This window comes from Candidatus Hydrogenedentota bacterium, from assembly GCA_019695095.1.
Classification (GTDB): Bacteria; Hydrogenedentota; Hydrogenedentia; order Hydrogenedentales; family SLHB01; genus JAIBAQ01.
The window spans coordinates 1-47,006 of sequence record JAIBAQ010000023.1 but is presented as its reverse complement, the minus strand read 5'-3'; the positions used below and the strand labels follow the sequence as shown (position 1 = coordinate 47,006).

Annotated in this window: 35 protein-coding genes; 14 read left to right on the top strand and 21 right to left on the bottom strand. The window is 54.0% G+C overall.

Annotated elements, in window-relative coordinates; all coding sequences use genetic code 11:
* The first annotated feature begins 168 nt into the window (after positions 1 to 168).
* Positions 169 to 1,026 carry a hypothetical protein gene (locus K1Y02_06255; protein ID MBX7255945.1) on the top strand — a complete coding sequence of 286 codons (858 nt, stop codon included), beginning with the start codon at positions 169 to 171 and terminating at the stop codon, positions 1,024 to 1,026.
* A 122-nt stretch (positions 1,027 to 1,148) separates the two neighbouring features.
* Here the strand turns inward: K1Y02_06255 and K1Y02_06250 are convergent, their stop codons facing one another.
* The 12 genes from K1Y02_06250 to K1Y02_06195 form a co-directional block, all read right to left on the bottom strand.
* Entirely contained in the window at positions 1,149 to 1,895 is a 747-nt protein-coding gene (locus K1Y02_06250; GenBank protein MBX7255944.1) for an HNH endonuclease, read from the bottom strand.
* Between the two features lie 22 nt (positions 1,896 to 1,917).
* Positions 1,918 to 2,508: a DNA-processing protein DprA gene (locus K1Y02_06245; protein ID MBX7255943.1), complete on the bottom strand. Its 591-nt coding sequence runs from the start codon at positions 2,506 to 2,508 to the stop codon at positions 1,918 to 1,920.
* On the bottom strand, positions 2,505 to 3,050 hold the full coding sequence (locus K1Y02_06240; protein ID MBX7255942.1) for a DUF4276 family protein: 546 nt from the start codon (positions 3,048 to 3,050) through the stop codon (positions 2,505 to 2,507). The genes K1Y02_06245 and K1Y02_06240 overlap by 4 nt, the downstream gene beginning before the upstream one ends.
* 47 nt (positions 3,051 to 3,097) lie before the next feature.
* The gene (locus K1Y02_06235) at positions 3,098 to 4,279 is read right to left on the bottom strand and encodes an AAA family ATPase (GenBank protein ID MBX7255941.1); all 1,182 of its coding nucleotides are present in this window, start codon (positions 4,277 to 4,279) and stop codon (positions 3,098 to 3,100) included.
* Entirely contained in the window at positions 4,276 to 7,806 is a 3,531-nt protein-coding gene (locus K1Y02_06230; protein ID MBX7255940.1) for an ATP-binding protein, read from the bottom strand. The genes K1Y02_06235 and K1Y02_06230 overlap by 4 nt, the downstream gene beginning before the upstream one ends.
* Position 7,807: 1 nt before the next feature.
* The gene (locus K1Y02_06225; protein ID MBX7255939.1) at positions 7,808 to 11,203 is read right to left on the bottom strand and encodes an NgoFVII family restriction endonuclease; all 3,396 of its coding nucleotides are present in this window, start codon (positions 11,201 to 11,203) and stop codon (positions 7,808 to 7,810) included.
* Between the two features lie 353 nt (positions 11,204 to 11,556).
* On the bottom strand, positions 11,557 to 12,459 hold the full coding sequence (locus tag K1Y02_06220; protein MBX7255938.1) for an ssDNA-binding domain-containing protein: 903 nt from the start codon (positions 12,457 to 12,459) through the stop codon (positions 11,557 to 11,559).
* A gap of 12 nt (positions 12,460 to 12,471) precedes the next feature.
* Entirely contained in the window at positions 12,472 to 12,669 is a 198-nt protein-coding gene (locus K1Y02_06215; GenBank protein MBX7255937.1) for a hypothetical protein, read from the bottom strand.
* An 85-nt stretch (positions 12,670 to 12,754) separates the two neighbouring features.
* The gene (locus K1Y02_06210) at positions 12,755 to 12,973 is read right to left on the bottom strand and encodes a hypothetical protein (GenBank protein ID MBX7255936.1); all 219 of its coding nucleotides are present in this window, start codon (positions 12,971 to 12,973) and stop codon (positions 12,755 to 12,757) included.
* 135 nt (positions 12,974 to 13,108) lie between these two features.
* Complete coding sequence (locus K1Y02_06205; GenBank protein MBX7255935.1) at positions 13,109 to 13,501, bottom strand: single-stranded DNA-binding protein; 393 nt, start codon at positions 13,499 to 13,501, stop codon at positions 13,109 to 13,111.
* Between the two features lie 131 nt (positions 13,502 to 13,632).
* Positions 13,633 to 13,791: a hypothetical protein gene (locus tag K1Y02_06200; GenBank protein MBX7255934.1), complete on the bottom strand. Its 159-nt coding sequence runs from the start codon at positions 13,789 to 13,791 to the stop codon at positions 13,633 to 13,635.
* A complete protein-coding gene (locus K1Y02_06195; GenBank protein ID MBX7255933.1) occupies positions 13,788 to 14,291 on the bottom strand; it encodes a hypothetical protein in 504 nt (167 codons plus the stop codon). Before K1Y02_06195 ends, K1Y02_06200 begins: the two co-directional genes overlap by 4 nt.
* Positions 14,292 to 14,505: 214 nt before the next feature.
* Between K1Y02_06195 and K1Y02_06190 the strand changes: the two genes are divergently transcribed.
* The 3 genes from K1Y02_06190 (at position 14,506) to K1Y02_06180 (ending at position 18,145) form a co-directional block, all read left to right on the top strand.
* The gene (locus K1Y02_06190) at positions 14,506 to 14,946 is read left to right on the top strand and encodes a hypothetical protein (GenBank protein ID MBX7255932.1); all 441 of its coding nucleotides are present in this window, start codon (positions 14,506 to 14,508) and stop codon (positions 14,944 to 14,946) included.
* Positions 14,939 to 16,318, top strand: coding sequence for a DUF87 domain-containing protein (locus K1Y02_06185; GenBank protein ID MBX7255931.1), 1,380 nt, complete (start codon positions 14,939 to 14,941; stop codon positions 16,316 to 16,318). The genes K1Y02_06190 and K1Y02_06185 overlap by 8 nt, the downstream gene beginning before the upstream one ends.
* 651 nt (positions 16,319 to 16,969) lie before the next feature.
* Positions 16,970 to 18,145, top strand: a complete 1,176-nt coding sequence (locus tag K1Y02_06180; GenBank protein MBX7255930.1) for a tyrosine-type recombinase/integrase — start codon at positions 16,970 to 16,972, stop codon at positions 18,143 to 18,145.
* Positions 18,146 to 18,365: 220 nt separating this feature from the next.
* Here K1Y02_06180 and K1Y02_06175 read toward each other — a convergent pair whose 3' ends face one another.
* A complete protein-coding gene (locus K1Y02_06175; GenBank protein MBX7255929.1) occupies positions 18,366 to 21,185 on the bottom strand; it encodes a hypothetical protein in 2,820 nt (939 codons plus the stop codon).
* A 702-nt stretch (positions 21,186 to 21,887) separates the two neighbouring features.
* Here K1Y02_06175 and K1Y02_06170 point away from each other — a divergent pair.
* The 9 genes from K1Y02_06170 to K1Y02_06130 all read left to right on the top strand — a co-directional run bounded on the left by K1Y02_06170 (position 21,888) and on the right by K1Y02_06130 (position 29,246).
* Positions 21,888 to 22,382: a hypothetical protein gene (locus K1Y02_06170; protein MBX7255928.1), complete on the top strand. Its 495-nt coding sequence runs from the start codon at positions 21,888 to 21,890 to the stop codon at positions 22,380 to 22,382.
* A complete protein-coding gene (locus K1Y02_06165; protein MBX7255927.1) occupies positions 22,379 to 24,100 on the top strand; it encodes a hypothetical protein in 1,722 nt (573 codons plus the stop codon). Before K1Y02_06170 ends, K1Y02_06165 begins: the two co-directional genes overlap by 4 nt.
* Positions 24,084 to 24,497 carry a hypothetical protein gene (locus tag K1Y02_06160; protein MBX7255926.1) on the top strand — a complete coding sequence of 138 codons (414 nt, stop codon included), beginning with the start codon at positions 24,084 to 24,086 and terminating at the stop codon, positions 24,495 to 24,497. The genes K1Y02_06165 and K1Y02_06160 overlap by 17 nt, the downstream gene beginning before the upstream one ends.
* 14 nt (positions 24,498 to 24,511) lie before the next feature.
* Positions 24,512 to 24,739, top strand: coding sequence for a hypothetical protein (locus K1Y02_06155; GenBank protein MBX7255925.1), 228 nt, complete (start codon positions 24,512 to 24,514; stop codon positions 24,737 to 24,739).
* Positions 24,736 to 25,191, top strand: a complete 456-nt coding sequence (locus K1Y02_06150) for a hypothetical protein (GenBank protein MBX7255924.1) — start codon at positions 24,736 to 24,738, stop codon at positions 25,189 to 25,191. Before K1Y02_06155 ends, K1Y02_06150 begins: the two co-directional genes overlap by 4 nt.
* On the top strand, positions 25,160 to 25,861 hold the full coding sequence (locus tag K1Y02_06145) for a hypothetical protein (GenBank protein ID MBX7255923.1): 702 nt from the start codon (positions 25,160 to 25,162) through the stop codon (positions 25,859 to 25,861). Before K1Y02_06150 ends, K1Y02_06145 begins: the two co-directional genes overlap by 32 nt.
* Positions 25,824 to 26,657, top strand: a complete 834-nt coding sequence (locus tag K1Y02_06140) for a ThiF family adenylyltransferase (GenBank protein MBX7255922.1) — start codon at positions 25,824 to 25,826, stop codon at positions 26,655 to 26,657. Before K1Y02_06145 ends, K1Y02_06140 begins: the two co-directional genes overlap by 38 nt.
* Before the next feature lie 241 nt (positions 26,658 to 26,898).
* Entirely contained in the window at positions 26,899 to 27,093 is a 195-nt protein-coding gene (locus tag K1Y02_06135) for a helix-turn-helix domain-containing protein (GenBank protein ID MBX7255921.1), read from the top strand.
* Between the two features lie 194 nt (positions 27,094 to 27,287).
* Positions 27,288 to 29,246: a hypothetical protein gene (locus K1Y02_06130; protein MBX7255920.1), complete on the top strand. Its 1,959-nt coding sequence runs from the start codon at positions 27,288 to 27,290 to the stop codon at positions 29,244 to 29,246.
* Between the two features lie 27 nt (positions 29,247 to 29,273).
* On the opposite strand, the gene K1Y02_06125 is transcribed toward K1Y02_06130, so the two are convergent.
* The 4 genes from K1Y02_06125 to K1Y02_06110 form a co-directional block, all read right to left on the bottom strand.
* Complete coding sequence (locus tag K1Y02_06125; GenBank protein ID MBX7255919.1) at positions 29,274 to 33,752, bottom strand: DEAD/DEAH box helicase; 4,479 nt, start codon at positions 33,750 to 33,752, stop codon at positions 29,274 to 29,276.
* 287 nt (positions 33,753 to 34,039) lie between these two features.
* Positions 34,040 to 35,083, bottom strand: coding sequence for a hypothetical protein (locus tag K1Y02_06120; GenBank protein MBX7255918.1), 1,044 nt, complete (start codon positions 35,081 to 35,083; stop codon positions 34,040 to 34,042).
* Positions 35,080 to 36,411, bottom strand: coding sequence for a hypothetical protein (locus K1Y02_06115; GenBank protein ID MBX7255917.1), 1,332 nt, complete (start codon positions 36,409 to 36,411; stop codon positions 35,080 to 35,082). The genes K1Y02_06120 and K1Y02_06115 overlap by 4 nt, the downstream gene beginning before the upstream one ends.
* 165 nt (positions 36,412 to 36,576) lie before the next feature.
* The gene (locus K1Y02_06110; protein ID MBX7255916.1) at positions 36,577 to 37,500 is read right to left on the bottom strand and encodes a hypothetical protein; all 924 of its coding nucleotides are present in this window, start codon (positions 37,498 to 37,500) and stop codon (positions 36,577 to 36,579) included.
* A gap of 764 nt (positions 37,501 to 38,264) precedes the next feature.
* Between K1Y02_06110 and K1Y02_06105 the strand changes: the two genes are divergently transcribed.
* On the top strand, positions 38,265 to 38,915 hold the full coding sequence (locus K1Y02_06105) for a class I SAM-dependent methyltransferase (protein ID MBX7255915.1): 651 nt from the start codon (positions 38,265 to 38,267) through the stop codon (positions 38,913 to 38,915).
* Here K1Y02_06105 and K1Y02_06100 read toward each other — a convergent pair.
* The 4 genes from K1Y02_06100 to K1Y02_06085 form a co-directional block, all read right to left on the bottom strand.
* On the bottom strand, positions 38,897 to 39,952 hold the full coding sequence (locus K1Y02_06100) for a radical SAM protein (protein MBX7255914.1): 1,056 nt from the start codon (positions 39,950 to 39,952) through the stop codon (positions 38,897 to 38,899). The genes K1Y02_06105 and K1Y02_06100 overlap by 19 nt on opposite strands.
* 562 nt (positions 39,953 to 40,514) lie before the next feature.
* Positions 40,515 to 44,723, bottom strand: a complete 4,209-nt coding sequence (locus K1Y02_06095; GenBank protein ID MBX7255913.1) for a hypothetical protein — start codon at positions 44,721 to 44,723, stop codon at positions 40,515 to 40,517.
* Positions 44,724 to 45,336: 613 nt separating this feature from the next.
* Positions 45,337 to 46,110 carry an SDR family oxidoreductase gene (locus K1Y02_06090; GenBank protein ID MBX7255912.1) on the bottom strand — a complete coding sequence of 258 codons (774 nt, stop codon included), beginning with the start codon at positions 46,108 to 46,110 and terminating at the stop codon, positions 45,337 to 45,339.
* A gap of 219 nt (positions 46,111 to 46,329) precedes the next feature.
* On the bottom strand, positions 46,330 to 47,006 hold a 677-nt coding region (locus K1Y02_06085), incomplete at its 5' end, for a hypothetical protein (protein ID MBX7255911.1).

The window sequence follows — 47,006 nt, the reverse complement described above, 5'->3', positions numbered from 1 at the left end:
CGTCCAGTTTCGCGGAACGAGCCGCCATGAAGAACAATTGGAACGGGAACACTAAAGTGTTAGTGAAGGAAACAGAAAGCGACCAAGACTTGCTCTAAATCTGGCCGCATCCATGGGGGAAGGTCACAATGACACCCGAAATTAGCTCTTACGCCATCTCGGACGATCATGGAAACAGCTCGTATCGCTAAGCCCTTCCCTGGCCCGAAGCTCTATCAACGGCGGGCGGAATCGGCGCTTCCTCTTCTCGTACGACAGGCGCAAGCTCAAAGCACTGTTTTCTACTCTGCCCTTGCTCCTGAACTGGGCATGACGAACCCCAGAAATCTAAATTATGTACTTGGAAGTGTTGGCTCCGCGCTTGAACAGCTCTCCGACAAGTGGAAAGAAAACATCCCTCCAATTCAATGCCTGGTCATAAACAAACTTGAAGAGTTACCGGGGGAAGGCGTTGCCTGGTTCATCAGCAAAAAAGAGGATTTCCGAAAACTCTCCCTTAAACAACGTCGTGAAATACTTCGGATTGAACTTCAGAAGACTTTTGCCTACCCGAAATGGTACGAAGTCCTTAACGCTTTCGGCCTAAAACCAGCAGTCGTTGACTTCACGGAACCGATTCGGGGAGCGGGAAAATACCACGGTGGGCCAGAATCCGATGAGCACAAGGAGATGAAAAGATTCATCGCGACTCATCCCCAAGCAGTCGGTCTTGGCAATATCGGACATGGCACAAATGAATACGAACTGCCATCTGGCGATTTGCTTGATGTCTCATTTCAAGCCACTGATTTCTGGTATGCCGTAGAGGTTAAAACCAAAAAGGCACCGTACAGCGATCTCGTGAGAGGGATCTTTCAGTGCATTAAATACAAGGCTGTCATTGAGGCCGTTCAGGCTTCAAGGCTGCTGCCACAAAACTGCAGAGTCATTTTGGCGATCGAAGGGCATCTGCCATCTGACCTCCTGGCCCTCAAGAACATGCTCGAAGTTGACGTCTTGGAGCGAATCGATTTCAGAAATGGATAACATATGCGCATGCAACTTGACGGCAACCAGGAATGGCGTTTAGCGATGCCCGAAGCCAACCCCTGGTCGCATCTCGCCGCATTGGTTAGTGTAGCCGCACAGACCGCAGTTGATGCATCTCGTTAGGCGTTTATCAGAGTTCTGAATGCGTCAATAGATGCCAATGGCTTGGTCCGATGAATCATTCTGTGGCAATTTGAGCACAAAATAGCGAGGTCATCCAAGCGAGTGGTCTCCGGACGGTCCCTGGCGCCCAACGGGATGAGGTGGTGAACTTCGCAACATCCGATTCCCAGCTCGTTGAATCGATCGAATCGGAGATCACATGCTTCGCAACTGAGGAAGCCTTTGCGTTGAAGTACTTGTCTTTTCTTCGCGTCGGATAGTCCAGGTTGCCGCTCCCGCGCCAAATGCATAACAAGGAATTGTCGGCCTTCAGCCCCACCAACATTTTCGAGATCGATGTCTGGTAATGTTTGAGCGCCTTCGGGTGCCAATGCCTCAAGAAATAAAATCCCAACGGCATCTTTCCTGAAATCAGGTCTGGTTCGCAGGACTAACGGATCTTCTGAATATCCCGTGGCTCGATATCGACCGATATATTGCCATGCGTCGGCTTTCTGCTTTATGAAGACAGGAATATCATTCTTCTGGGACGCAAGTAGGTGGGCCGCCTTCATGACTTTTGGCGTTGGCGGGTCCTTTCTCCCTACGTCAATTTCGAATGGCGCCCGTGCATTGACTTTTGGATCGAAGCAGCCGCAAAGGACCTTGCCGTGCAGCGTTGGAAGGTAGCTGACCAGCTGGCCGCCCCCGACCAGATCGCTTATTTCGCGGCGAGTGTAATTCTTGAAAAGGATTGGATTCATTTTGCCTACGCGCCCTACTTGCTTAATCAAGGAACGGATCAAAGCCCGCCGCCTTCAAATTCTCCGTCTTTGGGTCGTCGAAGGTTAAGCAGGTCTTGCCGGATCCGGCTAGCTGACGGCAGAAGGCTTCCGTCTTACTGCCGGAAGCTGCGTACACGACGACAATTCGGTCCGCTATCGCCGCGACGACTTCATTGCGGCGGGAAGCGGTTTCTTGTGTCGCCCGTTTAGTCGTGGCCCCAAATGGCGAGAGTACGAGCAGTCGCCCGCCGTCTATGGCATCGCGCAGTTCTTTCGGAACCCGCGTCGGTATGCTCCGTGCGAGCACGATGCAGACTGGCGTCTGAGACCGGAGCATGATATTTAGGACTTCGCGCTCAACCGGTGAATGAAATCCACTAACCACCGGTCGATTCTCAAGTCGCCAGCGCTGGGCAAGGTCGTAGGCACTTAGGATGAGATTCCCGGGACACCGCACGGAGGAGAAAAAGGCTGTCCACGTGCTTCCGAGAATCCGCTGATCACCGAGTCCTCGCAACATAATATCGGCATCCGCTTTCTTGTCGCGCTTATTTGAGTAAACATCGTGAAGGCTCGTGTTCCACGCATTCATGTCGTCAGCTTGCCCTCAAATCGACAGAAGGATTGAGATCGCCGCAGGTGATTCAACTGGGCAGTTCGGATAATTCGGCCAGCGTGCTCAAGATCACGATATTTTCGGTAACGGGTTTCGCCGAAATATCGATTCAAAACCGCTTTGGGGTCTCTGATATCATCCGGGCGGTTGCACCGTGGAACGCGGACCTGATGCGCAGGCGTGGATAGAAAAGCCGATAGCGCATGGTTGTCTGAGAGTATCCATGACTCCAACATCTTCTCGACACAGACAAGGGCCACACGAGGATCTCTTGATCTCACACCTGCCAAGCGAAGTGATTCACTGATTTCTTCCTTGTCGTCATGGCGACAACCGCGCCCCTCGTATTCTCCCCACGCGGGTAACAAATCCCAGAGAACTACGACACGGCGGCACCCGCCATTCAAAAGGGCTTTCGCCCACTTCCCGCATTCCTGCTTGAGCAATGGTTTCCGATCCAGCGTAACTACATCCGGTTCAATGCGAGCGTCAATGAGGCGGGCCAGATGCGGGATCACAGTTGTCTCAGCCCCTTGGGGCCCACATTCAACTATGAATCCGACTTTCACGATCTGGTTCTACGCGACAGTCGACCGGTGGTGTACAGGTGCCCTGGAGCGAAGCTCTTCGCCCATGATTTTGTTTCAGTACTGTCTGACGGCCTCCAAAACCGTGGCGCACCTTCTTCGTCGCGCTCGCATAGAACCAGCGTTTGAAGTGGCAACAGATCCAAAAGGTATGGCGAGTGACTTGTCATCAATACTTGACTACGCCCGTCATGGATGGCTGTTCGAATTTCATCCAAGATCAAATGAGTTGTGCGCGGATCAAGACCATTTTCGATTTCCTCGACCGCAATTAGCGGCGGTGGAGAGGGACTTCTCAATAGAGCCAGCAGGGCGAGAATCCGAAGCGTTCCCGTCGAGAAGAGCCAGCCGGGAACTTTGAAGTCCTTTTCGGTCATCTGAAGATAGACTGTGCGCTCAAGCTCGGAAGTCAATGCCGGCTGAATATCCCGCGCGTAGGAAAGAACAGACCTGAGCGATTCCGCTATTCCGTAATAGGCGTCCGAATCTTGATCGCGTATCCAACGCAGATATTGAGCAATGTTGCGTCCATCTTTCGCCAACCTGACCTCACCACCAGCGCGTTTTTGCGGCGACGGTTCGCCCATGTTCTGAGGGACAAGGCCGAGGAACTGCCAGCGGCCCAAACCTCCTATACCGAGGTCTTGAAGAATAGATTCGCCGTCGTCGAGTTTCGTTTTGCGCCGGATACGATCCGGCCCGTTGGGATAATCAATTATGCCTCGATCATTTCGGGTCATGTGAAGACCCTTGCGGAATTTCACCTCTTCGTGCTGGATAAATATCTGATTTCCGCCTTGGCCCATTGTGAGCGCCGTCTCGGCACTGAATGCCCCTCCAATGGTCTTTAAAGGCATCCAACCGGACATACTGAATGACATCGGATTTGTCTGATGGGCGCGCTTGTCCCTTGTTTCCTCTTTGTCTTCATGGGCAACCGCCCGGCTCCAAATATGCTCAAACCCGTGCCACGGTCTCATGGCTTCGTCTACGCCATTCTGCGCGACGGCCTGGAATGTTTCCAAGGCCTCCAAAAAACTACTTTTCCCCGAGCCGTTGTTGCCTATGAAGACGGTTAACGGGGAGAGCTTCAGCGCACCTGTTTCTCGGATCGCCTTGAAGTTTCGTACACGGATGCTTCGCAAGAGTTGTTTGCTCATTTGATCAGTCCTCTTTCGACGTCCCGATACGCATTGCGCGCTGCATCCTTTACCGGGTCGGCCACGAGGGGGAACGTGGTGAGGATGTATGCAAACTCGTCTTCCGTCAGGCCGTAGAGATGGGCAATTAGGCCATCGAGTTCTGATCGGAGTTTTCCGCGTTCCACCGGATCGATCGCTCCTTCTTTGTGGCTCTTCAGTCCTACGCACTTAGCCAACTCGTCGAACTCTCGAGACACGCAGATTAAACGTGCCGTACGATTTGCTATTGGCGATAGAGCCTCATCTGTCTTCGCCAACCGAGGCACAGGAACTTGATACACATAGAACTGATTGAGTGTCGTTGTAACCTTCCTGCGAATGAACCAGTCAACCGTGAAACTGTTCAGTGCTGCGCAAAGAAACAACATTTCAAGGGGGTCAATTCGGCTTACCGACAAGTCGAGCGTCGGAGTATTCACTTCCCCGAAGAAGCCGGGTGGGATAATTGTCGAAATCAGCGTGCGCTCGTTGGTGTTACTCGCAATCCGCCGGTACACAAAGCGGTATCGCTGGTAGTCAAGACGTGCGCCCGTATCCGTGGCATTACCCAGAAGCGCATTCCGCCCCTCTGCTTCTGGGATCCAATATGTAGGCTCTTCGTCCGTCAACTGGAATTGATGAAACATTTTTCCACTCAACAGCGGAAGAGCCCCGGGTCGTTTTGACGTTACAAATAGCTGTGCGTCATCGCGAATGTGGAACTCGCGTTTGATCGCGAAATTCCATTCTCTTTCAGACTTATCCCCCAATATGGGGAACCGGATGAGCTTCTTGGCGAGGCCGACTTCCATCACACTATTGAGTTCCATTATTGAGAGCGTATCTGGCGAAAGGCGGGAGATAAGCTCAACCGAGATCGAAATCGCGCCTTCCTGCGGAAAACGCTCAAGTTCCGAAGCATCGAGACGCATAAACGCCGCAGGAAAATCAGATGTGCTTCCACCTTTCTCATACGTCAGGACGACGAACTTGAAACGCGAGTCCACCCCTTCAAATATTTGCTTACGATTTTCGAAGCAGAAGAGACCGGTAATCTTCGTCTCTTTGAAAAGCAGCGCACGAAGTTGCTTCGTGCCCATGTCTGTGTAGATGCCACTGGGAAGAACAATTCCGCAATGACCACCGCGGCGAAGAAGATTGACGCATTGTTCCGTGAATAGCTTGTATAGATTAACGTCCGCGGCCGCTTTCTTATCATCTACGATACTGATCTGGTTCTTGTACTGCGGAGCAGACCGAAAGAAATCGTTGGTATGTGGATAACTGCTTTGGTACGCCAACCAGGCTTTACGCGTATCTGCGTCCTTTAGAAGTTTCGCTCTTTCCTTCTCGAATTCCCCAATCGTCATCTTCTTTTGAGTAACTAGGTCCGAATATTCTTCAAAGAACTGTTTTGAATTCGGTTTAAAGGCTTCCCATGGGGGATTGGTGATGATGGCGTCAAATCCGCCCCGCTCGTTAATAATCTGGTCAAACTCATAGCCCCAGTGAAACGGCTTGAGAGCAACGATGTCGTCCTCCTTAAGAGCACGTCGCTCCGGTTTGCCTTCTCGGTTCTTCCTCTCGTCCCATGTGGCCTCTTCGTACTGGATTTCCAAGGACCTAAACTGCGCGAGTAGAAGTCGATTCAGCATCATCTTCGCAGTGCTCTTCTTCTTCTCGATGCCGTCGCGCAATTCTTGCAAGTCTTCGCCATAACCGGTGGCCCGTCGGTAGAGAGCGACCAGATCGTTTTTCTCAGCCAGTAGTTCAGCAAACTTGCGGCCCTGAACCTTCGCCGCGTATTCGCGCTCCACCTCTTTCTTTGTCTTGGCCACCTTGGACTCAACCGCGAAGCCAAGATCGCTCTTGTGAACCATGTTCATGCGCCCTTGCTCCGTGGCGGCACCGGTCAAGGCGTCGAATTTGGCCGGATCGACGTGAACAAGACCAATCAGCGAGTTGCCGGCCATGATGTTGAACTCGATGTTCGGCAGAGGTTCGAGGGCATCCGCGGAATTGGCGGAGGCAACGAGGGCAAGGAAGAGGCGGAGTTTGGCGATTTCGATAGCCTCTTCCATGATGTCCACGCCGAAGAGGTTGTTGGTGATAATGCTCCGTTTGATGAAGTAGGAAACGCTCTTGTGCTCCTTCTGCGTCTTCTTAAGCCACTCCTGCAATCCCTTGTCGCTCAAAAACTCGATCTTACCGATTACGGCGGCGTAGACGTTGATGAGCGTCTTCATGGCCGACACGAGGAACGCGGCGGAGCCGCAGGCTGGATCGAGCAGACGGAGGTTCGGCAGGACGTCGTAAAGCAGCTTCTTGCAGAGCGGCGCATCAAGGGCCAGCAGGAGGTCGCCCATGTTGTCGAATGACCGCACGGCCTTGCCGTCGCCTTTTGCCACCCCGTCCAGGATCAGGCGGTGAATAGTGCGTTCGCACAGATATTCGGTGATTTCCGGTCGCGTGTAGTAAGCGCCGAAGGCCTTCTGGTTGATGTATTTTTCAAAAATATAGCCGAGGACATCCGGGTTGATTTCATTGTCCTCGCCGCCGGGTGTGTCGTTCAGATTCCAGGAGTACCGTTCGAAGAGAGCGAACAGATTGGCGAATGCCTTGTCCTGAATGGATATTTTCGGCCAATCAAGTTCTATGCGATGATGCAGAAAAAGTCCGCCATTCAGGTACTTGATCTTGCCTAGCAGCCCGTTCACTTTGGCGCTGCGCTGGTCCTCCGGCTTGGCGAAGCCCTCGAAAAACAGCGTCTTTAAAAACTTCTCGTAATACAGATCGCGCCCCTCCTCGCGACTCTGTTCCAATTTGTTTTGCAGGTAACGGCCTTCACCGCCATCGAGAAAGAACTTGCGTTGCAGGAAGTAGACGAACATCAGACGATTGAGCAAGACCGAGGCATACCAGCGCCGATCCCGATCGTCGTCTATACCCTTGATCAGGTTCAGGAACTCAAGGTGTTGGTCTTGAAACTCGCCGTAGAACTTCTTGGTGACCCGCTCAATGTCGAGCGCTTCCTTCAACCGGTCTGCGACTTCGACGAGCGGCACATTTCCAGCTTCGTCGAAGTCGCCGAGGTCGAAGACCATCGAGTTGAGTTTGCTGAGGAAAAGGTCGCCCGGCTGACCGCGGACATAAATGTGATCGCGGGCAGAAGTCTTGCCATCCTGTCGCTTCACCCAATACCAGAGGCTCTGCGTCCGGCGTTCGTCCACGAAGATCAGAAGATTCTCGTGATGCAGCGCGGATATCTCTTTGTGCAGGGCTGCGCGGGTCTTGGCGCCGGGTATTTGACCATCCTTCGCGGTTATCTCCAGAACCATGACGCCGGACAGTTGCGCGAGTTGTCGCCTTGTGAAACCAGCGTCTTTGTGCGTTATTGCGATGGCTTGGCGGGAGGCTGGCTGTGACCAGCCGAGCTCCTCGACGAACAATTTCGAGAAGTCGAAATCCGCCAGACATTTTCGCGCTTTGTTCAGGTCCAGCGGCATATCATGTTCCCACGCTTGTTTCCGATAGCCCCAAAGAACAGATGATTCGAGGTTCCTGTGCCTGATCCTCTACTTGGACAAGGCAAAGTCTTTCTTCCTGTCGCAGGGCAATTGCGAGGCCCGCCAAGTCTTCGTTCGAAATGCCAGAGCGCAGTTGTCGATTGAGCGTATCCACAGCGGTCTGACGCAACGGATAGCGGTAAATCTCTTCGATAACTTTCGCTAACTCTGGTGACTCAAAGAGTGTTCCCTTAACGTCTTCGGCGTGACGCTTAAGACGTTCGTACGTGCGGAAACGCGCTCCTGACGGACGGCCAAGCTGGCCGCCAACAGTCTTTTCCTCCGCAACGATCAACTCGACCGCCTTCTTGACAAGGTCATGGTGATTCGGTTGTCGCGGCAGGGCGGCTGTTTCTGGTAGACATTCGGCTGTTTTCAGAATTTGGTATTGCGATTCGGTGACGCTCTCGCCCTTATCGTTCATCCATGCCAAAGCGTCGTTTCCTTCCGGCGTTTTCATGTAAACCAATACGCCATGCGGTTCTTTTTCTGTCGGTTTGTGTGCCTTCGTGGAATAAGCAACGGCGGGAAGAGACTCTATAAGTTTTTCCAACTCAGGGTTGCGGTCAATCGCGTTCTTCCAGATTTGGTAAGCGTAAGAGGCCAGGTCAACTTCCGTGTCCGTTTCACCGTCGAGGATTCCTGATTTTTCGTTGTAGAGATCGAGAACGGCTTCGTCGTTGCGATCGTCTTCGAAGAAAGACTCGTCAGTGCCTACAACTTCCGCATTTTCCTTCAGTCGCTGGCGGAGCCGATCCCGTAGTTTGATAATCTTGTTTACTCCCTCAGCCGGAAGAAATGAGTAGCATGCGATGTTCTCCGCCTTTTGCCCGATACGATCCACGCGGCCAACACGCTGAATCAGGCGGATAATAGCCCAAGGCAGGTCAAAATTGACTACGATGGCGCAATCTTGCAGGTTTTGCCCCTCACTCAGCACGTCTGTCGCAATCAGAATGCGCAACTCATCCTCTGGTCTCACTTGGCTGCGCTTGTTGTTGCTTTCCGGGCTGAATCTCCAAGCCATTGCGGCAGGATCGTAGGAGGCGCCAGTTACGCCCGCGGCTTTTTTTAAGCCTTTCGCATGAATCTGGGCTTCGAGATATCGAACGGTATCCGCGAACTGCGTGAAGACTATGACTTTTTCCGATGGATGTAGTTTCAAAAGGAGGTTGAGCAGTTTGGAAAGCTTGGCGTCCTGGTCAGGATTCCATACCCCCGCATTCTTGATCACGCTGAGAAGTGCATCAGCGTCTGCCGAGAGATCCTTTTCAAGCGACGGCACAAATAAGTCTGGCCGAAGCCACTTGAACCGCTTCTGGTATTTTCGCGCATACTCTTCATAGGCCTCAAGAGCCCGCCGCTTGAAATCTTCTCTTGATCGCAGCGGTCCTGAAGCTGCGTCTATGTCGTCGGATTCCTCGGTCTCATCGTTAAAGAGTTCAGCTGTCCCGATGTCACCATCCGCATCTTCATCGAATATCCTCGAATCGAGTATGCCGACATCTTGGGTGCCGATTGGCAAGGGCAGGTTTCTTTCTACGGCATGAAGGAACACAAAGTTTCTCAGAATATGCCGTTCGACGGACTGCATAAAAGCCTGGCCACTGCTCTCAAGCCGCTTGAAAAGGCCGGTACGACAGAAGCCCTTCAGCCGGTGGCCGGCACGGGAAAGGTTCTGAATTGTCTTCTGCTCGGTCGGCGAAGGAGGCTGGCGAGGCGATGCATGAAGATAGTTGCCGAGCCCGTAACGCGGGAGCGTCAATTCGTTTATCGTATCCACGACCTCCGACGAGTAAAGGCGGGCGTACTGATCCTCTCCAGCGCTGTCCGAAATCTTGAACTTCACCGTCTTTGGCTGGCGAGTGGGGAAATACGATCGCGTGCCGTCTTCAAAGGTCAGGAATTTCCGTCCGCTCGCCGGGTCGGTCTCGGCGTAGTTTTTCTGAATGAAGCTCCGCGTACGACGTACGAGATAAAGTCGCATTAAATCACGCCAGTCATCGGCGTAGAAGCTCTTCTCGAAGGCGGCCAAAGAGCGAACGGCGCATTGGTGGCGGCGGATGAATTCGGTTTCGCCAAGTTCCTTAAGAAGTTGTTCCGGGCGAATACCCAAGTCTTTATCTTCCTTTACGAAGAGCCGGAGCTGGTTCGACAAGTCCAGATACGTCTTGTTGTACGGGGTGGCCGAAAGAAGGATGCACTTGCTTTCATTTCCTTCGACGTATTCTTGAATGGCGCGAAATCGCTTGCCCTCCCGGTTTCGGAGATTGTGGCTTTCATCGATAAGGATAAGGCGATACCGGCGCAGTTTCGGAAGCTCGCGGATGACTTGGCTTAAGGAGAGAACTTTTGCGCGCATGCGATATTGCTCGCGGTAGTCTTCCCACATCGGGACAAGGTTCTTCGGACAGATGACAAGGGTTTCCAGTCCGTGATCGTCTTCCATTATCCGGGCAACTGCAGTCGCCATCAGCGTCTTGCCTAGGCCGACAACGTCACCGATAAGTACACCACCGCGTTTGTTCAGATGGTGCGCAGCAATCTTCACCGCGGCTTTCTGGAACTCAAAGAGCTTGGCCCCGAAGTCGCGAGGGATCGCGAACTCGCTCAGGCCGGCCCGAGCCTCTTGCGATAGATGATAAGCAATCTTGAGGTAGATGTGATAAGGCGGGATCGGCTCGACTCGCGCCCAACTCGTCTCGATTATTTCCACCAGTTCCTTGGAAATGTCCATGCACCAGCGGTCAGTCCATCGGTCTTCAAACCACCTGGCGAGCTTCGTGCATGCATCGTGATCCATTACGTCAATATTCAACTCGCCTTGGTAGCGAAGGCCGGAAAAGGTGAGATTGCTGCTGCCCAAGTAGCCGACAATCGGGTTGATTGGATCGGGACGGAATAGCAGATACAGCTTCGCATGCAGGGGGTGACCGAGGAACAATTTGACGACGACTTTTCCCGCTTTGATTTGTGCGGCTAGACGCCGCAGACCCGCTTCGTCTTCATCGGTAGGAACCCCAAAGGCCAGCTGCTCCCTGAACTCTTCGGCCAGCCGACGCTTCAGCCGCAACGCGGTTTGAGTGTCGAGCTTATCGCCATGATCCACCAAGCTCATGGCTGTCCGAAGTTCGTCAGCAGGCATTTTTTGCATGCCAACCAACAAACGGCAGCACTGCCCATCACCGCCAGCCCATGCATCGACTTGGTCGTCTATCTGCTTCCAACCGCGAAGGTTGAAGTACCCGACGCAAAAGTCGCCACGTTTCGCCAGCGGCAAGGTGTCCCGCAAGGCAGAGAGCAACGTCTCTTCAATGTTGTCGAATATCCTCGGCATAGATGCAACTCGCCAAACACGAGGGAATTGTATAGCCAACCTGAAATCCGAAGTCGAGGCATGCATTCGGGCCAAAGACACGGAACAAAAAGAAAACGCAATGTCGGCGCGGCTGCGCGATTCCGCCATCTCGCACAGTCGTTCATCTTCTCGCCGCATGTCGGTTCTCCTTTCCAGAAAGAAATGGCAGCCGGTCCTTGCGATGGGACGCGGCTGCCATTCCTGATCTGTTTTCGGGCCGTGATTCGCCCGGATTATCCATTTCGTTCTGGTTAGTTCCTCCCGCCAAACCGCGGCCGCAGGCCGATAGACAGGCCGCATCTTTAATTCGCGGCAAGGCGGGCGGGATTCCTCTAGGCTGCCGCGCTCTGCTCTGTCGCGAGTTCGGCGGGCTCAGCGTTGGTGATGTAGTCAACAGCCTTCTGCGCTGCTGCTGCGGCCATGACTACAAGGCGGGTGTCTTCCTTGATGACCTTGCGCCAGCCATCCAGGTAGGCGGCGGAGTTCGCGAGCGTGCTATCCGCGATGCCGGCCAAGCCGCACAGGAACGCACTTCCCATTTCGGCGACCAACTCCTCCCGGCCGTAGTTCTTCGTGCCGAACCCAGTTGTGCCGTCGTCGTCGTGCTCCGGAGCCTTTCGGTTCAGGCGCGAGGGATGCCGAGTGCTGTGGGTCAGCTCATGAAAAAGCGTCGAGTAGTACTCCTCGGCCAACTCGAAGCGCTGCAAGGGAGGCACGTTCACCGTGTCAGTGGCCAGCCGGTAGAATGCCCGGTCTTCCACCGCGTGTGATACCGTCGGCGGTCGCGGCATGCCCGCAACCAACTTTTCCGCCTCAGCGATGGGATCGTGCGCGAACGTGGGCAGATCCGGCTTTGGATAGTCGACATGCTCGCACTGCTCCACGTTGAAGACGGGATAGTACCGCAGGATCGGGATCTGGACCTTGCGCTCAGGATCGGCAGGGTCCGGCTTGCCGTTGAGGAGCTTCCAGAACACGGCAATGCTGGACTTCTCTCCCTTTCGGACATTGCCGCCAATTGCTGTAGCCTGCCTGTAGGTGAGCCAATATGGTGAGCCATAAGGGCTACATCCAAGGAGCAGCACATTGATCCCGCGGTAAGGCCGCCGTGACAGCAAATTCTGTGGCGCGCGGCGTGGTCCCGACTTCCAGGCCTGATGCCACGGGTTCACCCCTGCGTCGATCAGGGCCAATATCTTCTCCGTGATGATCTCGTATATGTCTTTGCGTTTCATGGTGATCTCCTTCTAGGGCGTGCGGCGCTGGAACGACCGGATGTGTCCGCCGAATGCGGCCAGGATGGACACGAGGAAGGCCGTGTCCCGGCGTTGTCCGTCTTTGGTGTTTCCGAGCTGTCTAGCAATCCAGCGTGCCTTGCGCCGTTGGCGCTCTGAGACCCGGAATGCCTCTTGGTTGGCGTTATCTTTTTCGGGCGGTTCGTTCATGGATTCTCCTTTGAATGAAATCGGCGCAGACACCTCCGGCATGGCGGGATGTCTGAGCCGATGGTTTGTTTCGGGCGTTGCTGAACTACGCCGCCGCAGAGTCTTCAGGACTCTTGGCGGGTGCCGCATTGCGCGGCAGGGGGATGCGTACTGGCAGGACTTCGCGGGCTTCGCCTGGCAGCGACTCCGACGCGATTGCTTTGACCAAGAGCCGGTCCACGAGTTCTGTCATATGGACGCGCTCGGCTTTGGCCATCCGGTACAGGCTGGGAATGAGGTCTTCCGAGATCCGGGGTGAGTACACCTGGTACCTCCTTTCTTCGCGGAATAGACCTGAATCAACTTCCTTCAGGCTTGTTTCAGGGGTTGATTCAGGAGAACAAGAAAGGCCCGCCTCCCTTTCGAGAGACAGGCCTTGTGATCAGAAGCTTCAGCTACGTCAGGCTACGACGCCCTGTGGGGCTTCCGCCTGAGTGGCCTTCGACTTCTTGCATTTCCGAGGAGCGACCGATACGGTCGCCACCTCGTTTCCAACCTTGATGGTCTTGGTATACACGACGACCTCGGCGTTTGACCGCGGTTCATCGTCGGGCCTGAACTGTGATATGTTCACGCGACCCTGCAACTCGACGGCCAGGCCTTTGCCTTGAGTGGTCAACAGCTGGGCCAGTTCCTCACTCGGGTTGAACACCACACAAGGTACGTGTGATACCACGGGTTCGGCCTCGCCATTCTGCTGACTGCACGCCACGGTGAAGACAAGGACTTGCTTATCCTTGCCTCGAACCACGGCGTGATTCACGAGTTGTCCGCTGATGACGCAGACATTCATGCTACTGCTCCTTCCTTGGGTTTATACTGGCCACACCAGGAGGTGTGACCCATGCGCCGCTAGACGTGCGGCTACGTTGCCCTTTCACGTGAAAACGCGATTGAGCTGATGCTTCGACTCACCTGAGAAGGTCAGTCGAACGATTCATTCCATTGAGGATCGTGAAAGTGATGCCCGTTCCGCGGAAGGCGTCTGATGAGGTATTCAACCTTCTGGTCTATCTCTTGAAGTTCACCGAGGATTTCCTCCGCAAGTTGCTGAACGGTTTTGCGCCGGCTTGATTTGCTCATACCGACTCCATGGGCACCGCGTTTAAAAAGGTTTGTGCACGCCGAGTTCGATTGGCGAATAGCTCCATCAAGCGTCTGCCCTTGGCTGTAACCGCGTAGAGTTTCTGGCCGCGTTTAGCGCCTTCACCGCAAACTGTGACCAGGCCGAGTTGACGTAGGCCTTGCATGGCCCGCACTGTGGACGCGAGCCCATGTGGATATCGTTCATTGACGGTCTTTCGGACAGCGGTCGTTGTCTGTGGTGAGCGCTTCATAAGCGCGATCAGCACCTGATGTCGGACGCGCGAGCGATAAATCACCGCAAAAGCGTGCCAATCAGTCCCATCACTTGACTTGGGTACGATGTCCGCCCTGACGTATACCTTGCCGTTGTGTTCCCCTGGATTGAGGCAAGTCGCAACACCACGAGCCCGCATTTCTCCAAGAATGAGCCAGACATCGCGAAGCCGAATTTTCGGCGCTAGTGTCTTTGCTGATCGCCAGATTTCCAGAGGCGTCATTGGGCCTTTTAGCACTTGCGCTACAGCTGATCGCTGTCGTCCGCTCTTCAGCCATTTGTCGTTACTTCCGCGTTGCATCCCACTGTTGCCACTTTGCAGTTAATAAAGCTTGTGGCTGCCAACTTCGGAGAGTGTTGCGTCAGCGCTTTCCGAACTGGGCGCGCTCAAAGCTTTTTATTGGTGCCGTGTCAGCGGTTAGATGGAACTGGCTGAAATGATTGATTGGACCCGAATCAGCGTGCCGAAATCGCTGTACTCAGTCGGCAGCGCCTTGCCGACGACTCTGCCCGCCGACAATCCCATCGGAAAAATGATGCACACCAACCGGAGAGTCCTGAGGAGCAAGCTGGAGACCATTTCTTCGGCCGTTCGCGAACGACTCAAGATCAGGAAGGACAATATCGAGCGAATCGCCGACGACAGAGAAGCCCTGGCGAACATGATTCAGGGAATTTCTGTGGCATCGAACTACCACCTCCGTGAACACCGCGAAAAGGGGCCGCTGTATCAAAAGACATTTGAGCTGGCGAAAGAACGCAGGGCTCAGGACACAGAATGTTGGCGGGATGTCGTTCTCGTTCTTCGAGACTTCCTGACATTCTGGGACGAGTACGAACGGGCGAAAGCGCGAGGAGAGTTTCTGGAGAATGTTTGACGACGAACTGCGCTCCATTTGCCAAAAACTGAAGCCACTGATTGGAAGGCGCGCCGACGCACTCTGGACGGCCTATCTGACCTCAGAGACTCAACAGTCGAAGCGACAGAATGAAGCACTTATCCACATGGTCGCGGCTCAATACCTGGCTGCAGATGTCGACGATCGTAGAATCCTCCTTCCGCCACCCGCAGTGCCCGCTGCAGGCGGGGAGTTCCCACTCGGCACGGTGTTCTATGACAAACAATCTGGCATCCCGCTGCTCTTAAGGCGCGAAAACTTCATAAAGCACATCGGCATTTTCTCTATTACAGGCGGTGGCAAGACCAACGTCGCGCAGCTCTTGCTGTTGGGTTTGCTGCAAAACTCAATTCCATTTCTGGTCATCGACTGGAAGCGAAGCTATCGCGCATTGAGGGCGATCAAGACCGCCAACACCGAAAAGCTTCGCGTGTTCAGCGTCGGTCGAAAAAGCGCATCGCCCTTTCGATGGAATCCGCTCAGAGGACCACCGGGCGTTCATCCAAAGACCTGGATAAGCGTAGTCGCCGAGGCTCTAGAAAAGTCGCATCTGTCAGGCCCAGGAGTGGCGGACATCCTGATCGAGATACTCGACAAGAAATTTCAGGATACCGGCGTATACCAAGGTATACCGGACCAGTATCCAAACTTCTTCGACGCGAAGGATGAACTCGAGCGCGTCCAATTCAAGGGTCGACGTATGTTGTGGCAAGATAGTTGCCTCAGAATCCTCAATACATTCGTCTTCGGACCAGCCGCAGGTGCCTTCAACGCAAGGAATCCGATCAAGCTTGAAGACCTGCTTGATGACCCCGTCGTCATTGAGTTGGACCAAGAATTACCCAAGCCACTCCGGGTCTTCCTGAACGACATAATTCTGCGATGGATTCACCTGTATCGTTTGGGCCAGGGGGAGACAGACCAACTCAGGCATGTGACCATTCTGGAGGAAGTACACAATCTCTTCCCGAGAAGCCTTGTCGAAAAGCAGGCCACGAACAGCTTGGAAACTGTCTTCAGAGAGATTCGAAGCTTCGGCGAAGGCTTGGTCAACATCACCCAGCATCCATCGTTGCTTCCCATATACGTCCTTGGCAACTGCAACACACAGATCTACCTCGGCCTGCAGCATGAAGATGACATCGAAACCGCCAAGCGAGCCCTATTCCTGAACCGCGGTGACGAAGTGTATCTGGATCGGCTCGCGGTCGGAGAGGGCATCGTCAAGATCAAGGGGCGTATTGATCCCTGTTACGTCCGTTTCCCGCTAGTGCCCGTTCCGAAAGGGGCAGTTTTGGATGATGCGCTAGATGCGGGAGGTGACGATGCTTCAGAGGAGAATCTGGGTTAAGTCCGGAGTCATCGAAGTCCTCGACGAGCGTGAGGTCCGCCTGCTGAACTTGGTGTACGAGAAGATCGTTTACTATTACCGGCATCTATACGGCACAAGGCCGTGTTACCGTTATCCGCTCTCTTTGGCCCGGCTCATGAAATTATGTAACCGTAGTGGCAGTACCGTCCGATCTGCCTTGCACTACCTGGCCAACACCATCCCGCTTGGAACCCGCAATGGAACACTTATCCATTACGACCGCACCCAATCTGTCAGAAACAAATCCCACCGTCCGTATCGGATATTCCTCCGAACAAAGTCTGACTCGTTACATACGTAAGTATGTGGGGAAATATAGCCATCGTTCCGAATGTTTTGCTAAGGAACTTCTTAAAGAGAAACCCCGTACTCTTCCAATGCCAACCCCAACTGCCTCAAAGAAGGAGCAACCATCATCCGAAGATTCCAGTTGGTTGGATCAGTACCCGGTCGAAGTTTTGGAAGCCGTGCTTGAGATATTGAAGGACCGAGAAAGCGCGCGCGCCAATTTCGCATCCCATCGATAGTAAAAAGGGGACTTGAACGCTTTTGTGCAAGGGCCTTCGGGGCCACTAAACAAATCTGTTCAAGGGCCGAAAGCCTTAAATAGCCGTGGCCCTTTGGTCCAGTATGAACGTCAAGATTCTCGTCCATGGAAACAGTTTGGAAGCCAGAAAGCGTAGTCTAGACCACTGGCGCGTTCCGCCGTCCACCAAAGCCGAATTGCTCCGATTTCTTTCCGACCTCGAACTTGGCAAGGTCAATCGCGGGAAGAAGATATCCCCAGCTGCGCAGCTGAAGTACCTCAGCGTCCTGAAGATATCTCTCGAGTATTGGAATCGTCCGACCGCACGTCTCAGCCTGAAACACGTCGAACATTTCGACCGCGACCTCAGCAGCGACCGCATTCAAGCCAAGGTCAAGAATGCACCGTACTCCCACTCAGTCAAGGTGAGTATCCGTAAAGCACTCAAGGTGTTCTTGCGATGGCGACTTGGCGAAGCTCGTGCCCATACTCTTGCCGGCTGGCTTGACACTCGAGATCAGACGCGAACGCCGGACTTTCTGGCTGAACAACAAGTCGAACAACTTTTGCGCAAGTGCCGCACGCCCGAGCAACGGTTCATCATTGCCGTACTTTTTGACACCGGAGCAAGGATTGAGGAATTTCTCAATATCCGTATGGAAGATGTTTCACTCCCGAACGGCAAAGATAATTTTGTCCGCATCACACTGAAGGAGGAGTACAGCAAGACAAAAGGGCGAACAATTGGCCTCTATTGGCGGCATAGTGTGGAAGTTGTCAGCACATTCATAAAGGCACGACTTGCTGAAGGTCGGAGCCAGCAGGATCCGGTATTTGCGGGCACCTACGGCGCTACGCGAATGTTCCTCAATCGAATCGGCGTTTCTGTTCTTCGCCGACGAGTGTATCCCCATCTTCTGCGGCACAGTTCCGCAACGTACTACGCCACCAAACTCAACCGCCAGGAGTTGTGCTACCGATACGGCTGGCGATTCAGCAGCAACATGCCTGACGTCTATATTTCCAGAGCCGGCATGGAGAACAAAGAATTGGACGTCAAATTCACGAAGACGGAGATAAGTGACGTGAAGGACGATTTGGTCAAGCTGCAGCAGGAAACCAAGATCAAGGACGACCGGATCGCCAAACTGGAAAACTCTCTTGCTGATCTAAAGGGCAACTTAAAGGCGATCACGGAGATACTTCAGAGACACCCGCCAATCAAGGCGCTGGAAGCTGCGCTCAGGAAAAAACGATCCAATGGAACTACAACAGGCTGATCTCAACCGTAACGCCGTTTAGCTTGCAAAGCCTCCGCACTTCCTCCAGCAAATCCTCGCTGGCGCCCAAGAGTAGTCGCCCTGGAATAGCGATATGAGTTCTGCCGCAATCGATCTGTCTTTGCACTTCGACGATTAATGCTTCATCTGCTGCCGTCATGCATCGTTGTAGGTGTGCCGACTTTATAAATGTTCCTGAGCATCCATGCTGGTGATCTGATCACTCCTCGCCCCATATGTCGGCAAAGTGTACCGCCGCGTCGCACAATACAGGCGGAATCAAGCCTGCAAAGCGTCTCCCGGACTCGCGCCTCATGACCAAGGTCCACGTGCGCATCCATTCATTGCCCATCCTTGTGCCTTCTATTCTTGCGCATCGAAGCATGTCACGAAGCGCCTCTCTCTGTATTGTTTCAACGCCGCTTAACATGGGATGCATCAATGCCAGTCTCAAAATCATGAAGCCCAGCCAGGTCGACACCTTCTGGGAGTCCAGTAAATCCGCGGCGTATTCACCATACGAATCTAGTTCCTCATTATATGACCGCTCATCGCCTTCCGTTCCTTTTGCGAATGGCGAAGTTTTGCTTTTGTCACGCCAGTAGTCCCGAACGCTGGGGTAGTTCCATAGGCTTCTTCCCCGATCACGCCACTTTAAAAGCAGTTGGCCTATGAGTCGTCTCGCCGCTTCTCCGTTCACGTCATCGGTATTCCAGTAATAGTGCCGTTCGTCTATGTCAGGTCCTCCAAAGGACCTGTTCTTGTGAACTCGAGGCTCGTATTGTGCCGCCATCACATCGCTCGCATCACCGGTAAAGGATTGCGGCAGATAGCCAGGCCCAGACCGCACTTTTGACGCGATGGTATTCAATTCCGTTTGGCGTTGTTGCAATGCGCTTTCGTCTACACATCCTGCAGCTAGGCTATCAATTTGCTTCATGATAGCCTCTGCATTCACGACCCTCTGTTTACGTAGACCTACCGCTGTGCGAATACTTTCAATAGCTGAATCAACCAAGGGAAGCAGCCTTTCCGCAGCCCTTGGGCTATTCATCCGCGCAAGCAAATGCGCATACAGAACTGCATTTTCGGCTCCATCGCTCCGCAACGGCTCAAGTAGGCCAAGGATATAGTCGATCAAAGTATCTGACCGACTAGCTGATGAGCTGCTGGACAACAGCCTTACGCCAAGATCGATGTCGTATCTTTCCGTCGCAAGCTTTACGCACTCCTCTTGCACACGACTTGGCGCGATTCCACACAGCATGCACAACGAATCGTCCCATTTGTACCTCTCCAGCAAATCCTCCGCACAGCATCGCTCCCTCTTGTCTCCCCAGTATAACGACATGTGACATGCGGCAAAATAGTCCATGAAAATGCGGTGCCAAAACCGTACACCCCCGTCCCTTTCGCGATAGAGAAACCCCTCATGAATAGCGCTGTCGTACAGATTTCTGGCCAATTCCTTGGGATACAATCTTCCCCTGTAGTGTTCAGCCAGCGCTTCTTTGCATTCTGTTTCGCTCAGTGTGCGATCCGCATCAATCATGTTGAATGCCAGCCGTCCCAGTCCTTGGATGATGTCGCGGGCATCTCGTTTGGATAGCTTTAACGCCGCAATGCGGGCCTTGTTCAACATCTCGGCGATAAAGTAGGTCTCGACCACTTGTGTCATCAATTGGCCGAGTGATGTCGGAATGTCTCCGGACGCATCGCGCTTGAGCACTAACGCCACAAACCAAAGGGACATTGGTGTTGAAAGTAGCGCATTGGCACCTGAATCCCGAAGTTGTCGCACTGTTCTCTGCGCTAGGGCTGGTCTGATCCCAAAAGCTCTTAGGCATGCCTCGCCGTTCTCGGGTTCCAATGCCTGAAACCGAACAGCGCCGGGAATGTCCGGCAAATCCGAGTCCCTGGTGCTGATGTAAACTCTCGCTATCCGCAGCCGATAAACTGAGTCGTTGAACTCACGCTGAAACTCAATCTGCTCCGATCTGTTCAGATCATCAAAGCCGTCTAAAAACACGATACAATTGTAGCGAAACATTTCGCTTACAATCGCTTCACTATCGCCGCGAGAGTTTCCATATGCTGCGAGCATCACACTGATGGAATCAGCCCAATCCAAACTGCAGCGTGCGTAGAGTGGCAGGCACGTAGTCGTGCTGCATGCTCGCCAAGCAAGGTGACGCAGCGCCGTTGATTTCCCTGCGCCTGACACGCCCGAGATGATCACGACTTGATCCGTCACAGTTTTGAGCAAGTCCACTGTGTCGACAATACCACCCGCGTCTTTGTCCTGAAGAGTCGTGCCAGTGGCATCGTCCCGCACTTTGCGAAAGCGGGTGTTCGTGATTGAGCCAATGGCTAGTAGTCCTTTGCTGTAATGTGCGACTTGCCGCGCGAGCTCAGATTTCAATCTCGTTCTGTAGGCGCGTGCGTTGAACTCGTCCTTTCGCTCAGCTTTCCCTGGACGAGATGCAGTTCCCGATCGTGCGTGGCTTGCAGCACGCAACTGGCCCAAGAACACACCGATGTCAGGTGTCTCTATTCTCAGCGGAACACCGCATAGGTGAACGTTTACCATTATCTCGAAGGATGCTCTGTCCGGCGTGCCTTGAACTTTGACCAAAGAATTAAAAAGATCGGTAATGCCGCTCGGGATTCGGTGAATTCCGATCTGCCTGCCTCCCACCTGTAGCTCGAACCGCGAGCTGCCCAAATCAACGATCCGGGCCCAGCGGCTTTTTATGGCGTCATAGGGCCTTGAGATTGCGTGCCCACCCGGGAACGCGCCTTTGGATAGCAGCGAAATCTCTGGAGCCCAACGCTTCACTGGAATGAAGCCACTCTTCTTATTGCCATATTCGCGAAGAACGAGTGCCAAGACTCCCAAATGGAATGTGGCGTTCCTTTCGAGGAATTTGACGGCGATTCCGTCGCGCGCTTCCTTGCACGACGCAATCTGCGACGAGCGCAAGAAGAGCGTCTTGTTCCGTACGTCCACACGCAAAACATTCTCCTCGTTCTCTCTCATGCTGGCAGCCCGTTCTGGGAACCGTTTATTGCAGATATCGCCTTTATATAGCGGTCATCCCTCAAGTAAAGGGATGACAGTGACAATCGTGAACGTTGGGCTTCACGAAAGGACAGAAAAAATGATTTGTCGATTCCAATCACTCTTTGCGATAGCCACTGGGGAGGCAGATCCGCTAACTCGGGCGTACACTTCCTTCGTCACTTGGTCCGGCTCTCTCCCCGACCAATTCTTCGGCATGTTGGCCCGAATGGTACTGGTTCTTGGCATACCGCTTGTCCTCCTTTTGCTTGCCTTCCTGAAAGCCAGAAGCCGGAGCACCTTCTTCCAAGCCCTGTGTTTGGCATTCGGCGTTCTTACGGCATTTTCAGTTCCAGTTACGTGTACGCAGGGCTTCGGCTCCACGGCCCGTGCATGGTTCCTTGTGTTTTCTATGATCCTCATAGTCTTTCTTCCAGGAATTCTGCCGGGGTTGTTGGCAAGTCGGTTCGGCATTCAGAAAGTCATCCGCAGGTTCTTGTACGCAGGAATTCTTCTGTTCTTCGTCCTGCAAGGATGCTCGCCTTGAAACAAACCATCATACGACTGCTGGACAGTCTCCAAGACGCTCTGCGCGGTATACGGACGAGACTCACCGACGTGGAACCGGTTGTCATCGATCCCGGCTTTCTACCGCCTCCGAGAAACAATGGGGGGCGACCCATGGCCCAGCGTGTTGGTCATCGCCCTAGTCAGGAGGATCAAATGCGCCAGGCGGCACGAGAAATTTACGCGCCTAAACACGAGGACCGCCATTTTCTGCGCATCCATCCCCATGTCAGTAGTATCGCCGCCACACAAAGTGAAGTCTGGGAACGAAAGGGCGACTCACTTACTGCTACGAAAACCAAGTCAGTTGTCGTCACGTGTTCAGATAGCGTTGTTGCGCCTGAGCAAATTACCGCGCGGTGCTATGTCTGCAAAGGCTACGACAGCATTGAAACGCGCTGCCATATCTGCGCGCGTTCGCTTTGTAGATTACACGCCGTCGCACTCGATGGTCCCAATGGCCTGATGATCCTCTGCCCGGAACATGCGGAAGCCACTATCTGGAACTGGGACGTCTGGAGCGCCATGGATAACCAGCGCAGCAGTCCTCGGAACACCCAATTTCCGCCCATTCCCCGGTCGACGAGTTCGATGCAGAGGCCCAAATGAAGTTCGATGCAGATCGCCATTTTGCGCAGTACGCGGATGTCTTCAAAGACGTTCACGACGCTGGCCTGCAAAACGACAGAGTCGTCAGGCTCTTTGACGATCTCGCGAAAGTGCACGTGAGAAACGGGCAGCTTGCATCAGATAGCATGTTCAAGCTGAAGCGAATGGTGCAGGGGCAAGCATTATTGAATCGATTGTCACCTCGGCAACCTTCTTGGCCAGACGTCGATCCAGATACTGCAAATTTCTTCGGCTTTGATGCACATGACGACAGACCTGTGTACGTACCGCATAGTTCGTTGAATCTTCATACGGTCGAATTTGGGCCAACCGGAAGTGGTAAGACCACATTCAATTGGTTTCAAATTGACCAGTTCAGAGGGCATCGAATTCCGGTCACCTTCTTCGATCACAAGAATGAAGGCCGACGCCTCCTGAACGTCTATTCCGACGTCCTTATTCTCAGGCCAGACAAATGTCGCGAGAATTTGCTCGAACCGATTGGAGATCCAGCGACGTACAGCTTGGCAATGATCAGCGCCTTGCTGCGGCGAGCATCTATCCATAATTTGGTTCGTAGCAAGGCCATATCCATTTTGGAACGCACTTATAGAGGTATGGGCCCAGGTGACGCTGCGCCTAGCCTGCGCGATTTCCAATATCTCTTGGCTAAACTTGGCACCAAGAAAGGGGATCCCACCTTACACACAGTCGCAAATGCACTGGCGATGCTAAATGGATATCTCGGTCGGGCCTCCTCAGTTCGCAAGTCTACGACGTTTCAACCTGCATGCTCCGTCACTGTGTACGAATACTTGGGCGTACCGCCGTTGATTCAACAAACTCTGATGGAAATCTACTCATTGCGCCTTCAATTGAGGCGTGCGCAGGCGCGCCATACCACCACACTCAGAGAGGTGTTCATATTCGACGAAGGCCAACGTGTTTTCGGTGAAGAAATGCGCTCAGAGCCTGGCTGTGCGTATTTCGCGCCTCATATGCAACTTTTCCGTGAGGTGCGTTCGTCGGGAATTGGCATATTCGCCGGTGGTCAATCCTCAACTGAGTTCGCCAATACAGCTAAAGCAAACGCGGGCAATCGCCTTTGCTTCGGTACGAGGAGCGTTCCAGATGCGCGGGAGACTGCGCTGCTCCTGGGGCTGCCTGAAAACCGAGTCGCCGAATTGCAGTCGCTGCCGCTTGGCGTGGGCTTTCTGCGAAGCGACATACATCCTTATCCGATAAAGTTTCGGTTTCCAAATTTCGATGCAGGCCCTTACCTCAGCGACGCTGACGTTGAGGCGCGTATGAAGCCAATCTGGAGCCAAATGGACCAGGGCACTGTTTTTTCCCCAATTGATGAGCGGTCGGATCCCCCGATTTCATACCGCGAGATACTACAACCCAACGATGATCAGACGCCGGGCAACTCCGCGCAAACTGACGCTCTCAAGCTGGATGAGGATCCGAAGCTGTTTGCTGAGTGGTGCCTACTCATCCGAGACGTGCTAACTCATCCAGACGTTGGCGTCCTTACGCACTACAGGACTATTGGGTGGTCTTGCGGTCGGGGAAATCGCGTTAAGAACGCGTTGTTGGGCAACGCGCTCATTCTGAATGAGCGCAAAAAGTCAGCTTCGGGCGGTCGCCCTACGGAAATCTTGACCGTTACACCGAGGGGAAAGGAGTTCCTTCAAGCATATGAAAAGCGTTCGTAGAGGCCGCGAGTCAGATGAACACGTTATGTTGAAACTGCGACTCCTGCACTTGTGTCGCAAAGCTGGATACATCGTCCAGTGCGAAGAGGGGAATTCCGATCTTGTCGTATGCAATCCGCGCAAGCGTGACATTGCATGCATCGAGGTCGAACGCAGCGTCCGACACGTATGCAATAACCTTGAGCGCGATTTCGCCCTCGGGTGCAATCGAGTCATCATTGTGACGACGTCGGCGACTCTTAAGAGGAGGATTGAGGAGCTGCTGTGCCGCCGGGTGTGGGCCACGTTCCTTAACCGAATTCTCGTCATAACTACCGACGTCCTGAATGACGCGTCAGCTTCGGACATCTTCACCCAATCGGTGATGCATGAGCAATCAGGCCAAATCAGCGCCTGAGAAAGGAACAGTGAATGAAAAGTATTAGCGCAGTCGTTGCGGAGAGTGGGCAAATCAGAGACCTGACGATCATGCCCGGTACAACTGCAGAGGAGATCATCCGAGAGGTAGGACTGCCGAGCAATTACCTCATTACCAGGGGTAGAGGCCAGTCACCGTTCGGCCAGGACGAAAACGTCTATGAGAAAATCAATAACGGCGAAAAGATCTTTCTCAGCACCCCTGTGGAAGTCGGCGCATGAGCATTCTTGGCAAACTGGCGGAATTCCTACTTGAGCTGGTGGCCATGCCACCAGTTCAAGCACCACAGCGTGTTCATGTCTTATTAGACCCCAAGTTCTTCAAATTGAATGGCGCCACGACAGTTGTGCAACGTGACCAGCGACCCTATTGGCAGCAGCGCTCATGGAGTAGGAATGGGCCGGCCTTCTATGGGTACTTCCGCACTCAGCATGGAAGCTGGGAAGGAAAGGCCGAGCAGAGTCCGTCTGGGCGACTCGACCTGTACATTCGTGATCCGCCTGAATTACTGAGGTTCCATCATCACTGGTCGTGCTTCAGCAAGCAAAAGCACGGCTGGTATTCGATTCATCACACCAAAATGTCGGACCTATCCGCTGAGATCCTTGCCATAGAAACCATTTTGATGGAGTGCCACAGCCATGGTGACAACAGTATGTCAAAAGCAAATTGACCAAGCCGCGTTCCTGCTCGCCATTGAATCGGCCCAACGCATGGCGAAACAAAAGGAACAGCAGATCAGAGACGCTATCACGGAATCGTTGTCTCTGTGGCAGCGATCACGAGCGCGGAGCTATTTCGACCTACTGGAGGAATGGAATCAGCTTCACGAGTGCACACACGACATGGCGCGCCGCTTCGATGAACCGGCGCCTCTGACAATCGTTGTCGATTCATGGTTTCTTCACGATCTAGTCGTTCATCTGACTCCTGGCGCGGATGAACAAATTGCCTACGTTACGGGCCCCCGCATCGGCCAGGTACGCGTGCTATCACGAATCTGCACGCTGGATACTCAACGGCAATCGCCCATCTATGCGTTAGGCGATGCGCAATCATGCTCCGATGCGCTCATTCAGATCCTAGACAACGGATGCTTGCTTCACTGCATGGCGCATTGTCATCCCGGTAAGGGAGAACGCGCGACGCACCCGTCATCGATTGATGATCAATACATGAATACGATTCAATCAGCGGGCGCTGATGCAATCGGCATTATTGTCACCCGCGATTTCTTCGTCCGTTTTTTTACATCCACCAAGCAGTTCGAAGTTCGTGTCTTGGGCGCAGGTGTGAAGCAAATCAATGAAGCTGTTTACAAAATCGATCTACCGCAGGATTGAGACAAAGACACTGCGAAACCCCGACGGTATTACCGTCACGGATCGGCAGGAAATGTTGCCGTCTTTCGACCACGCAGTAGTCCGCAAGTCTACCGGCACCATTTTTGGGTGCGGCGGTCTTGGCTCACAAGTGGGCTACGGCTTGTGCCGCAAAGGCTATCGCCGGTTACGTTACTACGATCATGACACTGTTGAACACTCAAACCTGAATCGACAGTTCTTCTTTAAAAATGACTTGGGCAAGAACAAGGCGATTCAGCTCGTCAAAAACCTCGCGCCACACGCCCCGAGCGGAACCATTCTCGAAGGTCATGCTCTCAGCTTCCAAGATGCAGTAGCTCTTGGCCATGACCTGGTCGCAGATTTTGTTGTTTGTGGCGTTGACAACGGGGAGACTCGAGTCGCCGTTGCTCGATATTGTCTGCGCCATGCCATCCCCGTTGTCTTTCTCGCAGTCGATTTTGCGGCTGAGCATGGCTACGTCTTTGTTCAGGAACCTGGGGGCGCTTGCTTCGGTTGTGTTTTCCCGAACGCGCTGAACAGCCCAAAGGCTCCGTGTCGCGTGCCGGCTGTAATCGATATTCTTGATGTCGTGGCGGGCTTAGCCCTCTACGCGATAGACAGTCTGCTCATGGATCGAAGGCGTGCATGGAATTTCCGAAATGTCCATTTGGCCGGCTTCGCGCCAAGTTCAGAGCTCGTCATTGAGAAAAGGCCCGACTGTCCGCTTTGTGGAGGTCAAAATCACTCATCGAAGGGAGGCGCCGCAGGTTTGGGAACGAGGCGACGGCAATGAGAGGTCGGATCAAGAGTCAATCTACGCTAGAGACGCTGACACGATGCGCGCTGTGTATCGCGTGGGCCTCCTTCGGCGCGTGGCTGCTGACGACCATCGCTCAGGTGCCAAAGTTGTGCCGAGCTATTGTGACCCTATCGGGAGGAACCCTTCTCTCAATGACAATTGCAATCCTTGTTCTAAACGTCTTGAGGTGTTGGGTCATATGCAGATCGCAGCGATGTGCCAGGAGAAGTCGGCCGTGAGCCCACTGCTCAAAAAGTCTGACGTTGCTCGATTGCTGGCCGTATCGCCACGCACGGTTGAGCGGTTTGTTGCGTCGAATCTCCTCCCGCACGTCAGGCTTGGTCATCGAACACTTCGCTTCAGACATGTGGATGTCGAACGACTTCTTGAGCGATTAGCCGTTCAGGTCAACGCTGTGAAGTACGAATAGTCACGGTGATCCATGACTAGCAGAAGACCACGCCTCTGCTCTACACTCAATCGAAAGTGACCCCTTCTAGTTCTAGTAAACAGATTCGGGACCTGTTTCCCAAGTGGTATGAGAATACTGCGATACCAACGGACCCTCGCTGGCAAATATGTGACTCCTGGTGCACAGACACGTGCATGGAGTGCGTAACGGAGTTGTTTCAAGAGGAAATTGGTGCTTCCGTTTGGCTGCAGGCTCCGACCGGAGCTGAACGCCTCGCGAGAGCACTCATTGATGACATACGGGACAAGGCAGACCTGGGGCATTTAGCAGACGCAGCCTTTTTTCGCGTCTTCGTAAGTACGCTATTTGCACAATACTTCCTGAGCGGGGGCCATTTCCGAATAGCTCATGACATGTTGGTGGCTTCCGTTGGGATTGGAGGCAGCCAAAGCGAAGCAGGCGGTCAATTTGAGCTCGGGCCGCAGGACATCGCAGAGTTCTTTGCGTCTCCAAGGCCAGCAATTCGCGGATATGCCGATAGTGTTATGATCAGCTGGATTTGCGCAGTGTACTACTATGTGCGCAAATATTCCGCACTTCAGGAAATGGCCTCACGCTTTCAGCCTACTGCACTATCAGTGCTTTGCCGTGATCCGTCCAACCTTCCGGCTGAGGCAGAGATTGAGCGCACCAAAGCCGTTTGCTGTTTGGGGAACTGGGCCGATATCTTTGACCATCCAAGCGCCGGAGGAATGGCCACTCTCATTTGGTCAATCTTCGAAAGCCCTATCAGGTCGACCAGAAGCAAGGCGATGGCGGGAGTAACGCTTTCCACCAAGATGGGCGCGCGGACCGGTATTCCGACGATTGAATGGGCGCGACGTACGCTGTCGCAATACTCAGAGGCATTGGAACCTCGTGAACGTGTCCAGCTACTCGCTTCGATCATCGCTTCTCGGTTAGAAAGAAGCCAGAAATATGAAGAATTACTAGTCGCAATTGATGAAATGAGAGCAGGAGAATACCTCGCTGGTCATGACCCACTACTAGAAGCCGTAAATCAATCCAGATTGTGTGACATGCTGACCCCGGCAATTGTCGCGCTGGCGAACGACGGGGATGTACATTCAATTCTTACTCTCTTGGCCGTCTGGTTCGGGCTGCCCCGAACTCAGGTGCGGCAAGACAGTTGCCTAATCCACATCCCCTCCCATGAAAAGGGCTCTCTTTTCGCGACACCTGGCAATGTATGCCTATTTGAGGACGATCGAGGCTCGCTACATGCGCGAGTAATTGGGCTGACCAACGATTGCTTGGGACTAAATGTTACGACCCAAGGCCCTAACGGCCCAATCTTGAAAGCCAAGCCGGAGGGGACATTGCCAATCGTTGCGCCACTCAAAGATTGGGAAAATGCAATTCAAGAATTCCACGCGACGGCGCAGCTAAAAGCGAAGGCAAGCATACAAACCAGTACCGCAATGCTACATTTCCCCTTTTTGCCGTTACCTACGCAGGCAATTCTGCAAAAGGAGATTGGACTGTGCTGGCCACTGATTACTAGTTTTGAACTACCGCTGCAAGATCGTACGTTAAGACGCGCTCTGGTGTGGGGATGCGGTACGCGATGGGCTAAACATGAAGTGCCATTGGTTTCGGGAGCATTGACAAATTACGGTGTGGATACCATGTCGCGATGCGAAGCGAATTGCACGCACGACGAGTTCCTTGGCGCTTTCGCAAATCCAGAGATCGATCTTTTGTGGATCGCCGGACATGGCAATTACAATTTCGACAGGCCGGATTTATCCGAGCTGCAAGTCGGTTCCACTTCACCGAAGTGGATTTGCGCGAAAGAGCTCTTGAAAAGAAAGAAGAATGCGCAGCGTAGATTAGTGGTCTTTAACTTCTGTTTTGGGGGGAAGGCGTTAATATCAAACGCTCCCGCAAAGGTCGGCATCGGCCCAATGCTCGCGAGTAACGACCAGGCGATCATAACTCACCTTTGGCCAGTGGATGACGAAGTGGCCATGGATTATGGGCTCGATTTGGTAGCACGGCTTTGCGCAGGCGCGTCATATTTCGAAGCATTTTGCAGCTCTTTGGACAGCCTACGCGAGTGCAAGCCAGTCGATATTCGCAACTGGGGTTCACCCGTCTTTTACGAATAGCGAGTAGAACATCCACTCAGTGTAAGCCTAAGAAACAATGTCGCGGAGGTATCGAAGAAGGCGTGATACCACGCCCGCCGAATCGGGTGAAGCACCCTTCGCGGACTGAGCCTCGTGTGCTGACGTTTCCTGGTGTGAACGCGTCCCGACCTCTTGTGGAGCAGCTTTCTGGACAGCAGCTTTCACTGACGATCTCTGTGTAGAAACCGAGGAAGGCATGATCCTCTTTGGGGGCTTAGGCTTCGTAGCATCCTCCAGCAATGTCAGCGTGCGCCTCTGAACAATGCGACCTGTTGTGCCATAGACTTTCTGTGCGGCTAACTGAAAGAATGCCTCAACTGCCGCATCGGAGGGGCCCTCAATTGTCCAGACTGAACTCCTGTCCGAGTTGTTTGCCCGGCATCCGGTCGCCGTGCGCAGCTGTTTGATTGTCTCTCCTTGTCTCCCAATGAGCAGCCCCGATTTGCCATCGGGTACAGACATACTTCCCACCACCACGGTGGTCATAGTTCGTACATCAGCAATAACCGCACGCACTGCTTCCGGGGTACTGCCAGCCACTGCTAGTTCGTCATCCTCCACAGATACGCTGAGGACATCCGTCATGTCTTGAAGTCGCTTTATAGTTACGCCGCTTTTGCCGATTACTTTGCCTGCTGACCCTGGGGGCAGTGCAGCAAGGACGTATGGCGTCATTGCAAGTGCGGCAATGTCGGCTTCTGCGCCTTCGATGTCCGGTTGGCTGAAGCCAACAATCGTGACTCGTGATGAGCCAATTTCCAAGGAAACCCCATGATCGCGCGAGATTCGCGAAGCTCGTGATTTAAGAAGACCTACCAATGCTCGTGGAAAGTCCACTGCGCTTTGAATGGGTATTGGACGCACCTCGATCACCGCAAGGTGAAAGCTGCCCGAATAGAAACGCCATACGGCTCTTTGCCATTCCTCGCTGTGATCAATAGCGGCAAGGTCATCGGCAAGAGCCTCGGGAAGAGGGGCATTCAAGACACGCAGTTGATCGTTCTCGACTCGAACTATCGCCTTGTATTTGTCAATCATCGCGACCGGTAGGGGCGAGGGAAGGGAAAGTGCGTGTCGTTGTCTCATGCCGTCATCTATTCCTAGCGTTACTTGAAGCCGCTGCCCAACATCGCACGAAAGTGCATTATATCTTGAAATCAGTCCCTTCCAGACATCGAAACGGTGCGAGATTCCGCTTGCCGTGTCGCGATGTTCGAGCTCGACTACAAGCTTCTGCCACTGATTGGGAGGCTCGACGATAGCAGCGTGAAGTGGCTGGGGCAGCGGCGAATTGGATGACGTGTTTGGTATCGCCGTAGCTGATTCGAGATGCTTTCTGGCCGTCTCGACGAATGTCACTGTGACATGGTCGCCGCTAAATAGATCTGGTACAACCCGGGCGGTGATGGTTGTTCCAGGGATAAGCCTGCGAACGAAGTCGCGGTCATACGGGTTGATACCGGTACCTGTCCCGATCAAAAAGAACCTCCCGCGCTGATCGACTCGCCTGAATTCAACGCAGTCGCGTTCGTGGTCTGGCACAAGCCCTCGCACTTCAAGCTGTAGTTCATCCCAAAATTTGAGGTCACTATGAGTATCTATGTCGCGTCTTGATAATCCTGGTGCAAAGGTGTCGATGACCAGAGCCACGGTGGTTCCATCAATCACCTTGTACCCAATGACCTCGGCGCGATTCCCGGCCGTCAGTTCACGATTGTCAAATGGTAGCAGGACTGCCTTCGTAGCTGGACATGATAGCAAGCGATCTCTGGCCTCGGTTTCGCGCAACACGGGCCGGCGAGTAGCCCTTCGCTCATAATTGTCATTTGTCTCCATCGCGCGCACGTCGAGAACTCGCTGCTCGGTTTCCTCGGGCGGTTCTTCTGGCTCTGTATGCTTGAACGGGTCCCAATCGGCGTCAAAACCGGATCGCATTCCCGGTCTTTCCGTTGTGAGGCGCAATCCCGCGTCTCGGTCACTCACTGCCGCAGAGACATCTGAGAACAGAAAAGGTTGCGATGCGTTTTCCAGATACAGCGTTTGGTCTCCTTGCTCGCTATTTGGCAAGGGGCGCAGATCGGCCAATGTACCCACGGGAAACCTACGGCGGGCATATTGTGTCGTGTCGGGCGCCGGAATCAGTGCATCCGAAGAGTCACGATGTGAGCGAGACGCGACAGCTACCGCAAGTGCGAGACCTTGTGTATGCACATCGACTTCGCTACCGAGAGCCCAAGGCACGACGAGAACAATGTTGCCAATGACCGGAAGGCGCTCTGAGCCATCCCTTTCTGGATCTAGGCGAAATCGATTCAAAGCGATTATTGAATCGGCAGGATTCTCTATGAGGCAGCTGCGATCCAGGGCAACTGCCTGCGAAATGTCATCTTCTTGTCGCTTGTAGATCTTGTCCTCGACTCGATCGTATCTGTGCCCAATCATTGCACGATTCAGCACGGCTCGAGCTCGATTGGCTAGCGATGGCAGCAGCGTGCGCGTAGCCTGACTCTTCATGGCTGGCGACAACGTGAGCAATGTCTGGTCGACTGACTCAAACGCGTCGGACAATGCTTGGGAATTGAGCCACCAAGTATCGCAATACAACTTCCGATCCCTGGCGGTTTGCCACTCGGAAGCGACTCGAATTACGAGCTCAAGGTCATCGACGCAGCCAATTGCCAGCGCCCGATGACATCTCGCGGCATGAATGCGCCATGATGTCGGCCATGCGCGATCAAAACGAAAAAGACCGTTGTCGCCGCCAACCAGCTTCCCATCCGCGAGGATTGCCAGAGCAAATGCCACTTCATGGATACATCCCAACTGATCAGCGAGCATCACGGCAATTGCTCTGGACCCTGATCCGGGGAATCGATCTAAGTCGCGGCCAAAATCAGTAAGGTGTCCGTCACTGTCCACGGCCCCCGACGACACGAGAGCCGACTTGGCTCGAATCAATTCCTTGGTGAATGTGTCGCAGCTTTGCTGGGCGTTGATATCTCGGACTATATTTGGATGCGAGAAGTTCGCCGGCAGGGACACTCGATCAAGATCGAGACCCGCTGATAGGAGTTTCATCGAGAAGGTCTCTAGGTTCGTCTGTGTTGAACCGGGGGGCGTGTCCTTCGGCAGCGACATGTACTGTTCAACCGTGTAAAGGGGGAACACCCAACCTGGGGCGTCGCGGCCAACTCTGCCCCATCTTTGGCGAACACCGGATTGGCTGTGTGGTTTTGTCGGGAAAGATTCCCTCGCGAGTTCTGGATCCCATTCCGATTGGCATATGAGCCCCGAGTCCACTACAAAGCGGACCCCTTTAACCGTCAGGGATGTTTCCGCAAGATTTGATGAGACGACTATTTTTCGCTTAGCGCCGATCTTTCGTGCTTCAAGTGCCCGGTCACGGATAACGGCAGGGGTTGTCGCCAGGAGGGGGTAGACATCAAAATCTCTTGCGCGTGCTTCTAGGCGGGCCTTGATGGTTTCCACCGCAAAGTTGATCGTGTCCGTAGTGGGCAAGAAGGCGAGTATATCGCCCTGATTGGTGCCTAAAGCCAATGTAACGACTTGTTCTGCGACAGCCGTTGGCATGAGTTCGCGCCATTGCTCTATAGGCATTTCCTGCGGGCGTGGCAGTGCTGACAGCTTACGTGTGAAGGCATTTAGATCCTCAAACGGCGCATGGCCATTGGATGCCGTGTTCGATTGTGGCCAGCCACTGAAACGCTCCGATTCTGCGTCAGGATTCGTCTCGTGTTCGTTCTTGAGGGAAAGTCCGTCGTTGATAAGAGAGTCAGAGATGTCCAGTCCGAGAAAAAAGGGAACTCCATAGCCAAATAGCTTCTGAGCCGGGACATGTAGGTGATGGACAACATCACGCCCACCGAAATATTCAATGAAGAAGTCCTTATCGAGAGTTGCGGACGTTATAATGACGCGTAGGTGGGGATACCGATGGAGCTGTGCGCGTAGCTGAGCGAGAATGATATCGATGTTTTCGCTTCGTTCGTGAGCCTCATCAATAATGACTGTACCAATAGAGGCAAGAGATCCGTCCCTTACCCAATTTATCATGGTCCCATCGGTGACATATACGAGCTGGCATGCGGAGTCCCACTTTTTGTCTCCACTGACTTGGTAGCCGACGGGATAACCAGGGCCTATATGGTGTAGGCAAGTCCGGCTATCATGTCCAAAGCAAAGACTTTCACCAACAAATGCGGCGACGCCTATTGCTGCTGCCTTCCGTGGTTCCGTGACAACAATGGGACCAAAGGACGTAAGCGATAGATTCGCGCCTTCTGGTGGAGTCATTAATCTGAACGGCATGAATGTAGACTTTCCTGTACCCGTTCCAGCTTCAACTACGGCGACTTGGCGTTGCTTCAGGCCGTCTAGCAGGGAGAGGATGTCCGAATCGGTCATTCCAAAAGCAAACGGTGATAAGTCGCATTCATGCGCGGCTTTGACGTGATCGGTTGGCAATGGGCCTAATCCACCGAGCGGGCCTTTTGGGTCTGAACGGTCCGGCACTATACCGATAGTCTGGAGGTCCACATATGCAACCGCAATTGACTGTATGTTGCGTCGGTGTTCGCGGCGGTGCCTTTCGCATCGATCTGAGCGAGTGTTACCGCGCTCGAGATTGCGCTGAGCCCAATCGGCTGAATATTCAAAAGGCGGTGAAGCGTGCGCTTGCCCCGATGCGAGACGTTCGGCCTCGCAGTCCTTGCACCCAGCCTGCCATACCGTGGTGGTAACAGTGCCGCGAGTCACGAAGACGCCCCCGTTGTTGTCCACGCGTGCCCGCGAGCAAAGTCACCAACCGACTGGTAGTAATGTGGCACGACACATAATGAATTGGGGTGATGAATAAGATGCTCAGTAACCGCGCGATAGAAACCAACAACAGCGGTCTCAAGACCCGTTTGGTACATCGCTATCACTGTCGGTTGCTGAGCCGTCAGAAAGCTCAGCTGGCGCAGAGACAGCTCATAGACGATGTCATCAGTCAATCCTGCCGGCCGGGACCTGCTGATCTTGACGTTTCTCAGCCAAGCGCCATCGACTATGGCATCCATTTCCACATGCCGAATGGATATGAGCGTAAAGCGCAATTTACGCCAGTGGGCGGGAATAGAGTCGCTCAGTACCAGAGAGCGAAGTGGGAATGGGCGTCCCCTCGACTGATCTCTGTAGATTACTGGCACATCAACGCGAGATATTCCGGGGACTGAATCTGCAAACTCACGGAGCGATTCAGTTAAAATGCGATTAGGGATGCCGCTTGGATACAGCGCGGCACTGTGAGAGTCGTTGGGGCCCTTGTGGGTGGCTACCGCCAAGTGATGCCGAAATCGCTCCTGAATAGCATCGACGTCTCGTCGATATGAGCTGGTCCATCGCTCCGCTGGTTTGGGTGGTCCAGCACCTTGAGTTCCTGCGGGTATTGTTGCGCCCGGGCCATGCGGCAATCGCAACTCAACGACAACTGCGCCTTCGCGGATCCAACGCTCAATCTTTTCAGTCGTTGATGCAGAATGCGTAAAGCCGGGACCTATGACTGTAGGCCCAGGCATAAGGGCACTTGCATCATCACGAGGAGCGAATTCAAACGGCGCGTTATTACCAAGAGCAGATATCGCTATTTGGTCAATCGAGGCGTGAATCGCCTCAAATCTGAGTGCTTCGGTGCGCTCGCCCGGCAGTTGTTTGGCTGATCGTGCAAGCGCTTGAAGAGCCTGATCCGCTAATTCGAGAACACGTGGCGCTTGGGACTCGGGGATTCGAACAAATGTTCGCGATTCTCTGCTCATGAACGACTAGTCCTCGCTCGCTGCATCCGTCTCTCCACTTCGATGTCGATTTCCGCAAGCCGGTCGGGACAGATCAAGACTGCAATATCAGCAGGGACGGATGCCGCAACATCTTTGGGTACAAGCAAGGCTGATGCAATTGCGGCTGCCCCGTGCTGAAGCGATCTGGCTAAGGTCCAATCGACAGGAGTGGGAAGCGCGCGAGGTATGACAGCTAGCCCACTGCCCAGGTCGATTACGGGCTGCGCGTGCTCGCGATCAAGCCAGGGCAGAAGGGCACGATCCAGACCGCTGAAGAGGATGTACCCACGGTCCTGATCGATGCTCCAATTGACATTGGTGCGTGTATCCTCATGCACCGTGGCAACTGTGGCGTTGTGACTCCGATCTGCTATGCTTACGCGGCGATACAGCATACCTGCCATCAGTGCGGCCCGGGCAACTTCCTGTTCGACAAGGCGAGTGCGTCTCAACTCAGCCGACGAACCGCCAGCCAGAATACTTGCGGCGCGAGATGAGACTGCGAGAATATAATCAAGTTCGATCGCACTCCAAATGGGCGTGAGCAGTGTGTGGCAGATTCGTTCGGGTGTCAGTAGGCCTCGGTCCATAAGGTCCACTGCACGTGCCCAGAGCTCATCCGGCATCGGCGTTGAAGCAAGAAATAGCTCGCGGGATTCTGCGGGCAAAATTGCGCAGGGATCTTCACTCCCAAGGAGAATACCGTGAGTCCTCGCATAGCGTTTCAGGGCGGGGGGTATGGTGCGCGAGCGGTGTCTCGTTCCAAATCGAATCTCCATGGTCCCGCCGTTTTGATATGCGTCGCACAACATCAAAGCACACAACGCGCGGTTCCCTTCATGAGTGGCGAGGTGTGGAACCTCGCAAGTCAAGAATGCAGGAACTCGCAGGCCGTCAAAGGCCGCATCATGAGCAAAGGCAGATAACCCGATAATCACATTTTGGCATGCAAGCTGTACTGGGCGTTCGACCCATCCTCGGGGAAGTCTGCCGTGAGCAACGTATTGCTCCTGATATCGAGTAGCGATGTCGCGCAGCATTGGTAGCGCCTTTTCACGGTCATCCAATTCTTCGCCCAAAGAACTCAAATACGATACGGGGTCTGTATCTATGAGAGCTCCCTGTGCAGTGGCCGGAATTGCCGCGAGATGCCATCTGATGACCTGGCCCGCGCCGGGCATTCCCGGATCTGATGCGGAGTCGCAGATCACGCACGCGATCGATAGCTCGTCAATTTGGGCAAGCGGTAGAAGATTGGCAGGCGGCTGGTGAGCGCTGTCATCCAGCAGGGCCATTGCAGAAGACAAGCTACGCGTTCCTGGCGCAGATGTATTGGGCCCATACAGGATGCTGCTAAGCGATGGCGCAATTTCGGATTGCATGAACTCCGCAAGCTGAGGCGGCGGCACAAGATCACGTGATGCGCAGTGCTCTTCGTAACTGTGGTCGAGGTTCATGGGCGGAGTGATGTGTCAGGTCGGCTTACACTGTTCGGCAATGACGTGTTCATGGAGAAGTATCGGCTTGCATCCATAAGCAATCAGTTCGCTGTTGGCATTGTCGACGGCGCGACGGAAAGACTCACTGAAGTGCCCGTTGGAAACGAAGTGAAACTCATGAATCTCTTCTGTTTTTAGTGCGCTTGCCACGCCCTTGAGCTGTTTCGCCAGGGAGGAGGTTCCTTCCTTGGTCTTCTGTTCCCCATCCTTGTCAGAGTAACTCTTCCCGTGTTTCACATGCTTGAAGTCCACGGCGATCTCTCGGTGTGGTTCGAGCAACCGGTTGGGTTGAGGCGGCGGCCTCGATATGAGTAGATCTGCTTCTATCGTTTTCCGGCTGTGGAATAATTTCCGTTCGTCGTCAGCATAGCTCGCCTGCAATTTGATCCCGAAATCGAGCGAATCTCTCGGAGAGATGTACAACGGCGAATCAGGCTTCCCCGTTGCTCGGGCCGATTTGCGAATTAGTGCCGCCGTCCCCATGATCTCGTAAGCTGTTCCGGTTCCTCTGCCCAGTTTCCCTTGCGACGAAAGGGGGTGGCGCTGCCCTCGGTTAGTGGCTTCCTTGTATAATCCCAACGCGGTGGGGGCGATTCGCAGGACTTCCGCGATGTCTTTGGGTAACTGCTCTTTGTACGTCTGTGTCAGCTCCCGGTTGGTGTCGACGTACTTCAAAAGTCTCTCGGAAACTGACCGATGCATGAGATGGTTGGGGTTCGTCAGGGCTTCACAAATGACCGGTGCGATGGCGCGAGCGGCTGTTGCCCCTGGTGTGACGGAAGCCGGGGCGGGGGGTGGTTCATCCGGTTTGATCGTGGGCGACTGGTCGGCAGACTGCAGCACTTGCGTCGCTTGAGACTCCAAGTGACGAAGCCGATCGCGGAGCTGCTGTTTCACGTCATCGCCGACGACTTCTAGAAGTGCTCGTTCGACGCTGGATTTCGCACGCTCAAGTTGTCTTGAAAAATCCGGCCCTGGCCTCAAACGATCAATAGCAGCGAGAACCTCTGTCAGGCAGTTTTGTGCGAGGCTGACAGTGGGATTGGCCAAAGCCCTAGGCGGCGTCATATGTTCTGGTTTGGGTGGCTTTGCGCAGGCCATATCGTGTCTGACCAAACAATTGTTCGATCAGCGCTTCTCCTCGTTTCGTTTGTAGTCGGGTGTTTTGAATAATGCAAGTGCGCGCGGTTAATCCATGAGGCGTAGCATGTTCGCGTCCGTGGTCTCCCTGCAAGCACGACTGCCTTTCAAAGCACGTCCTCTGGTCGACAACTGTGGTGCAAATTGCAGGGGCAGTGCGGACAGTGCGGCTCTGGCAGCTGCAAAGGCTAATATCGCCCATATGAACTGGCCTATTGTGCTGCGAGAGCCCGCGTGGCCGACGTAGCCGAGTAGTTCGAAAGCCATTAAAGTTGAATTGATTAAGGCGAATGGAAACTATCCAATATTGATGACTGACGAGGGCTCGCATTCATGCGTAGCTTCGGCTGGTCTGGACAATTGAAGGAATATAGACCGTGGATGCACCAAGAGCCCGGAATCCCGCAAACGACCTCGACAATCTATTCGAGGTGGACAACTACCTATACTTTCACGCCGAGCAGTTTCTCACTGAGGAAAAGACGCGACAAGAGGCAGCCTTCATTCGAGAGCACCTCGAAGTGAATCACCAAACGTCGTTGCTCGATCTTGCTTGCGGGCACGGACGGCATGGTAACGCACTGGCGACTGATGCGCTTCGCGTTGTTGGGGTGGATCGCAGTGCTGCATTCATAAACCTTGCACGGGATCAGGTTCAATCGCTCGGCATTGATAACGCAGAATATATCACCGCGGACATCCATCAAATTGAGTTTGATGCGGAATTTGACCGGGCGATCCTGCTAAACACAGTGTTCGGCCTGGCTTCTGAAGAAGTTGATTGCCAATTATTCAATCGCATAAACAGGGCGCTTAAGCCGGCGGGTCTATTCTGTTTCGACATCATAAATCGCGACACGATATTTGTGGACTTCCAGCCTGATCATATCCTTGAGCGGGATGGCAACTTCTTGCTCGACCGGCTGACGTTCGATGTGGAAACCGGTCGGATGACAAATGAACGAGTGTACATGCGAAATGGTCGGACTACGCACGCACCGTTTTCAATGCGACTGTACAACTACTCGGAAATCAAGGCGCTACTTGCCGGCGCAGGGTTTCGGATTGCACGCATATTCGCTGACTGGTATGCGACGCCAATGATGTGGAATTCAAAGAAGATGGTCATCATCGCCGAGAAATCGCAAGATACTCAGGCGTGCTCGAAGTAGATGATTTCTCCGGCCTCGTTGCGTTTAGGCTTCGCGTAGGCAATGCACGTGGCGCATCCCGACCCGGACTTGCTGCGTCTGATTTCCGTATCTTGAAAGCGGCGCATGAATGACTTTATTCGCCGAAGCGACTCGTCCACGCCAAGTTGCCTCACGTCAAAGGTGCAGTCTTTGAGGTTGATTGCCGGACAGGGGAAAATCTGGAAAGCGGAATTGATTGCACTGCCGTAGTTCTTTGTGCCGCATGACATGCAAATAACAGACTTCGGCTCTGCGCGTGATAGGTGGGGAGTTGTCAGGGCAAATTGACTGAGATTCGTCCCGTCGTATGCCTGGGTAATCTCAGATGACGTATAGTGCTTGATCCCGCGCTCTGCGCACCACCGTGCAATGTCGTCCACATCACCCTGGGTCACAGTATTTACGAATGTCTTGCAGACGACATTCACGCCAGCTCGGTCCATCAAAAGGACATTGTTGAGAATCGTCTCTGCGGGTTGCTGACCCCGGACTCGGTAGACTTCGTGTAATTTCTCGCTGTTCAGGGAATATAGCGACACTTCGACTGCAACTGGCGGATAAGTTCGAAATAGCTGGATGAGCTCGTCGGTGATTGCAAGGCCATTCGTGAATACTTCGACGATGACCCCGTGTTCCTTTAGAAAACGGTAGAGTGCATGGAAGTCGGGGTGCTGCGTGACCTCGCCGCCGGTTAGCGTACAAAATAGCAGCCCCGCGTCTATTAGGTCCTCGATGTGGGTCTGTATTTCCGAGAAACGGACGGCTTTGTTGAATGAATGGCCGACTATGTAGCAGAATGGACAGGAAAAATTGCAGAAATCGAGAAGCTCCCACCGCAGAGTCAGGGGGTAATACTCATCATCTCTCGCAAGAATATTGAGAATCTCGCGCTTGCTGAGGGTTGAACGTTCTGCGGTGCCAAGATGCGCTACGGCGGCCTCCTCCAGTGATATGCCGCAGGCTTCGCTGGAATCAACCAGTAGTTCGAACCGCCCTATCTTGCGCAAAATCTCCATGACCAATCCCGCATCTCCCACTTGTCCCCAAATAGGCGACCCTGGAAAAGGTCATGCCCGCGAACATATCATTACGTCGACAGCCACCTTGGGGCGTCGCGGGTGACTACGAAATGGATTGCGAAGCCGATTGGCTCAGCAATTCATCTTAACGCCATTAGTCGTCTTGGGAGTCGAAGGTTTGTCGGTTACAATGACCTTGACGAACTTCTTGATCGCTGTTTTGGCTACCTTTTTCATGCGCATGACTCCTCTCGTATTTGAACGCGAACTTCTACTGTGCTTATAGCACTACACTCTTGACCGCCAGATAGCAATGCTTAAAGGCAGCGCGACCCTAGACCTGTAATACGCGCATCGAATGATTTGCGCGATCAAACCGCCTGTACTCGCTGCAAGGCGCAACCAATCTTCCGGTGTTTGGGATCCCAACGAATCGGCAGCAAATCACCAATGATCAATGGGTTGTAGTAACAAGCTGTGAGCAGTCTTCCGCCGATCAGATCTTCTATCGCGTCTTGATATCACGATAATCCTGTCCAATGAATGGGAGTAACTCGCGTTACTCCACCGAATTCCTACCCAGCCCTAGGTCCAGCACGAAAGACATGACCGTAAGGTTTGACGCACTGAAGTCGACCGCCTGTTCGCCGAATTGGCTGCGCGCCTGATCGATATGCAAGTCGGGTGTAGCCGCATTCCGCGCGTCGTTCAGATCCCATGATTCACATTTGAACCAGCCGATAAGATACAAGCCATAAGGACATTGGTTCTTGTGCAAGTACCTATCGACAAGCTGTGCTTTCATGCTTGTCACCAGTTCAGGATGCCAGCATCCCTTTACCTCGACGATACAAGTAATGGTATCGGAGACACCGCTCCGGGTCTGCGATACGGCATCTACGTGAATGTCCGTCCTTTCCCCGGGCTGCCCGTGACCCGGCCGGATATGAACCTCTCGATTTACGACGATACCCCGGTCGCCTATGTCTCGCCGAAGGAAGCGTCCCACGTAGTCGGATAAAGCGTTTTCATCAATTGGACGCCATGTCTTCTCAGCACGGTTATAGTCCCAGACGTCGCGGATTGACGGATTCTCGCCATGCAATTCGGTCTGTAGCCGACCCAGGGACTCCACAATCACCGCGAGCAATTGAATACCATTGCTGACAACCCGGCTGTTGCGGTCCATTACGAGCCGCAATACGTGCTCCGGCTTCAATGGCTGCCAATTTCGTGCCCGGGTCAGAGTTACTGCTTCCTGTAAAGTGTAGTTCAACCACGCGGCTTCTGGCAGAGCATCCCGTACGGTGGCCAGCGCTTCGCATGACGAGAAACTCCCGCGGTGCTTCAGAATCTGAAGCAAGGAATTGTCTCGCCAGTGGGCAATCTGCTCTCGAGGTTCAACTGTATGGGCGCCCTTTGGATGGGGATCTTCATTGTATGGAAATTGGCGAACCACCCATATGTAAAACTCGGCCAATTGATTGTCAGTAAGCCCGTCGAGAACTCTATTGTCCCGGTGCGAATGCGCCCACTTGCTGATCAGTGCTCTACCGAACTCTTGATCAAGTTGTATCACATGCCAAAGCACGGTCCAGTGTTCTGGATTCATGACCGTGCCGAGCGCTGCGGCAGACGCTAGAGCAAAATCGCGGTCTTCGCCACTTTGAGGCAGTGGTTTATCGAGAAGGTCCAAAACGTCACGTATAGAGTCCCGATCGTTGTGTTCGATTAAGAATGCAGCTACTTGGCCTGCGCAGACAGGGACCAGAGCTCGGGCGCTTATCATCGCTCTGAGGCGTTCGCTGATGCGCGAGTCAAGGATATGCCCGACTCTGTTTATGCGATTGATATATCGGCTATGCGCCGCCTCGCGTAAGACGAGCGTCTCCACCATGTCGATGACAGAATTTGGCGACCGTGCGTAGGCCATCGAAATGAGCGGCTCGTGATGCTTTTCGGCCTCTTCCTTCCCCAGATTCAGCGGACAATCCAGCAAGCCGGCTATCCATTTGTCCCATGCTTGCCCATCCAAATTCGCCACGAAGTTGGGATCGTAATTCAAAAGGAGACGCAATGCCTGATAACCCGCGTTGGCCTCGATGCTGAGCGTTCCGGGTTCCTTCAGCCATCGATATCGGCGGTCGTCGCTCAGGAGAATGTACCGTCTAGCGGCTGCGACGATCCTTGCCCGTGTCGGCTCATCCGCCGACTTCCATCCCGGGAATGTTGTTATATCGGCATCCCACTCATCGCGGTATTGACGGCTACCCGGCGTGAGCGTGAGTTCCCTCGCTAAATGCCACCAGATTCCTGGTTCCTCACCCTCGCACCGGCTTAACCAAAGTGGTATTCGTTCAGCAAGGGGCGGTATGAGGGGCGTGTCCTCGCTGGATTCCTTTCGCCACTTACGCGCCTCTTCGAAATCCTTCCGGCCTTCCTTCGCCTCAGGCGAATCAAGGTCCATCGTCACGAACAGCCACTTGAATGCCTCGCGCACTCGAGGGCTTTGAGAGGCACGATCGAAGACAAGGGCGGTATGACTCGTATCGAACACATTGTAGCACCTTTGACACAAACGCTCCCAGGCTGCGGCCAGTGTCGGACTTGCAGCTTTCTCCATCTGCTCCAACAACCACGGGAAATCCTCAGGCCGGGCCATTCCTATGGACGCCTCGTTAAGATAGAAGGCTTCACGGCCCAGATCTCGCAAAAGCGGTACGTACTCACTCAGCAAGCGTCGGCGCTTCTTCGCGTCATGTAGGAAGTCCTTAACTTCGCGATCCGTCGAATCCATAAGGTGTCCATGATCGATAACGAGCCTGGCATGAATGGCCTGAGCGAGCAGGGGTGGGACGTCCGGCATGTCGAAATGCTCCCATGCCGCAAAAAGAATTCCATCGAGAAGCCTCGAAAAATCATGTTGGAAGCCATGTCGACTCCACTTCTGTCGAATAACCCACCGTAACGCGCATGGGATGTCTTCGGGGCGTAGATGTTTAACTATTCCACGGGAAACGAACATCGAGTATCGGTTGATCTCGTGTTCTGGTGGCGGCGTATCAACCAGGCTGAAAAGCTTCTCGGCAGAAATATAGCGCGGCCAAAGAACTTCCAATGCGTAGCCACGCACTCTTCCGCCCGCATCTTCGGGTGCCTGCTCGGCCAGTTCGATCAACTTGGATTTGACGGCATCGTCCGCTGTCTCGCCAAGGAGGTCGATAGCGATTACGCGAAGCTCTATGCTCGCGGAGTGGTCAATGGCGATGGCTAGTAGTTCGCTCACAAAGTCAGACACAGCGCACGCCCTGGCTATCTCAAGCGCCAGCAGGCGAGCATGGATATTTCCTGCCGGATCAACAACAATTGGGCGTAGCTGCTTCGCCAAGCCCGGATAATCAAGATGCCGCAGCCTGTCGTGATATTCAAAGAGACGAATATGGAGTTCTCCTCGCTCGCAGAGATCAAGAAGCGCTTTCACAAGTTTCTCACGCTGGGCGGTATCGGCAGTAGCTACGTCGCTTCGTAACAGCACAATCGGATCATGCCGAATGAGCGTGTCAAAAAGTTGTACACTGAAAGCAGCGCTACGCGCCGCCACCTCGTGCAATTGAGGTACGACTTTGACCTGACCCGACACCTCATCAGTCAATAGTCCGAGGACCTGTTCTGGTGCTATGCCATTTTCGAATAGATAAGCCGCGGCAAGAAATTCCGCATACGTCTGGTGTGCCCATCCCATACGATGCAGTCCCCTGGATGAAAAAAGACCGGTATCGAGCGCCTCGTCGATAGCAGTCCGGTCAACTGCAAAGTCCCGGCCGTTGGCTGTTTCGACGCCGAACGCGAGGGTGTCAGCGGTCAGGTCTTCTGAGGGGACATCGCCTTCGTCATTGCCCGTCCACACAGCATATTTGCTTGAGAATATCGTGACGGCCGCGATTCGCTTAGCGACTTCAAAACGTTGATCCGGATCGTGCTGAAAAGGCACGCGGCTATCTCGCCGTTCTTGGGATTCTTCGCAAAGGATTCGACAGCCTTGCCGATAAAGGTCGGCTTCAGTATCCGGAAAACGCTTGTCGCGCTGGTAGGTCTTAACCAGAAACCGCAGGGTAACTGGCTTGATGGCAAGTGGCTGAGCTCGAACGCGTTGAATCTCCTCCATGAAATGGTCGGTTTCAAGTCCTTCTGCTTTGGCTGCGGCCACCACATCTTGTCGACGCAGAGGCACGAGTTCACGCACGGCGAAGCGATCCTTACCCCAATATTTGATTAAGGCTTCTTCCAGGGTCGCTGGCCATTCGGCCGTGCGACAGGAAATTCGAAGACGCAGGCGGTCCACTGGAGCAGTACGTAGTTGATCAACCAGGATCGGGACCACGGTGCCGATGCGAAGCAGGCATTCGTCGAGACTGTCGAGATACAGTTCGAGCAAGGAATCATCCTTCAACCACTTCGTGTAGAGGTCGGATTGAAAGACGCTTCCGACAAGGCGATCCTCACTCCCAAATTGGCGTAGATTCTCACTGATGAAGGGAACACCTGCGCGCCTTGCGCCTTCAGCTGCCTCATCCACGACACGTGACTTGCCAATACCCGGTTCACCGAGCATGACTAGACAAGCTGTGTCAGCGATGGACGCGTAGTCTTTCGCGTCGGGATTCAGGTAACGTCCGAATTCGTCGTCGGGATCACAGAGATAGCCGTCATCCGCGAGGTTGATCTTTGATTCGCGCGGGCACCAGAATCGTTTCCAGTTATAGATCATTTTGCGCACACAAATGCGGGCGGCCAAATCATGAACGGCGAAGTTTAGCTGATCGCAGCGCAAATCCCAAGTAGCCGATGACGCGGAGGATCGACAGCCCGGCAAGGTTTCAGGGCAGCAATTCGCATTTGAATCGAAAACGGTGTGACAAAGGCGTTACCACGAAGAGTCACCGCGCTCAGCCATCCAAGATGGCGTGACAGCGCCGTTACAATATTCCCGATTCCGCTATTATCTGCCCAATCCCTCCACGTGGAATACGCCACAAAAGCCGATCGATGCGTTTTGTCCTTAATTTTCGCGGCGATGATGGCGTCAAAACAACGGCTCGGAAAAGCCGCAGCTAAAAACGGTAACGTTTTGTCACAAATCGAACCCCGTTTAACGGTCGATTTAAAGTTTCTTCTGGCGAGAATGGGCGAACTTGGAAGGTGAGACAACTTACGGCACGATCGCGGATTGCATTGATTTCATTGGAGAATTCGCGCGTAGCGAGTTTCGATTAGCAAGCCGCCGCTATCGACCACTCAGCCACCTCTCCTTGGTCGAAAAACTTGAGACAGGGAACCTTAAACACCTACACCAACACAATACCAAAATATCCTGGCGTCTACTACTGCCCCGGTTGCTCAAACGGCTGGAGGTCGTTTCCAACCGCAGACCAGCCCCCGTCCACGTGAATCACCTGGCCCGTAACCTTCTTCGTGTACGGGCTCAGCAACAACAACACCATGTTGGCCACTTCGGCCTTGTCGCTGTACACGTCCCACGGAATCGGGCTGGCCCGGGTCCAGCCGTTCACCATTTCGTTGAAGCCCGGAATCGTCGTCGCGGCCTTTGTCGCCAGCGGCCCGGCCGAAACCGCGTTCACGCGCACGGCGTCCTTGCCGTGGCGCCGCGCCAGCGCGCGGACCAGCGCTTCCAGGGCCGCCTTGTTCACACCCATCCAGTTGTAATAGACGAACGCCCGCTGCGAAGCGAAGGTCAGGGTCACCACGGATCCACCGTTCCGCATCTGCGGCTGGGCAAATTCAGTGACCGTCGCGAGCGATACGCAGCTGATGTGGAACGAATTCTTCAGGTCGACGAACGCATGCGTGTGCAGCTCCTGGCCGAGCAGCGTGCGCGGATTGGCGAACGCGATGGAGTGCACCACGCCGTCGATCGGGCCGATCCTTTCGAACAGCTGTTTGACCTCGTCTTCCTTGGTGACGTCGCAGTACTCGATGGTCAGGGCATCGCGCTCGGCCTGGGTGATCTTCGGGCTGCGGTCCAGGAAGAGCTGCTTCATCGTCGGGTTGAGCATGGTGTACACCACGCGCCCGCCGTGCTGGACGATGGACTGGCCCACTGCATAGGCAATGGATTCAGGGTCGAGCAGACCCATGACGACATACGTAGACCCTTGTGGAAGCATGCGATGACCTCACTGTTTGTAAACAGGGGGCCTACCATAATCGGATGAGCGTCCGAAGGCAACGCCGGCGTGAATCGTGCCGGTTTTCGACCAGCTGTAGCGTTCGTTTACCCCGGCAAAGCCGGGGAAACGAAAATTTACCGGTCGATTTCGGTTTCCCCGCTCCGCGGGGTAAACCGACGCTACACCTCACGTCACGCCGACCAGTTCGCCGTTCACCGCGTAGTCCTTGTTCATCGTACAACGCGGGAGCGCGTCGTTGACGAACTTGCGCGCGATGCCGCGCTTGTAGTCCCACTTCTCGGCCTGGCGCAGCAGCAGGTAGGACGCGTACACATCCGCCGCCATATCGACGACATGGCGGGCAACCCACTCCCGGTATTCCGGTTCTTTGGCGCGCAGGAACACCACGACCTCGTCGAACATCTTCCGGCACTGGCTGGCCTTTTCCGCAAGCCCGACCAGTTCGGGTTCGACGAACGGCTTCGCGCTGATTTCCTGGATGAGTTCGTCCATATCGCCCCGGACAATACGGCTGATGGCCCAGATCAGCTGGATTTGCGAGGTGCCCTCGTAAATGTTCGTGATGCGCGCGTCGCGGTAGAGGCGCTCCACGGGATACTCGCGCATGAAGCCGTTGCCGCCGTGGATCTGGATCGCGTCGTACGCCATCCGGTTTGCCAGCTCGGTCGCGTAGTATTTCACCAACGGAGTCAGCAGTTCCGCCTGCTTGCCGTACTTCTTCTCTTCATCCTTCAGGCCGCGGTTCTCCGCGCCCTGGTGAAGGTCGACGATCTGGCTCGTGGCGTAGAGGAGGGCGCGGGATGCCTCGGAATAGACCTGCATGTTGTGGAGGATCGACGCAA

What these genes read in the sequence shown, in the direction of transcription:
- K1Y02_06120 (MBX7255918.1), bottom strand. Translation starts at nt 35,083, where the DNA reads ATGAGCAGAGAATCGCGAACATTTGTTCGAATCCCCGAGTCCCAAGCG.
- K1Y02_06155 (MBX7255925.1), top strand. Translation starts at nt 24,512, where the DNA reads ATGAAAAGTATTAGCGCAGTCGTTGCGGAGAGTGGGCAAATCAGAGAC.
- K1Y02_06095 (MBX7255913.1), bottom strand. Translation starts at nt 44,723, where the DNA reads ATGATCTATAACTGGAAACGATTCTGGTGCCCGCGCGAATCAAAGATC.
- K1Y02_06220 (MBX7255938.1), bottom strand. Translation starts at nt 12,459, where the DNA reads ATGAAACGCAAAGACATATACGAGATCATCACGGAGAAGATATTGGCC.
- K1Y02_06145 (MBX7255923.1), top strand. Translation starts at nt 25,160, where the DNA reads ATGGTGACAACAGTATGTCAAAAGCAAATTGACCAAGCCGCGTTCCTG.
- K1Y02_06140 (MBX7255922.1), top strand. Translation starts at nt 25,824, where the DNA reads ATGAAGCTGTTTACAAAATCGATCTACCGCAGGATTGAGACAAAGACA.
- K1Y02_06255 (MBX7255945.1), top strand. Translation starts at nt 169, where the DNA reads ATGGAAACAGCTCGTATCGCTAAGCCCTTCCCTGGCCCGAAGCTCTAT.
- K1Y02_06195 (MBX7255933.1), bottom strand. Translation starts at nt 14,291, where the DNA reads ATGACGCCTCTGGAAATCTGGCGATCAGCAAAGACACTAGCGCCGAAA.
- K1Y02_06215 (MBX7255937.1), bottom strand. Translation starts at nt 12,669, where the DNA reads ATGAACGAACCGCCCGAAAAAGATAACGCCAACCAAGAGGCATTCCGG.
- K1Y02_06235 (MBX7255941.1), bottom strand. Translation starts at nt 4,279, where the DNA reads ATGAGCAAACAACTCTTGCGAAGCATCCGTGTACGAAACTTCAAGGCG.
- K1Y02_06200 (MBX7255934.1), bottom strand. Translation starts at nt 13,791, where the DNA reads ATGAGCAAATCAAGCCGGCGCAAAACCGTTCAGCAACTTGCGGAGGAA.
- K1Y02_06205 (MBX7255935.1), bottom strand. Translation starts at nt 13,501, where the DNA reads ATGAATGTCTGCGTCATCAGCGGACAACTCGTGAATCACGCCGTGGTT.
- K1Y02_06180 (MBX7255930.1), top strand. Translation starts at nt 16,970, where the DNA reads ATGAACGTCAAGATTCTCGTCCATGGAAACAGTTTGGAAGCCAGAAAG.
- K1Y02_06150 (MBX7255924.1), top strand. Translation starts at nt 24,736, where the DNA reads ATGAGCATTCTTGGCAAACTGGCGGAATTCCTACTTGAGCTGGTGGCC.
- K1Y02_06225 (MBX7255939.1), bottom strand. Translation starts at nt 11,203, where the DNA reads ATGCCGAGGATATTCGACAACATTGAAGAGACGTTGCTCTCTGCCTTG.
- K1Y02_06100 (MBX7255914.1), bottom strand. Translation starts at nt 39,952, where the DNA reads ATGGAGATTTTGCGCAAGATAGGGCGGTTCGAACTACTGGTTGATTCC.
- K1Y02_06185 (MBX7255931.1), top strand. Translation starts at nt 14,939, where the DNA reads ATGTTTGACGACGAACTGCGCTCCATTTGCCAAAAACTGAAGCCACTG.
- K1Y02_06230 (MBX7255940.1), bottom strand. Translation starts at nt 7,806, where the DNA reads ATGCCGCTGGACCTGAACAAAGCGCGAAAATGTCTGGCGGATTTCGAC.
- K1Y02_06190 (MBX7255932.1), top strand. Translation starts at nt 14,506, where the DNA reads ATGATTGATTGGACCCGAATCAGCGTGCCGAAATCGCTGTACTCAGTC.
- K1Y02_06175 (MBX7255929.1), bottom strand. Translation starts at nt 21,185, where the DNA reads ATGAGAGAGAACGAGGAGAATGTTTTGCGTGTGGACGTACGGAACAAG.
- K1Y02_06160 (MBX7255926.1), top strand. Translation starts at nt 24,084, where the DNA reads ATGAAAAGCGTTCGTAGAGGCCGCGAGTCAGATGAACACGTTATGTTG.
- K1Y02_06090 (MBX7255912.1), bottom strand. Translation starts at nt 46,110, where the DNA reads ATGGGTCTGCTCGACCCTGAATCCATTGCCTATGCAGTGGGCCAGTCC.
- K1Y02_06245 (MBX7255943.1), bottom strand. Translation starts at nt 2,508, where the DNA reads ATGAATGCGTGGAACACGAGCCTTCACGATGTTTACTCAAATAAGCGC.
- K1Y02_06165 (MBX7255927.1), top strand. Translation starts at nt 22,379, where the DNA reads ATGAAGTTCGATGCAGATCGCCATTTTGCGCAGTACGCGGATGTCTTC.
- K1Y02_06250 (MBX7255944.1), bottom strand. Translation starts at nt 1,895, where the DNA reads ATGAATCCAATCCTTTTCAAGAATTACACTCGCCGCGAAATAAGCGAT.
- K1Y02_06170 (MBX7255928.1), top strand. Translation starts at nt 21,888, where the DNA reads ATGGCCCAGCGTGTTGGTCATCGCCCTAGTCAGGAGGATCAAATGCGC.